General features: G+C 46.7%; 58 protein-coding genes and 3 riboswitches (1 of these 61 only partly in view). Of the genes, 37 read left to right on the top strand and 21 right to left on the bottom strand.

All coding sequences use genetic code 11. The features are described 5' to 3' along the window. The 6 genes from RRU94_RS25140 to RRU94_RS25115 form a co-directional block, all read left to right on the top strand. Window positions 1-308 carry the 3' portion of a zinc ribbon domain-containing protein YjdM gene (locus tag RRU94_RS25140; RefSeq protein WP_315693566.1) on the top strand. The gene continues 34 nt to the left of window position 1, outside the view, so 308 of the gene's 342 nt are visible here — the last part of the coding sequence; its start codon lies beyond the left edge, outside the window; its stop codon occupies window positions 306-308. A gap of 132 nt (window positions 309-440) precedes the next feature. Next, a complete protein-coding gene (locus RRU94_RS25135) occupies window positions 441-866 on the top strand; it encodes a DMT family transporter (RefSeq protein ID WP_315693565.1) in 426 nt (141 codons plus the stop codon). Window positions 867-884: 18 nt separating this feature from the next. Then, window positions 885-1,595, top strand: a complete 711-nt coding sequence (locus tag RRU94_RS25130; RefSeq protein ID WP_315693563.1) for a Crp/Fnr family transcriptional regulator — start codon at window positions 885-887, stop codon at window positions 1,593-1,595. A gap of 16 nt (window positions 1,596-1,611) precedes the next feature. After that, window positions 1,612-2,082 (top strand): DMT family transporter, encoded by a 471-nt coding sequence (locus RRU94_RS25125; RefSeq protein ID WP_315693562.1) that lies wholly within the window; start codon window positions 1,612-1,614, stop codon window positions 2,080-2,082. Next, the gene (locus RRU94_RS25120; protein WP_315693561.1) at window positions 2,079-2,783 is read left to right on the top strand and encodes a YjjG family noncanonical pyrimidine nucleotidase; all 705 of its coding nucleotides are present in this window, start codon (window positions 2,079-2,081) and stop codon (window positions 2,781-2,783) included. The genes RRU94_RS25125 and RRU94_RS25120 overlap by 4 nt, the downstream gene beginning before the upstream one ends. A 240-nt stretch (window positions 2,784-3,023) precedes the next feature. Further along, window positions 3,024-3,485, top strand: coding sequence for an aldo-keto reductase family protein (locus tag RRU94_RS25115; protein ID WP_315693560.1), 462 nt, complete (start codon window positions 3,024-3,026; stop codon window positions 3,483-3,485). Window positions 3,486-3,581: 96 nt separating this feature from the next. On the opposite strand, the gene gsiB is transcribed toward RRU94_RS25115, so the two are convergent. Further along, a complete protein-coding gene (gene gsiB, locus RRU94_RS25110) occupies window positions 3,582-4,025 on the bottom strand; it encodes a glucose starvation-inducible protein GsiB (RefSeq protein WP_315693559.1) in 444 nt (147 codons plus the stop codon). 187 nt (window positions 4,026-4,212) lie between these two features. Continuing rightward, complete coding sequence (locus RRU94_RS25105; RefSeq protein WP_315693557.1) at window positions 4,213-5,952, bottom strand: ABC transporter ATP-binding protein; 1,740 nt, start codon at window positions 5,950-5,952, stop codon at window positions 4,213-4,215. A 164-nt stretch (window positions 5,953-6,116) separates the two neighbouring features. Here RRU94_RS25105 and RRU94_RS25100 point away from each other — a divergent pair, with 164 nt between their 5' ends. The 4 genes from RRU94_RS25100 (at window position 6,117) to RRU94_RS25085 (ending at window position 11,049) form a co-directional block, all read left to right on the top strand. After that, a complete protein-coding gene (locus tag RRU94_RS25100; protein ID WP_315693556.1) occupies window positions 6,117-7,376 on the top strand; it encodes a CYP152 family fatty-acid peroxygenase CypC in 1,260 nt (419 codons plus the stop codon). 5 nt (window positions 7,377-7,381) lie between these two features. Continuing rightward, window positions 7,382-7,945 carry an O-acetyl-ADP-ribose deacetylase gene (locus RRU94_RS25095; RefSeq protein ID WP_315693555.1) on the top strand — a complete coding sequence of 188 codons (564 nt, stop codon included), beginning with the start codon at window positions 7,382-7,384 and terminating at the stop codon, window positions 7,943-7,945. A gap of 116 nt (window positions 7,946-8,061) precedes the next feature. Then, a complete protein-coding gene (locus RRU94_RS25090) occupies window positions 8,062-8,976 on the top strand; it encodes a LysR family transcriptional regulator (RefSeq protein ID WP_309090807.1) in 915 nt (304 codons plus the stop codon). A 270-nt stretch (window positions 8,977-9,246) separates the two neighbouring features. Beyond that, entirely contained in the window at window positions 9,247-11,049 is a 1,803-nt protein-coding gene (locus RRU94_RS25085; RefSeq protein ID WP_315693551.1) for an ATP-binding protein, read from the top strand. A gap of 68 nt (window positions 11,050-11,117) precedes the next feature. Here the strand turns inward: RRU94_RS25085 and RRU94_RS25080 are convergent, their stop codons facing one another. Further along, window positions 11,118-11,702: an LOG family protein gene (locus tag RRU94_RS25080; RefSeq protein WP_315693550.1), complete on the bottom strand. Its 585-nt coding sequence runs from the start codon at window positions 11,700-11,702 to the stop codon at window positions 11,118-11,120. Between the two features lie 165 nt (window positions 11,703-11,867). Here RRU94_RS25080 and RRU94_RS25075 point away from each other — a divergent pair, with 165 nt between their 5' ends. From RRU94_RS25075 to RRU94_RS25040, 8 genes are all read left to right on the top strand, one after another. Beyond that, window positions 11,868-12,356 carry an SRPBCC family protein gene (locus RRU94_RS25075; protein WP_315693549.1) on the top strand — a complete coding sequence of 163 codons (489 nt, stop codon included), beginning with the start codon at window positions 11,868-11,870 and terminating at the stop codon, window positions 12,354-12,356. Window positions 12,357-12,539: 183 nt separating this feature from the next. After that, the gene (locus tag RRU94_RS25070) at window positions 12,540-13,379 is read left to right on the top strand and encodes a KPN_02809 family neutral zinc metallopeptidase (protein WP_315693548.1); all 840 of its coding nucleotides are present in this window, start codon (window positions 12,540-12,542) and stop codon (window positions 13,377-13,379) included. 223 nt (window positions 13,380-13,602) lie between these two features. Next, a complete protein-coding gene (locus tag RRU94_RS25065) occupies window positions 13,603-13,920 on the top strand; it encodes a thioredoxin family protein (RefSeq protein WP_315696142.1) in 318 nt (105 codons plus the stop codon). A gap of 168 nt (window positions 13,921-14,088) precedes the next feature. Further along, on the top strand, window positions 14,089-14,523 hold the full coding sequence (locus tag RRU94_RS25060) for a MarR family winged helix-turn-helix transcriptional regulator (RefSeq protein WP_315693547.1): 435 nt from the start codon (window positions 14,089-14,091) through the stop codon (window positions 14,521-14,523). A 136-nt stretch (window positions 14,524-14,659) separates the two neighbouring features. Further along, entirely contained in the window at window positions 14,660-15,691 is a 1,032-nt protein-coding gene (locus RRU94_RS25055) for an NADH:flavin oxidoreductase/NADH oxidase (protein WP_315693546.1), read from the top strand. A 128-nt stretch (window positions 15,692-15,819) separates the two neighbouring features. Further along, complete coding sequence (locus RRU94_RS25050) at window positions 15,820-16,605, top strand: enoyl-CoA hydratase-related protein (protein ID WP_315693545.1); 786 nt, start codon at window positions 15,820-15,822, stop codon at window positions 16,603-16,605. 73 nt (window positions 16,606-16,678) lie between these two features. Then, on the top strand, window positions 16,679-17,395 hold the full coding sequence (locus RRU94_RS25045; protein WP_251272490.1) for a YebC/PmpR family DNA-binding transcriptional regulator: 717 nt from the start codon (window positions 16,679-16,681) through the stop codon (window positions 17,393-17,395). Window positions 17,396-17,530: 135 nt separating this feature from the next. After that, complete coding sequence (locus RRU94_RS25040; RefSeq protein ID WP_315693544.1) at window positions 17,531-18,160, top strand: LysE family translocator; 630 nt, start codon at window positions 17,531-17,533, stop codon at window positions 18,158-18,160. Between the two features lie 33 nt (window positions 18,161-18,193). Here RRU94_RS25040 and RRU94_RS25035 read toward each other — a convergent pair whose 3' ends face one another. Further along, entirely contained in the window at window positions 18,194-18,490 is a 297-nt protein-coding gene (locus RRU94_RS25035) for a hypothetical protein (RefSeq protein WP_315693543.1), read from the bottom strand. A gap of 160 nt (window positions 18,491-18,650) precedes the next feature. Between RRU94_RS25035 and RRU94_RS25030 the strand changes: the two genes are divergently transcribed. Continuing rightward, on the top strand, window positions 18,651-19,085 hold the full coding sequence (locus RRU94_RS25030; RefSeq protein ID WP_315693541.1) for a DnaD domain protein: 435 nt from the start codon (window positions 18,651-18,653) through the stop codon (window positions 19,083-19,085). 34 nt (window positions 19,086-19,119) lie between these two features. Here RRU94_RS25030 and atzF read toward each other — a convergent pair whose 3' ends face one another. From atzF to RRU94_RS25005, 5 genes are all read right to left on the bottom strand, one after another. Next, window positions 19,120-20,865, bottom strand: coding sequence for an allophanate hydrolase (gene atzF, locus RRU94_RS25025; RefSeq protein ID WP_315693540.1), 1,746 nt, complete (start codon window positions 20,863-20,865; stop codon window positions 19,120-19,122). After that, entirely contained in the window at window positions 20,825-24,481 is a 3,657-nt protein-coding gene (gene uca / locus RRU94_RS25020) for an urea carboxylase (protein WP_315693538.1), read from the bottom strand. The genes atzF and uca overlap by 41 nt, the downstream gene beginning before the upstream one ends. Before the next feature lie 13 nt (window positions 24,482-24,494). Further along, a complete protein-coding gene (locus tag RRU94_RS25015; RefSeq protein ID WP_315693536.1) occupies window positions 24,495-25,148 on the bottom strand; it encodes an urea amidolyase associated protein UAAP2 in 654 nt (217 codons plus the stop codon). Continuing rightward, a complete protein-coding gene (locus RRU94_RS25010) occupies window positions 25,148-25,876 on the bottom strand; it encodes an urea amidolyase associated protein UAAP1 (RefSeq protein WP_315693535.1) in 729 nt (242 codons plus the stop codon). The genes RRU94_RS25015 and RRU94_RS25010 overlap by 1 nt, the downstream gene beginning before the upstream one ends. A gap of 84 nt (window positions 25,877-25,960) precedes the next feature. Continuing rightward, window positions 25,961-26,067: riboswitch (guanidine-I (ykkC/yxkD leader) on the bottom strand. 89 nt (window positions 26,068-26,156) lie between these two features. Continuing rightward, window positions 26,157-27,518, bottom strand: a complete 1,362-nt coding sequence (locus RRU94_RS25005) for an APC family permease (RefSeq protein WP_315693534.1) — start codon at window positions 27,516-27,518, stop codon at window positions 26,157-26,159. A gap of 66 nt (window positions 27,519-27,584) precedes the next feature. After that, window positions 27,585-27,680, bottom strand: a riboswitch (guanidine-I (ykkC/yxkD leader). A gap of 184 nt (window positions 27,681-27,864) precedes the next feature. Here RRU94_RS25005 and RRU94_RS25000 point away from each other — a divergent pair. The 3 genes from RRU94_RS25000 (at window position 27,865) to RRU94_RS24990 (ending at window position 30,835) form a co-directional block, all read left to right on the top strand. Next, window positions 27,865-29,040, top strand: a complete 1,176-nt coding sequence (locus RRU94_RS25000; RefSeq protein WP_315693533.1) for an MFS transporter — start codon at window positions 27,865-27,867, stop codon at window positions 29,038-29,040. After that, on the top strand, window positions 29,033-29,221 hold the full coding sequence (locus RRU94_RS25765; protein ID WP_410493003.1) for a hypothetical protein: 189 nt from the start codon (window positions 29,033-29,035) through the stop codon (window positions 29,219-29,221). Before RRU94_RS25000 ends, RRU94_RS25765 begins: the two co-directional genes overlap by 8 nt. A 549-nt stretch (window positions 29,222-29,770) precedes the next feature. Further along, window positions 29,771-30,835, top strand: a complete 1,065-nt coding sequence (locus RRU94_RS24990) for an ATP-binding protein (RefSeq protein WP_315693532.1) — start codon at window positions 29,771-29,773, stop codon at window positions 30,833-30,835. 67 nt (window positions 30,836-30,902) lie between these two features. Here RRU94_RS24990 and RRU94_RS24985 read toward each other — a convergent pair whose 3' ends face one another. After that, a complete protein-coding gene (locus tag RRU94_RS24985) occupies window positions 30,903-31,553 on the bottom strand; it encodes a DsbA family oxidoreductase (RefSeq protein ID WP_315693531.1) in 651 nt (216 codons plus the stop codon). 133 nt (window positions 31,554-31,686) lie between these two features. After that, the gene (locus tag RRU94_RS24980) at window positions 31,687-31,953 is read right to left on the bottom strand and encodes a YiaA/YiaB family inner membrane protein (RefSeq protein WP_242235144.1); all 267 of its coding nucleotides are present in this window, start codon (window positions 31,951-31,953) and stop codon (window positions 31,687-31,689) included. 160 nt (window positions 31,954-32,113) lie between these two features. Between RRU94_RS24980 and RRU94_RS24975 the strand changes: the two genes are divergently transcribed. From RRU94_RS24975 to RRU94_RS24950, 6 genes are all read left to right on the top strand, one after another. Continuing rightward, complete coding sequence (locus RRU94_RS24975) at window positions 32,114-32,854, top strand: sulfite exporter TauE/SafE family protein (RefSeq protein ID WP_315693528.1); 741 nt, start codon at window positions 32,114-32,116, stop codon at window positions 32,852-32,854. A 58-nt stretch (window positions 32,855-32,912) separates the two neighbouring features. Further along, window positions 32,913-33,000: riboswitch (cyclic di-GMP riboswitch) on the top strand. A 43-nt stretch (window positions 33,001-33,043) separates the two neighbouring features. Further along, a complete protein-coding gene (locus RRU94_RS24970; RefSeq protein WP_315693527.1) occupies window positions 33,044-33,919 on the top strand; it encodes an amidase in 876 nt (291 codons plus the stop codon). Window positions 33,920-34,106: 187 nt separating this feature from the next. Next, window positions 34,107-35,288, top strand: a complete 1,182-nt coding sequence (locus RRU94_RS24965; RefSeq protein ID WP_315693525.1) for a galactokinase — start codon at window positions 34,107-34,109, stop codon at window positions 35,286-35,288. After that, window positions 35,285-36,286: a UDP-glucose 4-epimerase GalE gene (gene galE, locus RRU94_RS24960; protein ID WP_315693524.1), complete on the top strand. Its 1,002-nt coding sequence runs from the start codon at window positions 35,285-35,287 to the stop codon at window positions 36,284-36,286. The genes RRU94_RS24965 and galE overlap by 4 nt, the downstream gene beginning before the upstream one ends. Next, window positions 36,283-37,761, top strand: a complete 1,479-nt coding sequence (gene galT, locus RRU94_RS24955) for a UDP-glucose--hexose-1-phosphate uridylyltransferase (RefSeq protein WP_315693523.1) — start codon at window positions 36,283-36,285, stop codon at window positions 37,759-37,761. The genes galE and galT overlap by 4 nt, the downstream gene beginning before the upstream one ends. Before the next feature lie 18 nt (window positions 37,762-37,779). Further along, window positions 37,780-38,772 (top strand): LacI family DNA-binding transcriptional regulator, encoded by a 993-nt coding sequence (locus tag RRU94_RS24950; RefSeq protein WP_315693522.1) that lies wholly within the window; start codon window positions 37,780-37,782, stop codon window positions 38,770-38,772. A 33-nt stretch (window positions 38,773-38,805) separates the two neighbouring features. Here RRU94_RS24950 and RRU94_RS24945 read toward each other — a convergent pair whose 3' ends face one another. Both RRU94_RS24945 and RRU94_RS24940 read right to left on the bottom strand, forming a co-directional pair. Continuing rightward, a complete protein-coding gene (locus RRU94_RS24945; protein WP_315693521.1) occupies window positions 38,806-39,327 on the bottom strand; it encodes a type 1 glutamine amidotransferase domain-containing protein in 522 nt (173 codons plus the stop codon). A 516-nt stretch (window positions 39,328-39,843) separates the two neighbouring features. Then, window positions 39,844-40,170, bottom strand: a complete 327-nt coding sequence (locus RRU94_RS24940; protein ID WP_315693519.1) for a winged helix-turn-helix transcriptional regulator — start codon at window positions 40,168-40,170, stop codon at window positions 39,844-39,846. A gap of 249 nt (window positions 40,171-40,419) precedes the next feature. Between RRU94_RS24940 and RRU94_RS24935 the strand changes: the two genes are divergently transcribed. Both RRU94_RS24935 and RRU94_RS24930 read left to right on the top strand, forming a co-directional pair. Beyond that, the gene (locus tag RRU94_RS24935) at window positions 40,420-41,625 is read left to right on the top strand and encodes an MFS transporter (RefSeq protein WP_315693518.1); all 1,206 of its coding nucleotides are present in this window, start codon (window positions 40,420-40,422) and stop codon (window positions 41,623-41,625) included. Window positions 41,626-41,728: 103 nt separating this feature from the next. Beyond that, window positions 41,729-42,523, top strand: a complete 795-nt coding sequence (locus RRU94_RS24930; protein ID WP_315696140.1) for an aldo/keto reductase — start codon at window positions 41,729-41,731, stop codon at window positions 42,521-42,523. A 75-nt stretch (window positions 42,524-42,598) separates the two neighbouring features. Here RRU94_RS24930 and RRU94_RS24925 read toward each other — a convergent pair. Continuing rightward, window positions 42,599-43,749 (bottom strand): IS3 family transposase gene (locus RRU94_RS24925; RefSeq protein WP_315693517.1). Its coding sequence is split into 2 segments (ribosomal slippage): window positions 42,599-43,461 and window positions 43,461-43,749, totalling 1,152 coding nucleotides; the frame shifts between segments, so codons are not numbered across the junction. 118 nt (window positions 43,750-43,867) lie between these two features. Continuing rightward, window positions 43,868-44,170, bottom strand: coding sequence for a DUF3817 domain-containing protein (locus tag RRU94_RS24920; RefSeq protein WP_315693516.1), 303 nt, complete (start codon window positions 44,168-44,170; stop codon window positions 43,868-43,870). A 210-nt stretch (window positions 44,171-44,380) separates the two neighbouring features. On the opposite strand from RRU94_RS24920, the gene RRU94_RS24915 reads away from it, so the two are divergent. Then, a complete protein-coding gene (locus RRU94_RS24915; protein WP_315693515.1) occupies window positions 44,381-45,430 on the top strand; it encodes an NAD(P)/FAD-dependent oxidoreductase in 1,050 nt (349 codons plus the stop codon). Between the two features lie 41 nt (window positions 45,431-45,471). Here the strand turns inward: RRU94_RS24915 and RRU94_RS24910 are convergent, their stop codons facing one another. From RRU94_RS24910 to RRU94_RS24900, 3 genes are all read right to left on the bottom strand, one after another. Further along, a complete protein-coding gene (locus tag RRU94_RS24910) occupies window positions 45,472-46,383 on the bottom strand; it encodes a superoxide dismutase (RefSeq protein WP_410493002.1) in 912 nt (303 codons plus the stop codon). 74 nt (window positions 46,384-46,457) lie between these two features. Next, window positions 46,458-48,572, bottom strand: a complete 2,115-nt coding sequence (locus RRU94_RS24905; protein ID WP_315693514.1) for a heavy metal translocating P-type ATPase — start codon at window positions 48,570-48,572, stop codon at window positions 46,458-46,460. 5 nt (window positions 48,573-48,577) lie between these two features. Next, the gene (locus tag RRU94_RS24900; RefSeq protein ID WP_315693513.1) at window positions 48,578-48,949 is read right to left on the bottom strand and encodes an ArsR/SmtB family transcription factor; all 372 of its coding nucleotides are present in this window, start codon (window positions 48,947-48,949) and stop codon (window positions 48,578-48,580) included. Window positions 48,950-49,091: 142 nt separating this feature from the next. On the opposite strand from RRU94_RS24900, the gene RRU94_RS24895 reads away from it, so the two are divergent. Then, entirely contained in the window at window positions 49,092-49,415 is a 324-nt protein-coding gene (locus RRU94_RS24895; protein WP_410493065.1) for a YnfA family protein, read from the top strand. 70 nt (window positions 49,416-49,485) lie between these two features. On the opposite strand, the gene RRU94_RS24890 is transcribed toward RRU94_RS24895, so the two are convergent. Next, a complete protein-coding gene (locus tag RRU94_RS24890) occupies window positions 49,486-49,812 on the bottom strand; it encodes a four-helix bundle copper-binding protein (protein ID WP_315693512.1) in 327 nt (108 codons plus the stop codon). A gap of 208 nt (window positions 49,813-50,020) precedes the next feature. On the opposite strand from RRU94_RS24890, the gene RRU94_RS24885 reads away from it, so the two are divergent. From RRU94_RS24885 to RRU94_RS24875, 3 genes are all read left to right on the top strand, one after another. After that, on the top strand, window positions 50,021-50,341 hold the full coding sequence (locus tag RRU94_RS24885; RefSeq protein ID WP_315693511.1) for a metal-sensitive transcriptional regulator: 321 nt from the start codon (window positions 50,021-50,023) through the stop codon (window positions 50,339-50,341). An 18-nt stretch (window positions 50,342-50,359) separates the two neighbouring features. After that, complete coding sequence (gene copZ / locus RRU94_RS24880; RefSeq protein WP_242235179.1) at window positions 50,360-50,566, top strand: copper chaperone CopZ; 207 nt, start codon at window positions 50,360-50,362, stop codon at window positions 50,564-50,566. Between the two features lie 77 nt (window positions 50,567-50,643). Further along, window positions 50,644-53,058, top strand: coding sequence for a heavy metal translocating P-type ATPase (locus RRU94_RS24875; protein ID WP_315693510.1), 2,415 nt, complete (start codon window positions 50,644-50,646; stop codon window positions 53,056-53,058). A 203-nt stretch (window positions 53,059-53,261) separates the two neighbouring features. Here the strand turns inward: RRU94_RS24875 and RRU94_RS24870 are convergent, their stop codons facing one another. Together RRU94_RS24870 and RRU94_RS24865 are read right to left on the bottom strand one after the other, a co-directional pair. Further along, window positions 53,262-54,056 carry a cytochrome c oxidase assembly protein gene (locus RRU94_RS24870; protein ID WP_315693509.1) on the bottom strand — a complete coding sequence of 265 codons (795 nt, stop codon included), beginning with the start codon at window positions 54,054-54,056 and terminating at the stop codon, window positions 53,262-53,264. Then, window positions 54,046-54,525 carry a DUF2243 domain-containing protein gene (locus RRU94_RS24865; RefSeq protein ID WP_315693507.1) on the bottom strand — a complete coding sequence of 160 codons (480 nt, stop codon included), beginning with the start codon at window positions 54,523-54,525 and terminating at the stop codon, window positions 54,046-54,048. The genes RRU94_RS24870 and RRU94_RS24865 overlap by 11 nt, the downstream gene beginning before the upstream one ends. A gap of 178 nt (window positions 54,526-54,703) precedes the next feature. Here RRU94_RS24865 and RRU94_RS24860 point away from each other — a divergent pair, with 178 nt between their 5' ends. Together RRU94_RS24860 and RRU94_RS24855 are read left to right on the top strand one after the other, a co-directional pair. Next, on the top strand, window positions 54,704-55,474 hold the full coding sequence (locus RRU94_RS24860; protein ID WP_315693506.1) for an alpha/beta hydrolase: 771 nt from the start codon (window positions 54,704-54,706) through the stop codon (window positions 55,472-55,474). An 18-nt stretch (window positions 55,475-55,492) separates the two neighbouring features. After that, window positions 55,493-55,867, top strand: coding sequence for a hypothetical protein (locus RRU94_RS24855; protein ID WP_315693504.1), 375 nt, complete (start codon window positions 55,493-55,495; stop codon window positions 55,865-55,867). The last annotated feature ends 318 nt before the right edge of the window (window positions 55,868-56,185 follow it).

Raw genomic sequence — 56,185 nt, 5'->3', positions numbered from 1 at the left:
CGGCGTATACATATGAAGACGGAAATGTGTTTGTCTGTCCGGAATGCGCCCATGAATGGACACCTGGCGCAGCGGCCGAGAGCAGCGAGGATCGTAAAGCAGTGAAAGATGCGAATGGAAACATCCTGCAAGATGGAGATTCTGTTTCAGTAATTAAAGATTTAAAAGTAAAAGGCACTTCATCAGTCATTAAAATTGGCACAAAAGTAAAAAGCATTCGATTGGTGGATGGAGATCATGACATCGACTGCAAAATTGATGGGTTTGGCGCGATGAAGCTGAAGTCGGAATTTGTGAAAAAGATTTAAGAAGAAGAATTCATTTTGAAGCGCTTTTCAAAATGAATTCTTTTCTTTTTTAATGATTGAGGACATATGTCCTTTTCAGCGTCTGCCTCTTTGTTTTTTAATAAGAAAAAACAAAGAATGAGGAGAAGCAGGATGAAAGGGATTTTTTTCGCTTTTTTAGGCGGAGCATTTATTACATTGCAGGGTGTAGCCAATACACGAATTAGTGACACCATCGGCACATGGCAGGCCGCTTCATTAACGCAGCTGACCGGTTTTCTGGCAGCAATGCTCGTTTTTCTGATTGTCCGGGATGGAACCTGGGGGCAGTTTAAGCAGGTAAAGCCGCTTTATTTGGCAGGCGGCGCTCTGGCTGCCATCATTATTTTCGGCAATGTGACGGCCATTCAGCATGTAGGCGTAACGCTAACGATTGCGGTACTGCTTATCGCGCAGCTTCTGTTTACCTTTATCATTGATTTGAATGGATGGTTTGGCGTTGTAAAACAGAAAGTCAGGCTGCCACAGGTGATCGGCATTATGATGATGGTCGCTGGCGTGGTGATTTTAAAGCTTTAACCGAATGGGGGAAAAAAGGTGAAAGAGCAGACCGACAGCAAGCAGCTGAAAGATTATTTGTGTATGCATCACATTGAGTCTGTTTTTCCGGATGAGCTGCAGCCGTATTTAACTTTATACCATTTTGAGCCAGGAGAATGGGTGTGTTCTCAAGGTGAAGCACTTGAGAATGTCTATGTGCTGGTCAAAGGGAAGCTGAAGGTTTATACCACTTCTGCTGAAGGAAAAACGCTCATTCTTTCGTTTCAAAAGCCGCTTGCCGTTATTGGCGATATCGAGTATGTACAGGAAATAGACATCATTAACACGGTGGAAGCTGTTTCGCCGGCAGTGATGATTGGTGTGCATCATCATTTGTTGAAGCGATGGGCGGCCGATCACCCGCCGCTTTTACAATTTTTGCTTCATATCATTACAGAAAAGTTTTACGTGAAGTCCACATCGTTAAACTTTCATTTTATGTATCCAGTAGATGTACGGCTGGCAAGCTATTTATTATCGGTTTCCTTCGATGAGTCTCATGCACTTTTTGAAGGAAAACTGAGCACAGCCAGTTTAAGAGATGCGGCTAACTTAATTGGCACAAGTTATCGCCATATGAACCGGGTGATTCAATCATTTTGCGCTCAAGGGCTTGTGGAGAGAAAAAAAGGATGTATTATAGTCAAGGACCGGCAGGGGCTTCAGGCACTGGCAGGACAAAGCATTTACGAGCCGCCAGGCAGATAGGAAGGGAGAAGAAAGGATGGCAATGGGTTTATTGTTTGCACTTGTGGCCGGTACACTGGTCAGCGTGCAAAATGTCTTTAACAGTAAGGTAAATGAATGGGCAGGCCGATGGGCAACGACTACGCTTGTTCTCGGGATGGGCTTTGCGGCATCTTTTTTGATGGGTCTGCTGTTTGAAGGCGGAAAGCTTCTAGAGCCTAAGCCAATGGAGCCATGGTTTTGGTTCAGCGGCTTAATCGGTGTAGGCGTGGTAACGTGTCTTGTACAGGGGATTAAGCTCTTGGGACCGACATATGCAGTAGCGGTTGTGCTTACTGCGCAGCTGGGCTTTGCGCTTTTATGGGACTCATTTGGCTGGCTTGGCCTTGACCGGGTGCCATTTACGCTTCAGCAGTTTATCGGGGTATTGGTCATTGTTGGAGGAATTGTGGTATTTAAGCTGGGCGGAGAACGACGTGCAGAAAAGAAAACGGAGCGATTTGAATGAAACACTACCGAACATTGTTATTTGATATTGATGACACGCTTTTGGATTTTCGCGCAGCAGAGCAGGCGGCACTGGCTCTGCTTTTTGCTGAGCAAAACATGCAGCTCACGGATGAAATAAAAGAAAGATATAAACAAATCAACCAACAGCTGTGGAGTGAGTTTGAAGAAGGCCGCATCACGCGTGAAGAAGTTGTAAACAGCCGTTTTTCCCTTCTGTTTCAAGAATACGGGTACTCAGTGGATGGAACTGTGCTGGAAGCAAAATACCGCGGCTATCTGGAGGAAGGCCATCAGCTTATAGAGGACGCACTGGAAATAGTGACGGGTTTGCAGCCGAACTATGACTTGTACATTGTGACAAATGGAGTGTCAAAAACACAATATAAACGCCTGCTGGATTCAAAGCTTCATCCGTTTTTTAAAGGTATTTTTGTTTCTGAAGATACAGGTTTTCAAAAGCCGATGAAGGAATTTTTTGATTATGTGTTTGCACGCATTCCTCATTTCAATGCGGAAGAAGCACTGATCATTGGAGATTCATTAAATGCGGATATCAAAGGGGGACAGCAGGCAGGGATTGATACGTGCTGGTTTAACCCGGGCATGAAGCCGAACAAAGCAGGGATTGAGCCGACTTATCAGATTCAAGCGCTCGCAGAGTTGTCGCAGATCCTTGTGAGGGAAAAGGAACCGGTATAAGGGAGCCAATACATTCGCAGGATAAAGAGAAGAATGAAAAGCACCGTGTTTTCCCGGGAAATGATTAGGTCTTTTATGAGGAGGAATACACGGGCAGCAAGTGATTTATTTCTCTAAGTTGTTCTCATATACGAAAGAAGGCTGAATATCGTATAATAGTAAAATAACTTGATTGTTCAATTTTTAACATGTTTCCTCCGCCTATAGAGAAAAATTTAAGATCAGGGGTAAAGAGAAAAAATGAGAGAAATGGAACTTTATAAGAGAGAAGACGGGCTTCCAGCAGTCGTTCAACACCTTCTTGAACGATCCGGCAGCAGTGTTTCTGTTGAAATTCATGATTCAGAAGGCCGCCATACGATCGCCGGCGGCAAATACAGCCTGGCTCAGCATAAAATTACGCTTTATTGGGATGGTATTCAAGAACAGTGCCGGACACTCTACGGCTCATTGAAGCCGTTTGAACAGCATTTAGCCGCTGTGTTTGCCCATGAACTTGGCCATGCGGAAGACCGGGAGCTGGAAGAGCTGGCCGACCAGCTTGACTGCACGGATGATCCGCTGGAGAAAAAACGGATCGCTCTGCGGATTGAAACAAACGCATGGAGTTACGCAAGCCGCCTTTTACAGGAAGACAACAGTGAATTTTTACATTTCTTGATGCATATGTCGCTAGAACCGTATCACGATGGTGCGGCTTAAAGTATTTATACACGAAAAGCCCGCGGGCAACATCTTCGAAGAAGATATTGTCCACGGGCTTTTTTACCTTTATTAAGGGAGCCTCAGGCATCCGTTTTAACGGCGGCTTTTTTGTCCGCCTTTGCGGCCTGCTTCTTCACGGCTCATTTTGCCATCGTTGTCATCATTACGGCCTCTGGCTTCTCCGCCTTTTTGTCCGATTTCCTGGTAGAATTCTTTGTCATGGCTGTCAGCGGTAGCTTCTCCGCCTTTTTTACCGATTTCCTGGTAGAATTCTTTGTCATGGCTGTCAGCAGTAGCTTCTCCGCCTTTTTGTCCGATTTCCTGGTAGAATTCTTTGTCATGGCTGTCAGCAGTAGCTTCTCCGCCTTTTTGTCCGATTTCCTGGTAGAATTCTTTGTCATGGCTGTCAGCGGTAGCTTCTCCGCCTTTTTGTCCAATCTCCTGGTAGAATTCTTTATCATGATTTTTTGCTGTTGCTTCTCCGCCTTTACGTCCTGCTTCTTCTCGACTCATTTTATCGTTTTTATTATTAGCCATCGAAAATTCCTCCTCAGTAAATTTGGATTTTGCTTACGGTTGTATGTTACCCGGCTCTCAATCAATCAAACTGAATTTGCAAAAAAAGATCGAAAGAACTAAAAAGACGCTTTCAAGCGCAGAAAAAAGCCTCTTCATATATTCTTTTATTCTCAGCTCTTTATGAAAACCTTGCAGTACATTCATGTTATGCCAGCTGCTGTTCAGCGAATTCATGGTACAACTTATGAGATTCGAGCAGCTCCGCATGCGTTCCCATTCCGGTAACCTGCCCTTTTTCAATGAAAATAATCTGATCGGCGTCGACAATCGTAGAAAGCCTGTGAGCGATCACAAAGGTCGTTCGGCCTTTCATTAATTGCACCAGCGCTTCTTGGACAATCCCTTCTGATTGACTGTCGAGGCTGGCTGTTGCTTCATCCATCATTAAAATTTTCGGGTCCCGCAAAAAAGCGCGGGCAATCGCAATACGCTGTCTCTGGCCGCCGGACAGCTTCACACCGCGTTCACCTACTTCTGTATTCAAACCGTTCGGAAAGCTTCTAATAAACTGGTCGGCATAAGCCATTCTCGCTACTTCCCACAATTGTTCATCTGAAATTGTTTTGCCATCTGCCAGCCCATAAACCAAGTTTTCCCGAATTGTGCCAGCCATCATGGCACTTTCCTGGGGTACATAGCCGATTTGACTGCGCCACGAAGCCATCGATAAGTCCGCAATAGGTGTTGAGCCAATTCGAATTTCACCGGAAGACGGCTCATAAAATCGCTCAAGCAGACCGAACATCGTCGTTTTGCCGCCGCCGCTCGGTCCGGCGAAGGCAATCATATCACCTGGCTGTGCAGTAAAAGATATCCCTTTTAAAACGGGCTCTTCTTTGCTGTAAGCGAACGATACATTGTCTACGTGGATAGGTTCGTTCTTAATATCCATGGCTATTCCATCCTGTCCAGGCTCTGGCGGCAAATCCAGAATCGCGATAATCCGTTCAGTGGCTCCTTTTGCTTTTTGAAGCTGGGTGAAAAACATCGCGAATGAGGTAATAGGCATAATAATTTGAAACAAATAAAGCAAAAAGGCGACAAGGGAACCGGTCGACATAGTTCCGTTTGACACACGCATGCCGCCGTAGCCAATAATCATCACAACGACGATCATGACGACAAGGTACATAATCGGCGCGATCAGGGCGAAAATCCGTGCTTCCTTTAATCCAAACTGAAAAAGTCTTTCAATTCCCGCTAATCCTTTTCTTTCTTCGCTTTGTTCAGCTGTTGAAGCTTTCATTAAGCGAATTTCACCGAGCGTCTGCTGCACGTGTCCGGTAAAAGCGGCTGTTTCATCCTGCAGCTCGCGCGAGATTTGCGCCATCTTTCGCCCAAGCGGAAACATAATGGCGATCGTCAGCGGCACAGAGACGAGCATCAGCATCGTCATTTTCCAATCCATCAAAAGCAAAATGATCACAGCACCGAGAATCGAAATGATGCCGGAAATAAATTGAGGAAATCGGTTAGAAATCAAGTCCTGGACGACACTTGTATCATTTACGACCCGGCTGACGGTTTCTCCGCTTGACTGCCGATCAAAATAGGAAACAGGCAGACGGATCAGCTTCATCCACATCCGGTCACGCAGGCTTGAGACGATCTTATAGCCGACCACACTGAGCCAGTAAATCGAGAGGCCATTAATGACGGCCTGGGCGATGAAGGCAAGGGCGATGGCAGACATGAGGGGTACACTCAAGGAAGAAAGCGAAAAGCCATCGACCAGATTTTTGGTCAGTAAAGGAACGACCAGCCCGGCAGCTGTCGTCAGCACGCTTGCTGCCAGTCCGGCAACAAGCAGCCGCCGTGGAAACTCGGACGACAAAAGAAGGGCAACAAAAGGCTTTAAGCTGTTCGGTCGGTTTTCCACCAGCATAAACTCCTATCTATACTCGTTTTTCCTTCAGTATACTCTCTTAAGGAAAAAACAGCATGGCCAAAGCTTTACAGGGAATAGAAACCTTTTTGCGAAAAAAAAGCTATATTTCCGATAAAAGGGGGAAAACAAAGAGGAGCATAAAACATAAAGGAGAGATGTGGATGTCCGGACAAAACGAAATGCCGCATGAAGAAGGGCTGGATCAAAGCTTAAGCCTGCTTAGAGAAGGATACATGTACATACCAAGCCGGCGCAGGTCTTTTCAATCCGATTTGTTTGAAACACGTTTAATGGGGAAGCCGGCGATTTGTATGGGCGGTAAGGAAGCGGCCGCTTTGTTTTATGATCCGGAAAAGTTTCAGCGGGAAGGAGCGGCGCCGAAGAGAGTCGTTAAAACGCTGTTTGGAGAAGGCGGCGTTCAAACACTTGACGGGGAAGCACATCGGCAGCGCAAAGCGGCTTTTATGTCTTTAATGGCTCCAAAACACATTGCCCGGCTGAATGGCATCGCCGAAGAACAGTGGAAAGAGGCAGCAAGGAAGTGGACACAGCAAAACGAGATCGTTTTATACCAAGAAGCCAAAGAACTGCTGTGCCGGATTGCCTGCCAATGGGCCGGTGTGCCGCTTAAGGAAGAAGAAGTACAGCAGCGGACAGAGGAATTGAGTGCTTTGTTTGAATCCGCTGTCTCAGCCGGACCGGAATACTGGAAAGCACGCCGATCCAGACGAAAAGCTGAAAAGTGGGTGGGCGGCCTGATTGAAGAGGTACGGGCTGGAAAGCTTCATCCGCCGGAAGAATCAACGCTGTATGTGTTTTCTCATCATCGGGAGCTGGGTGGTGAAGTATTGGATACAAAAACAGCCGCTGTAGAAGTGGTGAACATTTTAAGGCCGATTACAGCGGTGTCCATTTACCTTGCTTTTACGGCCCTTGCGCTGCATCAGTTTCCAGAGCAAAAACCAAAATTAACGTCTGCCAATGATTCCTATACAAAATATTTTGTGCAGGAAGTCCGCCGCTTTTATCCGTTTTTTCCTTTCACGGGCGCTAAAGTGAAAAAAGATTTTGAATGGCGGGGCATGCACTTTAAGGAAGGAACGTTAGCGCTTCTCGATTTATACGGCACCAACCATGACCCGCATTTGTGGGAAAATCCGGATTTGTTTCAGCCGGAACGGTTTGAAGAGTGGGACAAAAGCCCGTTCGATTTTATTCCGCAGGGCGGCGGCGACTATCATAATGGGCATCGCTGCGCAGGAGAGTGGATTACGATCGAGCTGATGAAAGTAAGCGTTGATTTTCTCGTTAACCGCTTGTCTTACGAAGTACCTGAGCAGGATATCAGCTTCAGTATGACCAGCATGCCAAGCATGCCGAAAAGCGGCTTTATTATGCGTAACATCCAATTAAAGGAGTGAAGACAATGAAAACACAAATCAATGATAATGTTCTTGAACTCATGGTCGGAGACATTACTGAGCAGACAACAGAAGCGATCGTCAATGCCGCTAATGGGTCACTGCTTGGAGGCGGCGGGGTAGACGGAGCCATTCACCAGGCAGCAGGGCATGCGCTAATGGATGAGTGCAAAAAAATCCGTACTGAACAGCTGAACGGGGAAGAGCTGGCAACAGGTGAAGCCGTCCTGACAAAAGGGTATGAGCTGCCGGCTCAATATGTGATTCACACAGTAGGCCCTGTGTGGGGCGGCGGGTCAGAAGGAGAAGAAGAAAAGCTTGCTTCCTGTTACCAGAATACCTTAATGCTGGCAGCAGATAACGGGATTAAAAGCATCACGTTCCCATCCATCTCGACCGGTGTATACGGTTTTCCGATCGAGCAGGCAGCGGTTGTCGCTCTCCGCACGGTCATCGATTTTCTGGAGAAGCAGGCATTTGGCTATGTAGCTTTTACATTGTTTTCAGATCACGACTACCGGATTTATGAAGCGGCTATGAACCGCGTTATGCAGGAAGAAGGCCGCTGAGCTTGCTCAGCGGTTTTTTTGTGTGTGCTATCCCTTGTTTCACAAAGCGGTCTTTGTTTGGCATAATAGGGGTTTAGAAAAATAGATATCAATATGTAAAGTAAAGAGGTAGAAGAATGACTCTGCAGCAGTTAAAGTATGTGATTGAAATTGTGCACTGCGGTTCGATTAATGAAGCGGCACGCCGGCTTTTTTTGTCACAGCCGAGCTTGTCGAAAGCCGTGAAAGAGCTGGAGGCTGAACTTGGTATTACTATTTTTATCCGGACACCAAAAGGCATTACATTGTCTACAGATGGAGCGGAATTTTTAGGCTATGCACGTCAGGTAGTCGAGCAGGCAGAACTGCTTGAACGGCGCTATTTAGGATCTCCGCCGGCACGCCAGCTTTTCTCTGTTTCCACACAGCATTATGCATTTGCCGTCAATGCATTTGTAGACATGATTAAAAAGCATGGGGCAGATGAGTACCAGTTTACACTGCGTGAAACGAGAACCTATGAAATTATCGAGGACGTGAAAAACCTGCGCAGCGAGATTGGGATTCTTTATATCAGCTCTTTTAATGAAAAAGTGATGGGACAGCTGCTGAAGGAAGAAGGGCTTTTGTTTCATCCGCTGTTCCAAGCGAAACCGCACATTTTTGTCAGCGCTCAAAATCCACTGGCCGGCCAAGCATCCGTTACGCTTGAAGACCTGGAAGAATACCCGCGCTTGTCGTTCGAGCAGGGGGAATTCAATTCCTTTTATTATGCAGAAGAGCTGTTCAGCACGCTTCCGCGCTCTAAAAGCATTCAGGTGAGCGACCGGGCTACGCTGTTTAATTTATTGATTGGATTGAATGGCTACACGATTTCTACCGGTATTTTAAGCGAGGATTTAAACGGCTCGAATATTGTGCCAGTACCGCTTGAGGCAGATGAAACGATTACGGTCGGCTGGATCGCACATGAAAAAACACGGCTTGGCCGGATGGCGCACGTGTATCTCCAGGAGCTTCAAAATATCATCGAGGCACATTTGGCTCCGTGATATAACTTTTATCTATAGCGGAAAATCTATTTTAACCGTTACGCTATACCTTCGTTCTGTGATGATACATACAACTTAACGAACGAAGGGAATCAATACAAACGACAGCACAAATAAAAACACTTTTTAAATCGTTGGGGGATGAAAAAACAAGGGAGAGCTTTCCTTGTTTTTTCTTTGACTTTTCTAAGGGGCTGGCGAAAAAATGTTCGAAACATGAGCCGGTTTCCTGTAGGATAGAAGAAACAAGTACATTTTACAGGTGATGACATGGCTTTTTTATTAATGGTCTTTTTTTCGCTTATTCCGCTTACAACGTTTGTCATTTTGTTTCGCCTTAAGTATCAGCGTGTCACCTATCCGCTTGCTGTTTTTTATTTAGCGGTTTCAATGTGGCAGATGAGCATTGCTGTTCTCTACGGTGAGGAATGGCTGGATCAGAAAACGATTGAAAGCTTGTTCCGCTTTTTTAGAATGGGAACGGTTGTTTTCGCTCCGCTTTTATTTTATATGGTGTATCAGCTGCTTTTTTTTGAAGAACTGCAGTTTGATGTCCGGAAAAAGAAAATACTTCAAAAGCTGATCAATCGCTTTTCCTATATCGGGATGCTCATTTGGACTATTGTCGTTTATATGATCAGCTGGACACCGCTTGGGATTGCCGGTTTTGATCGCCATTCTATCCCGCCGTTTAATGAAGAGTTTTACTATCCGATGGCGGGTCCGCTCGGCTGGACGTTCTCGATTCATATTTTATTGATCATTGTGATGGATTTGCTCGCTATTTATTTAACATTTAAAATCGTCGACAAGCATCGCCGCACGTTCTTAAGAGTCTTTTTCGTTTCTCTTTTATTAGCGTACTCATTCGGGGTAATCAATTTATCATCGGACAGCCCTTTGTTTCAAGCGATTTTGGCTCTTATTATTTTAGTAATGGGCATTTTCACAGCATACGTGAAATTGATTTACAACAAGATGGAGGAAGTAAACGGACAGCTGTTGATTCAGCAGCTTTTTCTCCGAAGAGTCATTGATGCAAATCCGAATTTTATTTATGCAAAAGACCAGTACGGGCGCTTTACGATGGCGAACGCCGCCATTGCTGCTTTATATGGCGTTTCTTCTGAACAAATGCTTGGAAAACGGGAAAGCGATTTTTATGCAGATCCAAAGCAGGCAGAAGAGATGGCAAAGGAGGATATGTACCTGCTGGAGAAAGATGAAGCAAAGATACAGGAAAAACAGTACTTGCAAACGCCAGATGACCGGATGTACACAGTACAAATAACGAAAAAACCGCTCTTTTTTTCAGCAGGGCATAAGGAACTGCTTTGTGTAGCGACAGATATTACCGAAATGGAGCAAAAGGAAGAATATATACGAAAAACAGAAAAGTTGAATATTGTCGGCCAGCTGGCCGCCGGTGTCGCCCATGAGATTCGCAATCCGCTCACTTCTTTAAAGGGATTTATTCAGCTGATTGATCAGGAATATTCCATTGATCCGAAATATACGAAGATTATGCTTGATGAGCTTGAGCGTATTGAGTTCGTTTCGAGCGAGATGCTCGTTCTCGCTAAGCCTGAAGTCATCGTGAAACAAAGCATCACCTTGAGCCATTTAATGAGAGACGTCGTTGACCTTTTAAATATGCAGGCTATCACCCAAAGCATCAATATTCAAATGGAGCCGTTTAAAGAAGAGGTCGAGCTTGAAGGAAATACAAATCAGCTTAAGCAGGTATTTATTAATGTGTTGAAAAATGCGGTGGAAGCCTCGCCGAAAAATAGTATCATTGCCATTGACCACGAGCAAATCCATAACAGGCTGGCCGTTTCTATAACAGACCGGGGAATGGGCATGCCAAAAGAGCGGCTGGAAAAGCTCGGGGAACCTTTTTATACGAGTAAGGAAAAAGGCACGGGACTTGGATTGATGGTCAGCATGAGAATTATAAAGGAGCACGGCGGCGATATGACATTCCAAAGCCGTGAAGGAGAAGGAACAAAGGTAACCGTTTGGCTGCCGATTAAAGCGGGTGAGAAGAAAGAGAAAAGCGCAGGTGCCTGACATTCGCCCGGAAAAAAGAATGAAACCGACCAAAAAGCATGCTTCCGTAGAAAAGGAAGCATGCTTTTTTAATACATGGTTTTTTCTTTTTTATATGTTTTCACAGCCGGAGGCTCGTACGCATGAAACGAGCGGATCAGCTGTGCTGCCGAATCATGGACTAAGAGCATGGAACGGTACTGCTCCTGTAAAAATTGTTCAGTGGTCATGTGGTCAAAGAAGGAAACAAGCGGATCAAAATAATGCGCAGGATTCAATAGGCCGATCGGTTTTTGATGAAGGCCGATTTGTGCCCACGTAAACACCTCAAAAAATTCTTCCATCGTGCCGGCGCCGCCTGGCAGTACAATAAAGGCATCAGCAAGCTCGGCCATTTTCGCTTTTCTTTCATGCATCGACTCCACAACATGCAGTTCGGTAAGCCGGGTATGGGCAATTTCCCGCTCCTTCAGCAATGTTGGAATCACGCCGATTACTTCGCCGCCTTCCTGCAAAACCGTGTCGGCTACTGTCCCCATGAGCCCCGCGCTCGATCCGCCATAAACAAGGCTGATACCCCGCTTGGCCAGTTCTTTTCCGAGTGAAACAGCGCTGTCTGTATAGCTTATTGATGCGCCGCTTGCCGAACCGCAAAAAACTGCTATTCTCTTCATCCACTTAGCCCCGTTTCTTTTCTTTTTCTTCAAGTATACTTTGTTTGTTGGAAAAACAGAACAGCAGAGCCCCGATCTTTACAGTAGATTTACATCGGGCATGTACAATCCTCTTTATGTGACGTATAGTCAATAGAAGGACGTATTATGAAAGGGGATTGGGAGATGAACGTAGTTATTACAAAACAAGTACATGCACCACAGGACCTTGTGTTCAGCATGTGGACAGCCGGAAATCATTTGCTGCACTGGTGGGGATCGCCGGGTGTGAAGCTTGATGTTGTATCGATTGACGTGAAGCCGGGCGGGCTGTTTCACTACAAGCAGACACTGCCGGATGGACAAGTGGTGTACGGAAAATTTACATATCATAAAGTGGAATCACCGAACAAGCTTGCTTTTACCAGTTCATTTGCGGACGAACAAGGGGAGACGATCCGTGCGCCATTTAATGAAAGCTGGCCGCTTGAAGTTTTAAATACGCTCAGTTTTTCAGAAGAAAACGGCGAGACGACGATTGAGATAGAAGGACTGCCGTTTAACGCGACAGAAGAAGAAAGAGCGGTGTTTCAATCCGCCGAAGAAGCCATTAAAAAAGGATTTTCCGGAACATTTGCACAGCTTGAAGCCTATATAGAAAACATCCGATCATAAGAAAACTTTTATAAGGGACGATTCGTTTTTTAAATAAAAAAGACGATCGGTCCCTTTTTTATAGGGCATTTCCACATTTTTCTGTCAGCCCGCAGGTAAAAATGTCTTTTTTCACAGTCTAATGCTTCTCTCTGCTGGGTATAACACTAGTACGATCAAGGTTTGTCTGGAGGAGGGAATATAATGAAATGGCAGGGAAGAAGAGGCAGCTCAAATGTAGAAGACCGGCGGGGCATGGGCGGAAAAGCGGTGCTTGGCGGCGGACTTGGCGGAGTTGGCTTAATTATAGTACTTATTTTTACGCTGCTTGGCGGTGACCCGTCTCAATTACTTGGCGGTATGTCGGGAACCAATACGGTTCCTTACGAAGAAACCCAACAAGATCAGGAGCTTGCCGAGTTTGTGTCTGTTGTGCTGGCTGATACAGAAGATGTATGGACCAAAGTATTTCAGGAAGAAGGCATGGTATACGAAAAACCGGTTTTAGTCTTGTATTCCGGCAGTGTAGATTCCGCCTGCGGAACCGCCACTTCAGCGGTCGGTCCTTTTTATTGTCCGGGTGACCAGAAGCTCTACATCGATTTAAGCTTTTATCAAGAACTGCAAAGCAAGTTTCAAGCACCTGGAGACTTTGCAATGGCGTATGTGATCGCCCACGAAGTCGGGCACCATGTTCAAACACTGCTGGGCACCTCTCAAAAGGTACATGCTTTGCGGGAGCAGCTGAGCGAAGAAGAGTACAACAAATATTCGGTTAAGCTGGAATTGCAGGCCGACTACTATGCGGGCGTCTGGGCTCATCATGCACAGGGAATGGATTTGCTTGAAGAAGGTGACGTAGAAGAAGCATTGACTGCGGCAAGCGCCGTCGGAGATGATACGATTCAAAAGCGCTCGCAAGGATATGCTGTACCGGACAGCTTCACGCACGGTACATCAGAGCAGCGGAAAAAATGGTTTTACCGCGGTTTTGAATCCGGTAATTTAAAAAACGGAGACACCTTTAACGCAAAGGATTTATAAAGGGCTTAAGCGGGTTTATGAGTAACAGGGCCGGATAATTCTGCTGCATAGCCGGAAAAAGTTTTTACCGGCTATGCAGCAGAATCATCCGGCTCATTATAAAAAATCCGGACGAGGCATGATAAAAGAAGAGGTTTCAACGGCCGTTGAAACCTCTTCTTTTTTCTTTTGCGTAAAAAGTCGTATAATGGATTGTACATGAAAAAAGCTGGAGGGAATCATGATGGAAAAATTGCAATCACTGGATCAATTTGAGCAGTTGAAAAAAGAAGAGCGCGTTGTTTTTATGTTTTCAGCGGACTGGTGCCCGGACTGCCGGGTCATTGAGCCGATCTTGCCGGGTATTGAAGCGGATTATCCGGAATATCAGTTTATTTATGTAGACCGGGATGAGTTTATTGACTTGTGCGGTGAGCTGAGTGTATTTGGTATTCCGAGCTTCGTCGCTTACCATAGCGGAGAAGAAGCGGGCCGATTTGTCAGCAAAGACCGGAAAACACAGGAAGAAATCGAAGCGTTCCTTAACAGCTTATCCGCTTGATTGTCTTATGCCGCTGCTCGATTTGAGCAGTGGTTTTTTCATGGGCGCAGCCAGGCGGTAAAAACGAAGCGGCCTCCCTGCTGTTGAAGGAAGAAGCGGACATAGTATAATGAAGTATACTGCTTCATGCATAGGATGATTATTTTGCAGAAATAGGTGAACGTGAAGATGGAAAACGATCAAAAGGCACCGCTGTTTAACGGGTGGCTCGCCTTGACCAGGATGCAGGCGGCTGTTGCACAGAATCTGGAGGGGGCACTGCAGCAGGAGCACGGCCTTTCGCTAAATGAATGCTACGTGCTGCTGTTTTTATCAGAAGCCCCTGAGAAAAAACTAAAATTGTATCAGCTGCAGGAAATGGTCGGCTTAAGTCAAAGTGCACTGTCCCGCCTGGTAAACCGGCTTGAAGAAAAAAACTGCCAGGTTCTCAGGCGTCATAGCTGCGAGGATGACCGCCGTGCCATTTATGCTTCGCTTACAAAAGAAGGAGAAGAAAAGCTGGAAAAGGTATTAAATACTTTTTGCAAAACGCTTGAGTCCGCTTTTTCAAGCTCGGCTGTTCAAGAAAGTCTTCAGTCTGCATTTCGTCAGCTGAAAAGATAAGTGTGTTTAGGAAGCTTTCCATTTGGGGAAAGCTTTTTTGTATGCAATGCACATTGTTTGACAGAAAAGTTTCGGTAAGAGATAATTTACATGCACGCGCATACATATAAAATGTGGAGAAAAGGAGACGAACAGCATGGAGCATTTGTTTACACCTTACAAAATAAAAGGACTTGAATTAAAAAACCGTGTCGTGATGCCGCCAATGTGCCAATACTCGGTAGAAGCAAAAGACGGAATCGCAAATGACTGGCATTTTGTTCACTATGTCAGCCGGGCAGTTGGCGGAACAGGCTTTATTATTATTGAAATGACCGACGTAGAGCCGGATGGCCGTATTACAGACTTTGACTTAGGTTTATGGTCAGACGAGCAAATCCCAGCTTTAAAACGAATTATTGATGCTGTTCACCAGCACGGAGCAAAAGTGGCGATTCAAATCGCTCATGCCGGACGCAAAGCAGAAGATGCGGAGCAGCCGGTGGCACCATCTGCCATTGCTTTTGACGAGAAGTCTAAAACACCAAGAGCATTATCGACGGAAGAAGTAAATGAGATGGTCGAAAAATTCCGGTCTGCTGTCCGCCGGGCAGTGGAAGCAGGAGTGGACGCCATTGAGCTTCACGGAGCGCATGGCTACTTGATTCACCAATTCCAGTCGCCGCTGACAAATAAACGGACTGATGAATATGGACAAGAGTTAACAAGGTTCGGAAAAGAAGTGATTGCTGCGGCTAAGAGCGAAATGCCTGAAGACATGCCGCTTATTATGCGTATTTCTGCAAGAGAATATGTTGAAGGCGGCTATGGCATTGAGGAAAGCATTGCCTTTTCAAAAGAGTATAAAGCAGCAGGTGTTGACATGTTCCACATTAGCGCAGGCGGCGAAGGCCCAATTGCCGCAGCTGGACGGCCGGGTACGCATGCCGCTTATCAAGTACCGCTGGCGCGGGCTATTAAAGAAGCGGTCGACGTACCCGTTATTGCAGTCGGGCGCCTGGATGAGCCAGTTTTGGCCAATGCGGTGATCGGCAACGAAGAAGCTGACCTTGTGGCGGTCGGACGTGGCATGCTGAGAAATCCAAACTGGACGCTTGAAGCAGGTGTTCAATTAAGAAAAGAAGCAGGCATTCCTAAACAGTACCAAATGGGCTTCCCAAGAAAATAAAATAGAAGCAGGAGCGTTTGAACAAGTTTGTTCAGACGCTTTTTTATGAGTAAATAATGAATGAAGACTCATTTGGGTTTTTGTACAATAAAATGAAAACAGGATGTTAACAAGGAGAGTGAATAGAAATGAAGTCTTTTTCTTTGATTCAAACAAAAGTGGAAAATAAGATCGCTTACATGACGCTGAAAAATCCGCCTGTGAATGCGCTGAATGAAAGATTGCTGGAAGAGCTGGAGCAGTGTATCGATGAGCTGAATAACAATCCGTCTGTCAGAGCTGTTATTTTAACAGGGGCTGGCTCTTTCTTTGTGGCCGGGGCAGATATTAAAGAATTCACATCCTTGTTTGGACAGGTAGAAGAAGCAAAGAAAGCCGCACAGAAAGGCCAGGCATTATGTACAAAAATAGAGCAGTCCGAAAAACCGATCATTGCCGCGATTAATGGTGCCTGCCTGGGCGGGGGGCTGGAACTGGCGATGAGCTGTCATCTGCGGATTGCGGTACATGAAGCAAAACTCGGGCTTCCCGAAACAAAGCTTGGCTTGATTCCAGGCTACGGGGGGACGCAGCGCCTCACCCGGTTAACGAATACGGCAACGGCGCTTGAACTCATTTTAACCGGCCGGTTTATAGATGGACGGGAAGCAGAACGGATTGGTTTGGTGAACCGTTCTGTCGAGGCAGATCAGCTTTTGCAAGAAGCGGCCGGGATGGCGGAGCTCATTTCACAGAAAAGCCGCTTGTCTGTAAAAGCAGCGATGCAGGCTGTATTCGCGGGTGCAGAGCTGCCGCTTGAGAACGGATTGGCGCTTGAAGTGGAACAATTCGGTGCGCTGTTTGCTTCACAAGATGTGCAGGAGGGCGTAACTGCTTTTATCCAAAAGCGCCCGGCTCTATTTCGGGATCAATAAACCCTCTTTGTATGGAGCTCTAGGTTTATTGTATAATAAACCTAGATTGTAAAATGGAAAGCGAGTGTTCAGTGTGGGACGTAAATGGAATAACATTAAAGAAAAGAAAGCATCAAAAGATGCCAACACAAGCCGTATTTACGCCAAATTCGGCCGTGAAATCTATGTAGCAGCCAAGCAGGGCGAGCCGAATCCAGAAAGCAATCAGGCGCTTCGGATGGTGCTCGAGCGCGCGAAAACATACAGCGTGCCTAAAACGATTATAGACCGGGCGATCGAAAAAGCAAAAGGCGGAGCGGAAGAAAACTACGATGAGCTTCGCTACGAAGGATTTGGACCAAGCGGCTCTATGGTAATCGTAGATGCCTTAACAAACAACGTGAACCGGACCGCTTCTGATGTGCGGGCTGCGTTTGGGAAAAACGGCGGAAACATGGGTGTGAGCGGTTCGGTTGCTTACATGTTTGATGCAACAGCCGTATTTGGCTTGGAAGGAAAAACAGCAGACGAAGTGCTGGAGCTGTTAATGGAAGCCGATATCGATGTACGGGATGTGCTTGAAGAAGAAGATTCCGTGATTGTGTATGCGGAGCCGGATCAATTCCATGCCGTGCAGGAAGCGCTGAAAGCAGCGGGCGTAACAGAATTTACAGTTGCGGAGCTGACGATGCTTGCTCAAAACGACGTAACATTGTCAGAAGAAGACCTGGCACAATTCGAAAAAATGATTGATGCTATCGAAGATTTAGAGGATGTGCAGCAGGTATACCACAACGTTGATTTAGGATAAGAAGAAAAAAGCAGCGCTCTAAGGAAGCAGCTGCTTTTTCTTTTGTCCAAAACGCTTTAGCAAGATAAACTGGATTATTTTGGGGTGTGCCTGCTATCATAAAAGAAGAATAAGAAACAAAAGTGAGGGTGCATCATGTTTGATTTTTCGACATTGCTGACGTTTACGGCGGTTGTGATCGGCTTGTTTTTGGTTCCCGGTCCGGCTGTTTTACTAACGGCAGCACGAACGGTTCAAAACGGGCGGAAAGCCGGTGTTATTACCGGCCTGGGTCTTGCAACGGGTGATTTAATTCATACTATTTTTGCGGCGGTCGGCCTGTCGGCTATTTTAATGACATCTGCTTCCGCATTTAATATGGTGAAATGGGCTGGTGCCTTTTATTTATTTTATATGGGCATCCGGGCTGTTTTTGCTAAGGCCTCTCAAACGGAAATGGCAAAGGCATCGGCGGCTTCAGCCGGGCGCATTTATAGACAAGCGATTCTGGCAGAAGTATTGAATCCGAAAACGGCGCTGTTTTTTCTGGCTTTTTTGCCGCAGTTTGTGGATCCAGCGCGCGGTGCGTCTATTTTTCAATTTATGACACTCGGTCTCATTTTCGTGCTGCTCGGCGTAGTGTATACAACGCTGATTGCGCTGGCCATCGAACCGATCAGCGAGCGGATAAAGCGCATTTCCTGGCTGAACCGGGGCGGCGGTAATAAAGTGATCGGGGTGATTTATATCGGCCTTGGCGTTAAAATAGCATTTCAAGGGCGTTAAAAAACAGCCTCTGGCAGGAGAGGCTGTTTTTTATTAAGCGTGTTTCCATGCTGTAGATTGTCCGGATTTAGGGCAGGATGGAAAAGTATCGCCCTGTGCAAGCTCCACTTTGTCTTTGTCTTCATCTACATACGTACCGGCTTCTGTCACGCGGTCGCCGGTATTGTGTATATGATCTTCATGGCGCCAGGTGGTCGGTGCATTTGTATTCGGGCAGACAGGAAATTGTTCGCCTTCCTTTAATTCTTCCCTTTTGCCAGCGGCACAAATGTAGGTGCCGGTTTCTTGAACGGGTTCATCTGTGTGGTGAAGATCTTTTATTGTGCTCATCGGAAAAGTCCTTTCTTTTTTCGGCTTAAAAGAGCTTTTGTGTAGTAGAATAGCCGGGAATACGGAACTTCAAACATTTTCTAGAAAAAAGAAGGCTTTAGAAAGGGGCAGGCGGGGAAAGAAAAGGAATAAGCATTCTTTAAAAAGGAGGACACTCTCAATGACGAGCCATAACGCTGCCGCATATTTTAAAAGCATTAGTCCACGGCAGATGATCATGCATACCACTGGAAAAGATTCCGTCTCTAATATGGATCTTACTGTTATTGCCGATTTAAATAAGCGGTACCACCTGCGAGATGAGGTGATTAATGTCCTTATTCAATACATACTTTTGGCTTCCTTGTCTCTCAGCCACCCGTCGCTTTTTAAAATTGCGATGCATTGGAGCAGATTAAAGGTGGAAACCGCAGAAGAAGCAATGAATCTCGTTCAAAAAGAACATACAAAATATAAAACGCTTTGGATGACGGACATTCTTCACTCGAAGAAAAAACCCGTCCTCACGGTGGATATGATCCGCGGGGCGGCTGCCAGTAATTTAACAGATGAACAGCTTGGCGCTTATGTTCGGGAGCTGTTTACGCGCTCATAAAAAAGCTTCAGCGGCTCGATGCCGCTGAAGCTTTTTAGTTTTGGCGATATCGCCATCCGCCGAGGGAAGAGATATCTTTTCCGGCCGCTGCCGCGCTTGCTTCACACAAGAATCCCTGCACATGTGTGCCATCTTCGAGCTCAATAGTGCCAAAACCAAGCGGCGATGGAATAAGAGAAACAAACGACCCTAATTGAGAAAGAGGCATTTCCCACAATTCCAGTTCAATAGAGAAGCCATCCTCTGTTGTTCGAATGAGCCCTGGTTTTTTCGGCATGGTATCGAGCTCTACAAGCTTATATTCGGGAGCTGTTTTTGCTTCCCGGACAAAAATGGCTTCGTGCTCGAGCATTTGCTTTTCAAGCGGAAATCCTTTCATATGAAGGCCGCAGACAGCAACGAGCGTTGTGGATGGTTTTTCAGGGGCGCGGCGGCCGTGCAAAAACAAGCCGGCGAAGCCCGTAATCAAATGCTCATCTCTTGGTCCTGAAAATAGTGTGATGCCAAAAGGCAAGTTCTCTGCTGCATCTTCGGCCGGAATGTTCACAGCAGACAAATCGAGCAAATTGCAGTGATTTGTATAAAGCCCCATTTGACTGTTTGTTTGAACAGGTTTGTTGCGGACCTCTTCGCGTGTCCACGTACCGCCGGCTGTCGGCATAATCAAAACGGCATCTTGCAGCTGCTGATGAGCTTTTTGTTTAAACGCCTGAAGCGTATGCATTGCCTTGAAAAGGGAGGCGGCATCATATTCCGGCTTAGCTCCGGATCGTAATACGGTTTCTGTTACCGGGAATACGGCGCTTTGATGTTCGTTAATGAACGAGCCCAAATCAGCCCAGCGCTCTGCTACCCACGGGCCGTCGTATAAAACAGCCGCCGCCTCGGAAAGGTAGGTGACATCGATCGATTCAACAGGCAGACCGAGCGCATGCAGCTTTTCTAACGTATGCTGCCAGGCTTGTTTGTATTGATCTGCGAATGGTCCGTAAAAAACCGGCAATTCGCTTGGTACTAATATTTTTTGGGGAAGCGCTGATGCCTGGCGTGTAATCTGTTTCGACCATGGGTCCCGGGCATCAAAGCCACGGGCAGCTTGATCGACAAGATCTGCATCATCTAAGCTGTTGGCAAAAACCGTTACACAATCAAGGCTCGCACACGCCGGAACGACACCTTTGACCGGCCATGCACCCAGGCTCGGCTTGTAGCCGATCAATCGGTTGAGCCCGGCCGGTACGCGTCCGGATCCTGCTGTGTCTGTGCCGAGTGAAAAAGCTGCCTGGCCGCGGGCGACGGATACGGCGGAGCCCGCGCTTGAACCACCGCTGATTAAATCGGGGTTCAGCGCATTTTGCGTTTCGCCATACGGGCTTCTTGTTCCAACGAGGCCAGTCGCAAATTGGTCCAGGTTTGTTTTTCCGACTGGAATAGCACCGGCGTCAATCAAGCGCCCAACGACGGTTGCATGTTCATCGGGTGTGTAAGCAAATTCTGCACACCCCGCTGTTGTCGCCACACCAGCAAGGTCGATGTTGTCTTTAATGGCAAACGGAATGCCCCAAAGCGGTGCCTGGGATGGATCGATAGTCTTTAACCGCTCCACGTAAGGGCGGATGAAGCTCCAGGACGGCGGTGTAATCCAAATATTCATGTCCCGGTCAGTCTCAGACCGTTCGATAATTTGTTCAACGACCATCTCCGGCTTTAAGCTGCCAGATTGGTAGCCCTTCTTTAACTCACGAATGGATAACGTTTTCGGCAGGTTTATCGTCTGCATCAAAAGCACCTCGCTTTTCTTTTGTAATGGAAACAATCAACTGTCCCGCATGAACTTCATCTCCTGGCGCTACATAAACAGACTCGACAAAGCCATCACATGGAGCCGGCTGGGGAAACTCCATTTTCATGCTTTCTTCAATGATAAGCGTATCGCCTTTCTTCACTTCGTCTCCTGGAGAAACAAGAACCTTCCACACACTTCCAGGCATTGAGCAGCGGACCGCTTCCGCTCCTTCCGGAATGGTTTCTTCCGCTGGCTCTGCTGCTTCGTGTTCGGACACATATTCCGTAAGGCCAAGCTCGCGCCAGCTTTCCCGCTCGGCACGGAAAGCAGCCTGCTGTGTTTGGCGGAATTCCTGGGCGCTTTCTTCAATGGATTCAAGAAAAGCTAAATAGTCGCCGAGTTTAAAGGTGGTTTCCGTAATGTCGATTTCAAAACGTCCGCGCAGGAAGTCTTCACGCATTTCAAGCAGTTCGTCCGCACTAACCGGATAAAATTGAATTTGGTCGAAGAAACGGAGCAGCCACGGCTTGCCAGCCTGGAAGCTTTCGGTTTCACGAAGCCGGTTCCAAACCTGTACAGTACGGCCGACAAACTGATAGCCTCCTGGTCCTTCCATGCCGTATACACACATGTAGGCACCACCGATCCCGACTGCGTTTTCCGGCGTCCATGTACGAGCCGGGTTGTATTTAGTGGTCACAAGACGGTGGCGTGGGTCGACCGGCGTTGCGACAGGGGCACCGAGGTAAACATCTCCCAGGCCGAGAACAAGATAATTAGCGTCAAATACGATACGTTTTACATCTTCGATGTCGTTTAACCCGTTGACCCGGCGGATAAATTCGAGGTTGCTCGGGCACCACGGAGCGTCAGGGCGGACGTTTTTCTGATAGCGCTCGATGGCCAGCTGCGTCGCCGGATCATCCCAAGAAAGGGGAAGCCGGACGATGCGCGATGGCACTTCAATTTCTTCAAGAGGCGGAAGCTTTTCATCGATCGCTGCAAGAACTTCGCAAAGCTCCGTGATCGACATTTGAGAAGCATCGATATGAACCTGCAAGGAACGGATACCCGGCGTTAAATCAAGAACCGGAATGTCAGAGCGTGCTTGAACGGCTTCCATTAAAGCGTGAACTTGAAAACGAAGCAGAAGGTCAAGCTCCATATCACCGTATTCAACCAGTACGTGTTCGTCGCCTGCTGCCCGGATCGTCATTGGGAAGCTGCCCGTTGACTGCTCAACGAGAATCGGATAATCCGGCGTAAGACGGGCCGCTTTTTCTGGAAGCGATGGAAGCAGAGAAGACACTTCCTTTAACCCAATGGCATTCAAATGCTCCTCTTGTGCCTGGCGAAGAGCTTCGGCTTCCTGAAGCGTGAGCAGCTGAAAACGGATGCGGTCGCCGGCGTGCAGCTGGCCGATCTTCCAAAATTCTGCGGAAGCCGTCGTGACCGGGCAGACAAATCCGCCCAGGCTCGGCCCGTCCGGACCAAGTAAAATCGGCATGTCACCTGTTAAGTCAAGTGTTCCGATGGCATACGCATTATCATGAATATTAGACGGATGAAGGCCGGCTTCACCGCCGTCTTCACGTGTCCAAAGCGGGGCAGGCCCAATTAAGCGGACACCAGTGCGCGAGCTGTTAAAGTGAACTTCCCAGCTTGTTTCAGTGAGCTGCTCCAGGTATTCCGGCAATAAAAATTCAGTTGTACAATGAGGGCCTGGGATCACACCAATGGTCCATTCTTTTGTTAAAACCGGCTGTTTGTCTGCCGCAAGCGCCGCAGGAGAAGGAAGGGAAACAGGATGAACCTGCAAAACATCTCCCGTCCGCAGCGCCCGTCCGCCATGTCCGCCGAATCCGCCAAGGGTGAACGTTGCGGCACTGCCGAGGTGAAGCGGCATATCTAAACCGCCTGCGACGAGGAAGTAAGTGCGCATGCCTGTTTCGGCTTCACCGAACGTCAGCACCTGTCCGCGCTTTGCCTGCACAACCGTATACATAGGCACCGCTTCTTTATCCAGTACAGCCTTCATGTCCGCTCCTGTCAGGCAAAAAGGAGTATCGCTGCGAAAACGGTAAGACCCGCCGCGAAGAGTCAGTTCAAGACCAGCAGCCCGGTCTTCATTCCCTAAAAGTTTATTGCCGATTCGGAACGAAAAAGGATCCATCGGTCCGCACGGAGGAACGCCTACATCCCAGTGGCCGATGCGGCCCGGCCAGTCCTGCACGGTCGTTTGAATGCCGCCGTCAAGCACTTCAATCGCCTGTTCCGCCGGTGTAAAACCGTCGAGCATACGGGTATGAACAAGACCGCTTCGGCAGTCGTTTTCCTGCAGGAGCGCTTGAATGAATTGAAGGTTCGTTGTGACACCGTAAAGGCGCGTTTCACAAAGTGCTGCGTGCAGCTTGTCGATGGCTGCTTCGCGCGTATCAGCATGAACAATCACTTTCGCAAGCATAGGGTCGTAAAGAGACGTCACGTTCAGCCCGTCCCGCACCCATGTTTCAATGCGGGCTTGTTCAGAAAAGCGGACCTGGTCGAGCTGGCCGCCGCTTGGCCGGAAGTCGTTCAAGCAGTCTTCTGCATAAATGCGAGCTTGAATACTGTGGCCTTTTGGCGCTTTGTACAAGTGGCTGAGCCCGCGTAATTCGCCTGCTGCCTCGCGCACCATCCATTCTACTAAATCGATGCCAAGCACTTCCTCCGTCACGCCATGCTCGACTTGAAGCCGGGTATTTACTTCAAGAAAATAAAACTGTTCTGCTTCTGGATCATATAAAAACTCGACGGTTCCAGCACTCCGGTAGCCTACTTCTTCTGCAAGACGCTTGGCAGAGTCGAGCATTTGTTTACGGACCGCAGAAGAGAGGCAGGGAGCCGGGCTTTCCTCAACGACTTTTTGATTGCGCCGCTGAATCGAGCAATCCCGCTCGCCAAGCGCGGCTACCTCACCGAATTCATTGCCGAAAATTTGCACTTCTACATGGCGCGCTTTTTGAATGTATTTTTCTAAAAACACACCGCCATTGTTAAAGTTGGTCTCGGCCAGACGGCAGACTGAATCGAAGGCGTCACGAAGCGCAGTTTCATCCCCGCAGACACGCATGCCGATGCCGCCGCCGCCTGCTGTGCTTTTCAGCATAACCGGATAGCCGATTTGTGCTGCTTCTGACAAAGCTGTTTGAAGATCTGTAATGAGTGCTGTACCGGGAAGAAGCGGGACGCCCGCTTTTTCCGCCATTTCACGGGCAGAATGCTTTAAGCCGAACAGCTCCATTTGTTCTGGTGTTGGGCCGATAAATGCAATGCCATTTTCGCGGCAGGCACGGGCAAAATCAGCGTTTTCGCTTAGAAATCCGTATCCGGGGTGAATAGCCTGAGCGCCTGTTTGGATAGCGGTGTTTAAAATAAGCTCGGTATTTAAATAGCTGTCTTTTGCTGCGCCTTCCCCAATTAAAATCGCTTCATCTGCTAAATCAACATGCAGGCTGTCCTGGTCTGCTTTCGTGTAGACGGCAACAGAGGCGATGCCCATTTGGCGAAGGGTTCGTTCAATGCGGACGGCAATGGCTCCGCGGTTGGCAATTAATACTTTTGTAAACATGGTCATCGCTCCTTTAGTTTTGATTCCAGATTAGCAGTTGAATCGGTGTCGGATTGAAGGCGTTGCAAGGATTGTTTAACTGCGGGCAGTTGCTGATTAGGACAAGTGTCCGACTCACTGCCTGCATTTCCACGTAGTAGCCGGGAGCCGAAACACCGTCAGCAAAGGTTAATCCGCCGTCTGGTGTGACCGGTACATTCATGAAAAAGTTGACGTTAGGAGCTAAATCCCGCTTTGTAAAGCGTGGGTCGTTTTTGGAAAGCTGCAGCATAAACGTATCACGGCAGTTATGCATCGGCAGCGTATCGTGTGAGTAGCGCACTGTGTTGCTTTGTGCTGAGCAGGCGCCGCCGATCGTATCGTGACTGCCGCACGTATCAGCCACAATTTTGACCAGTTCTTTGCCTGATTCAGATAAAAGAACAGAGCCGGTTGTTAAATACATATTGCCCTGGCGCGTAATCGTGTTGACCGCACTGTAATGATCCGCCGGATTATCAGCATCATAAAACAATGTGTCCGCTGCTTGATTTCCCTCCAAGTCGACAATACGAAGCACCTGTCCCGGCTCTAGCGTATACGTCCAGCCATCTCCCGCTGGGATGGTTTTATTGTAAAAAGCATCCTCTGCTTTTCGATCACTCACAACATGATGTAATACCGCCATTATCGAACTCCTCCTTGAGTAAGCATTGTGTAGTCCCATGTATTTTCAAACGCGCGCCGGTTTTCCGGGCGGTGATTCAAGCAAAGGTCGTCTTCCTGCACCGGTGCTGCATCCGTAATTTCGATTTTCACCGGTACAGAAGGGTAGACGGGGCTTGGGTCAAGCGGATTTGGCGTATTGGATAAAACGAGCAGAACATCTAATTCCGTCCGCAGTGTCACAGAGTCGCCTTTTTTGGCATGGCCGGAAACAAAATGCATGCGGCCGTCTTCCGTGCAGTACACTTTGGAAAACAAATTCACAACAGGGACGAGATCGCGTGTTGTCAGGCCGTTTCGGAACAGTTCAACGGCAAAGTTTTCTTCACCGCTTCGATACCAGTCGTTTCGTTTTTCCTGATAGGTTGTTCGTCCGTAGCGCTCGTCGACGATACGGCGTGAGATGTAACCGGAAATCGTATCATGCCAGCCGAGTGAGTCATCTGTGAGGCTGGCCAGCACGCGCCCGTTATCACTCATCAGCACGTTTCCTGTCGTTAAGTGGGCAGTGTGCTGAGCTTTTAATGTATCCGGCATATTGTAGCGCTCTGCTGTATCCATGGTGGAATAAAGAAGAAGAGAGACGTTAGCGCCATCCTCCATCGCCGTAAATGTAATGGACTTGCCGCGGCTGATCCGGCCGGACCATTTGCCGCCGGCAGGAATATACTTTGTTAACATATCAGTCATGTAAAACAGCCTCCTTTTAAATGAACAAAGCGCAGGGCGCTCATATGGAATCATGAAAAAAGGATAAAAGCCCGGGAGATGGTCATCTCCCAGGCTTTTATCCTTCCGTGTATACAGCAGCAGCTGTACGCTCTCTCTCGGACCAGGCTTTAAAGAAGAACTCTTTAAACGGAACCCTAGACAGCTTTTTGTTTTCAACGCGATGTGAAAACCTTTATTGGTTTATGCAACAAGTATAACAGTCTGAAAAAAATGAAAACAATGTTTATGTTAGATTATCTCACATCGTTTTTTGCTGCACAATCGGTTTTGTTTGAACATCCCGCTGCTTGCTTTGAGCTGACAGCCAGGCTTTTCTAGCCTGCCAGTAAATGAAGCCGGCAATGACCCAGATAACTCCATATGTCAGCGTATGCTTATCTAACAGCGTCAGAAGCCAGCCGATAAACCCGGCACCGATCATTGGGAAAACAAGATACAAAAACGTTTCTTTCGGTGAACGCTTCTTTAACTTTATATAGTAATGGGCAATAACCGATACATTCACGAATGTAAAAGCAGTTAAAGCGCCAAAGCTGACAAACATAACTGCTGTATCTAAATTAATAAAAACAGCGGATAAAGAAACGGCAGCGACAAACAGGATGTTTGCGACCGGTGTTTGATATTTCGGATGAAGAGAGGTAAACAGTTTCTCCGGCAGAATCGATTCACGTCCTAAAGCATACATAAACCGACTGACACTAGTGACAGAGGAAACCCCTTGCGTAAACGTAGCGATGATCAATACCATAATAAATAACGAGCTTAAGAGGTTTCCGCCAACAAGCTGTACAAGGCTGTAAGCGGCATTGTCGGGATTGGTAAATGTAAAGTCAGGATAAGCAACCTGCGTTAAATACGAAATCGCAATGTACATCGCCGCAGCCATAAACACAATGAGGAAAATGGCTTTCGGGATCGTTTTATCCGCTTCGATCGTTTCTTCTGACATAGTGGTGACGGCGTCAAATCCGAGAAAGCAGAAGCAGATCAGTGCGGCACCGGAAAAAACAGCACCCAGTCCAGCATGTTCACCGAAAAACGGCGCGAGCGAAAACAGGGAGCTTGACCCGGTGTCGCCAGTCATAATATCTTTTACGATGAATAAGCAGAACAACAGGATAAATCCAATTTGTACAAGAACCGAAATACCACTGACGCGTGCGGCAGACTTGATGCCGACAATATTCACGACCGCAAGCACCACATTCATCACAATAATCCAGACGAAAACCGGAATGGCTGGAAACTCGGTATTCATAAAAATGCCAAAAGTTAAAACCGCAATGATGGGTGAGAAAATATAATCCATTAATAGAGCCCAGCCGACTAAAAATCCGGCTGTGGGATGGATTGCTTTTTTCGTATAGGTGTAAGCAGAACCTGAAATCGGATACGCTTTGACCATGCGGCTGTAGCTGTAAGCAGTAAAGAAAATAGCCAGAAAAGCAACGATATAAGCAGCGGCCATCATCCCGCCTGCCGCTTTAAATGCAACACCGTAAACGGTAAAGAAAATCATCGGTGTCATCCAGGCAAGCCCCATAAATACAACTTGATGCAGCTTCAGTGATTTCGCAAGTGTCGTTTTTTCAGTCATCTTTATTCACCCTCTTTTCCGAATGTAGCGGAAAAATAAAAAAGCCCGGGAGAATTTTATTCAAAATTCTCCCGGGCTTTTATCCCTCCGTGTATACAGTACATACTGTACGCTCCCTCTCGGACCAGACGTTTTTCAACCGGAACCCTAGGAAGCATCTTTGTTCTTGATTGCGATAATAAGAACCCCTATTTGTTTGATAATACGGAGTATAAGGAGAAAAAAGAGTGTGTGCAACGAACATGTTAGATTTTATAACAAAATATTTCGAAAACTCTTTTTTGCGTTCCCTTTTTTCTTCTTTTCTTTGTACAATGGTCTGGACACAGAAAGAGGGGGACAAGAAATGAAACAGTCAAAATGGGGGGCATTGGCATGGGGCTCTATCGCTGTGTTCTTTGCGCTCAGCCTTTGGTTCAGTGCTTCCGCTGTGATCAATGATCTGACAGACCGATGGGGATTAACGGAAGCGGATAAACCATGGGTGTCGGCTGCCGTGCCGGCCGGGTTTGCAGCCGGCGCTTTGATAAGTGCTGTTTTAGGGATTTCTGACCGATTTCCAGCAAGAAAATTATTTATGATATCAGCGCTGGCAGGAGCGCTTGCCAACAGCCTGCTTTTGTTTGCAGACCATCCTTTTATCGGTATTTTGCTGCGTTTTTTGACCGGAGCAGCCCTTGCAGGCGTTTATCCGGTAGCCGTTAAAGTATTAACGCTCTGGTTTCCGAAGCACCGGGGCCTTGCGATTGGCATTGTGATTGGTGCACTCACTCTTGGTTCGGCCCTGCCGCATTTGCTGGCAGCCCTGACGATGAACGTAGATTGGAGAGGGGTTATTCTCTTAAGCTCTATTTTATCGGTGTTGTCGGCAGTCATTATGATTCGTTTTGTACAGGACGCCCCCCAGCAGGGCACACCGTCTGTTTTCTCGGTCAATATGATTGGCAAAGTACTGCGTAACAAGCCGGTTATGCTGGCAAACTACGGGTATTTCGGCCACATGTGGGAGTTGTATGCCATGTGGACATGGCTGCCGCTTTTTATGGCAGAAGGCGGCTTGGCACACGCTTCTTTTCTTTCATTTGTAACAATTGGCCTGGCTGGTGCAGCTGGGTGTGTGCTCGGCGGTTTGCTTGCAGATAAGGTGGGCCGTGCCCGGCTGACCATTTGGGCCATGGGGACGAGTGCTGTCTGTGCGTTTACGATTGGCTTCACCTTTGAACATTCACTGCTGCTTATGATGGTAGTGGCTTCTATTTGGGGATGTTCTATTATTGCGGATTCTGCGCAGTTTTCAGCAGCCGTTTCTGAGTTTGCAGAGGGAGATTATTTGGGCACAGCACTGACATTTCAAATGAGTATTGGATTTTTGTTAACAATTATATCCATTAATCTGGTATCATGGATACAAGTGCATGCGGGCTGGGAATGGGCCTTTTTTGTTCTTGGGATTGGCCCTGTGCTGGGCATAGCAGCTATGCATCGGCTTCGAAACTACGAAGGAGCGGCTGAAAATGAATAAAGCAGCAAAAGCATATGGGGATTCGTTTTGGAAAGGGAAAAGTGAACCGGCATTTGTATCGGCGTGTTCGTTTGGCGCCGATTCCAGCCCGTCCTGGCATGGGAATCAAAACGGCGGCTTGTTTTCTATGAAATTGAACAGGAACATCTTCCTTGAAAAGGAGATTATAGTATTCTATTAAACAGCCGGGAGGAACCGGCAGCTATTATCCAAACAACAGAGATGCAAATCATGCCCATAATTCACGGAAGCAGAAGGAGAGGGAGACCCGTTCATACACATAACGGTACGAAACGCATAATAACTTTTTCACACTTGCTTTTCAGGAGCTGGACCGGGAATTTCGGGGCGATATGCTGCTCGTATGTAAGCGATTTGTTCTTTGGACATAAAAGAAAGCGCTTTAAAAATGGCGATTAGAGTACAGCAAGTTATATAATCATAGGGATAGGCTTATTTTTTGATTTATTCTGGACGTGGGTCTGATTGGTCATAAACAGGTATGCACAAAACGGAAGTCCTGGTTGAAGACTGATGAATCAGAAGCAAGAAAAGAGATGTTTTGAGGTGGCGTCTGCCGTTTATATTTTCTTCTTCGCCAGTGATAATGGCGGCAGCGCCCGCATAAAAATAAGAAGTGTTTTTTTGAGCTTGAAAAGGAAAAAGCCCTGCGGATATCGAATTGTTAAGAAAGAAACAGGGGGAATATGGGAAAGAGGAGTGGGGGCAATTGACAGGTATCATGCCCGATCAAATCAATCAAACCATTGGTGAGCAAGAAGAAATGTATCAGAATATTATCGAATATTCGCTTGAAACAATTGTGATTCATGTTGATTATAACATTCTTTATATTAATGAATCCGGGACCGATTTTTTTCGGGCTCCAAAACAAGCGATTATTGGCGGTAATATTCTATCCGTGTTTCAGCCATCATCACATGACATGATCAAAAAACGGATTCAAAAAGCCATGACGGAAGGTGTATTGTCTCCGCTTATTGAAGAAAAAATCATCCGTGCAGACGGCACTGTAGTAGAAACAGAGCTTTACTGCCGGCCGGTTACCTATGGAAACCGAAAAGTAATGCAGTCGGTTTTTCGGGATATATCCGTTCGCAAAGAAGCGGAAAAAATGCTTAAAAACCGGGAAAAGCTTGCTTCAGTCGGGCAGATTGCGGCCGGCATCGTTCATGAAGTAAAAAACCCGCTGACCGCTGTAAAAGGCTTTTTGCAGCTGTTGAAAGAATCTCATTCTCATCCGTATCTACAGACAATGGAAAATGAGCTTGATAAAGCGTTAATGACATTGCAAAACTTACTGCAGGTATCAAAGCCAGACTTACAGGACGAACCGCTTATACCGATTGATTTTTGCAAAGAGCTGCAATCATTAATGCTGTTATTTCAAGACAAGTTGTACAATGTGGAAGTGGAAATGGATCTGCGTAATCCGGGAAGCCGGATTCTTGGGAAGAAAAACCTGTATTTAAAAGCGTTTTTTAATTTAATCAAAAATGCTTTAGAAGCCATTCATGAAAAGGGAAAAATAAAAATCAGCCATTACTGCGACAACCAATGGGTGTATATTAAAGTCGCAGATACGGGCGTAGGAGTGCCAGAGGAAAAGCTTTCTATGCTGGGAACACCTTTTTTCTCAAGCAAATCAGATGGAACAGGGCTTGGCCTGACACAGGTATATACAACGATTCATGAACATGGCGGGCATATTTCGGTTGAAAGCCGCCTTGGTGAAGGAACGACTTTTTCTATTCGACTGCCTATATCCCACTGAAAAAATGAAACACCTTTGCACAGCATGCAAAGGAATAAAAAAGCCGTCCACGTACTGGACGGCTTTTTTATTGACACCCGTTTATGCCACACGATGGTCCGTTCATAAGCAGTGTCACTTTTTTCTTTTTCGGTTTTTGTTCTTGGTTAATGAGTTGTTCAAGTGCTTCTTTTACGGGAACACCAGATACTTTCGTACAACCGGCGATAAGAGCGGGTACGCTTGTCACATTAGCTTTATTATGGGCACGGTCCAGCTCATTTTTATGTGTTTCTTCATACAGGCGCTGTTTGAGCGCTTCCTCATATGCCTGCTGATCCAGGCCAATTTCGGCAGCCAGCCGGGACAGCACTTCTACTTGGCCGATGTTTTGCTGCTCCTGAAAAAAAGCGTCCATCAGCCGGTCCGTGTATTCACGTGCTTTACCGTGCGCCTTTGCAAAATAATATCCTTCAGACGCAAGGCGGGAACTGGGGTACGGCGTTACATCCGGCAGAGTAATAGAAACACCCATTTTTTCTGCGAGCGGATAAACAGTTTCTTTCCAATACAGAATGCGCTCTTCCTTCTGAAGGGTATCAGCTTGCGCAGACTGTTCGAAAGGGATCCATTGGATATCTATATCATCTTTTTCCTTAAGGGCTTCATAAAGTGACTGTTTTGTCAAAAAGCAAAGCGGGCAGACGTAATCAGAATATACGCTGATTTTTACCGTCAAAGCGACCTTCTCCTTTCTTCTCCCTTTGGGCTGATTATATAGCGTTGGAGCACGTTCGTCTAACAATCTGCATTTTGTGCATTGTTTCATGTGAAACAAAAAAGACGCCGTACAGGCATCTTTTAAACTTTCTTTATTCAGAAGGAGGCTTTATGCCGCTGCGTCTGCGTTCTTCTTCTTCCGCAATAATCTCATTGTCTTCTGCGTTATCGCGTGTTACTTTCTGCGTCAAAATAGCACCGACAGCCACAAGAATCATAACGGCAATATAATAGCCTTTTTCATTCAGCTCCATATCCGCATTAAAAAGACCGATCGAAAACAAAGCAACACCTGCAATAAAAGTAAAGTAAGCCAAAAACGTAAAAGCAGGGGTGTTTCTTCTTCGGTATCGCTGCATGCTGTCTCCTCCCTTAATTTTATTAGCACCAGATACTAATACTATACCATAATTTGAAGAAAAGAACTATAAATGGCAAATATCAACCAAAAAAGCCTCTATGTTAAAATAAAGAGAACAACAAAGAGATTAAAGACAAAAAAAGCTGGAGATGAAAAAATTGTTGATCATGTTTACGATGCTTTTGCTTGGCATGCTGTTTGGCTTTATCGGAGCAGGCGGAGCGGGATTTGTTATTGCTGTGCTGACTCTTTTCTTCAGTGTGCCGATTCATATGGCGCTTGGGACCTCTCTTGCGGCGATGGCCTTTACAAGTGTATCTGGCGCCTACAGCCATTATCGTGAAGGAAATATTCATTTGAAAGTCGGCCTGATTGTCGGCGCCTTTGCGGCAGCCGGCTCATTTGGCGGTGCTAAAATCGCGGCTGTTATCCCGGAAGAATCTCTTCACTGGCTAACAGCGGGCATGCTGTTTTTGTCCGCTTTTTTGCTTTTTGTAAAGCTGTTCTTTTTAAAAGACACGTCCAAACGGTTAGATGAAAAAAGTCATGTTATTTGGATGAAGAGTATTTTTCTCGGACTGCTTGCGGGTACTTTGTCTGGTACGTTCGGCATTGGATCTGCTCCATTTATTCAAATTGGCTTAATGGTCCTGCTTCACTTAACGATCCGGCAGTCGGTTGGAACGACAATGCTTGTGATTTTGCCGCTCGCCATTGGAGGGGGAATCGGCTATCTTTCAGAAGGCTTTATTGATTTCGCATTATTGCTGAAAGTGCTTGTCGGAACGGCTTTTGGCGCTTATATCGGAGCGAAATTCACTAATATTTTACCTCAGCCTATATTAAAATCTGCGGTTATTTTAACACCAACTATCGCTGCAGTCCTATTATTAATGTAATCTTCCAAAAGTACTAGTCAAAAGAGCGCGAAGGTTTTATAATATATTTATAAAATACATCTGAAAAAGGCAAACTACTCCGAAAGGATAGGACGCAAAGCCGTGAGCCTAACTGCTGAAAAGCATATGGTCGTCAGGTTGCCAGGCTCTCATTCTGTGAGTCTAGGCTTACAGAATGGAGGGCTTTTTGTGTTGAAAAAAATAGTCGTCTTGTTGTCCCTTTTTGTTCTTTTGGCCGCTGGAATCCAGCAAACAAAAACGGAGGCAGCCGCTGCAGGCGATCATGCGACGTGGCTGTGGAATCCGTGGATGATTGTCAATGATGAAGCAGGAACACTTGCTTTTTTAGAAAGCAAACAGTTGAATAAAGTATACGTACAAATTGACCGTGACATTCCTGCAGACGTGTACCGCAGTTTTATTCAAAAAGCAGCCTCAAAAGGCATGCGCATTTATGCACTGGATGGAGCGCCGTCTTGGGTAGCACCGAAAGGATATACGAGCCAAAATCAGCTGATGAACTGGCTTGGGCAATATCAAAGCGGATCAACCGCTGATCAAACATTTGCGGGCGTCCATCTAGATGTGGAACCATATCTTTACAGCGGCTGGACATCCAATCAGGCTGGAACGATTAAATCATACCAGGCACTACTACAGCGTGCGAAAACGAGCACTGCATCCTTGAAGCTTCCACTTGAAGTGGACATGCCGTTTTGGTTTGATGAAATTCGCTACAAAAACATATATGGAGCCGGCATGCTGGCAGAGTGGGTTATTGCAAATACAAACAGTGTAACCATTATGGCTTACCGCGATGATGCATCATTTATTATTGACGTTGTAAAAAATGAGATTGCGATGGCTGGAAAATATGGAAAAGCAATTGTTGTCGGCGTAGAAACAGGAGAAACAACCGAAGGCGACAGCATCTCCTTTTTTGAAGAAGGAGAAGCTTTTATGCAGCAGGAGCTGACAAAAGTACAGTCTTACTATACAAATACACCAGGATTCAATGGAACAGCTGTCCACCATGTAGGAAGCTGGATGACGATGAATCCGTAAAATAAAAAAGATCCGTCTTTTTAAAAGACGGATCTTTTTTTATATGTAAAAGTTCTTATTTGTTAAGTTATTTGGATTTTTGATTAAAAACGAAGGCTGAAATTTAGCAAACACTAATTTTTTTACTAAAAATTATTTTGACTTTTACTAAAAATTATTTAAAATAAAAGAAAAAGGAGGCGCTTTCATGAGGATCGAGGAAATGGGACAACGATTTGCAGACATTTTTAACAAGCCAGCTGAACGAGTCTTTTTTGCACCCGGGCGTATTAACTTGATTGGGGAACATACGGATTATAATGGCGGGCATGTGTTTCCGCTTGCGATTACATTCGGGACGTATGCACTCGCAGTCAAAAGAGAAGACCGCAGACTTCGCTTTTATTCTGCTAATTTTAGTGAACGGGGAATTGTGGAAGGATCGCTTGATGCGCTTGACTACAAGGAAGAGGATGGATGGACCAATTACCCGAAAGGCATGACAAAGCTGATGCAGAAAGCAGGCTGTGCGATCGACACCGGATATGATGTTCTTTTTTACGGCAATATTCCGAATGGAGCCGGTCTTTCTTCTTCAGCCTCCATTGAAATGGCAACGGGTGTGATGTTAGAAGGATTATTTAACTTGAGTATAGATCGGATCGAAATGGTCAAAATCGGCCAGAGGGTTGAAAATCATTACATTGGCGTCAATAGTGGGATTATGGATCAATTTGCGATTGGAATGGGGAAAACAGGAGCAGCGATCTGGCTTGATTGTGAAACACTTCATTATGAGTACGCGCCAATCGAGCTTCCGAATGCAAGCATTGTTATAATGAATACGAACAAGCGCCGTGAGCTTGCTTCGTCTAAATACAATGAACGGCGCAGTGAATGTGAGGAAGCGTTAAGCCGGCTTCAAAAACGAATCGATGTAAAGTCGCTTGGCGAGCTGACACCGGACCAATTTGAGCAGAACAAAGCAGTCATTGGTGATGCTGTTTTAGAAAAACGTGCCCGTCACGCGGTTTATGAAAATGCGCGGACGATTGAGGCGCTGAACAAACTCAAAGAAGGAAACGTCGAAGCGGTGGGCCGGCTTATGAACCAATCGCATGATTCGCTCGAACAAGATTATGAGGTAACAGGAAAAGAGCTTGATACGCTCGTGCACACAGCTTGGAAGCAGCCCGGCGTAATCGGTGCGCGCATGACAGGCGCCGGATTTGGCGGCTGTGCCATTGCGATTGTGAACAATGAAAACATCGAATCATTTGTCAGTGAAGTTGGAAAGCGGTATGAGGAGGAATGTGGCATTCGTGCCGAATTCTACATGGCTCATATCGGCGGCGGTGCGCGCGAACTAGTGAAGGAGGAAATAGGATGAGTATAGCTGTAATAGGTGGAGCAGGGTATGTAGGATCCCATGCGGTGCGGGCTCTCTTGGCGCAAAAGCGGGATGTTGTGGTAATTGATAGTCTTGAAACAGGTCATGCGGCTTCCGTGCCGGACGGTGTTTCCTTTCACATTGGAGACATTCGGGATCGTCAATTTTTAAATGATGTATTCGAGAAAGAACAGGTTGAGCAGGTCGTTCATTTTGCTGCGAATTCACTTGTAGGGGAGTCAATGGAAAATCCGCTCAAGTATTATGATAATAATGTATTTGGCACGCAGGTGCTGCTTGAAACGATGACAAAGCACGGAGTAAAGCATATTGTTTTTTCTTCTTCTGCTGCTACATATGGAGAACAAAAAGAAATGCCCATCACGGAAAAAGCGCCGAATGATCCAACAAGCGCATACGGGGAAACAAAGCTGGCGATGGAACGAATGATGAAGTGGTGTGATGCGGCACATGACATCAAGTTTGTTTCACTGCGGTACTTTAACGTGGCCGGCGCGAGCGAATCGGGCGTAATCGGGGAAGACCACAATCCGGAAACACATTTGATTCCGGTCGTCCTGCAGGTAGCCAATGGGCAGCGGGAACATATCACGATTTTTGGAGAGGATTACCCAACAGAAGACGGCACGTGCATTCGAGATTATATCCATGTGGAAGATTTAGTAGACGCGCACGTTTTAGCGCTTGATTACTTGAAAGCGGGCGGCGAGAGCAACATTTTTAATCTAGGCTCCAATCAAGGATTTTCCGTGAAAGAAATTGTGGAAGCAGCACGTGCGGTAACTGGGCATCCTATCCCTGTGGTCATCGGCGAAAAGCGTGCGGGAGATCCGGCTGTTTTAATCGCTTCTTCTGAAAAAGCGCGGACGATACTCGGCTGGTCGCCGTCCCGGACAGATATTTCAACAATTATACGTGATGCCTGGAATTGGCATGAGCATCATCCACATGGCTACAAAGGAGCGGCTCGTTTATGATTTTTGCTTATGTGGAGGAGCTTATCCGAAAAGCCTGGCAGGCCGGGCTGATTGAAAAGCGCGACCAGGTGTATGCAAGAAACCGGCTGCTCGCTCTGCTCAAGCAAAACGATTTTATTAAGCCGGAGGAAAACGTATCGGCATTGACCATTCCAGAGCTTGTAGAACGGCTGACAGAAGAAGCTGAAGCGAAGGGGATCGTGCCGCCGTTCCTAGAAGATAAAGAGATATTTGCAGCGGATCTTATGAATATTTTTGTATCCAAGCCATCGCAAATCGCCCATTCTTTTTGGGAACGCTATTCAGCTGACCCGCAGCAGGCAACAGACTTTTTCTACAGCTTGAGTGAGGCGTCCAATTACATCCAGACAAAACGGATTGCCAAAAATATTTCGTATAAAGCGGCAACGGACTACGGTGAACTGGATATTACGATTAATCTATCGAAGCCGGAAAAAGATCCGGCTGAAATTGCCCGGGCAAAACTGCGTCCGGAGCCGGAAACGCACTATCCAAAGTGTCTTTTATGCGTGGAAAACGAGGGATACGAAGGGCATGCAAGCCATCCAGCCCGCGCTAATCACCGGATTGTACCGGTAACGCTTGGCAGCGAGGAATGGTTCCTTCAATACTCTCCATATGTGTACTACAATGAGCACTGTATTTTGCTTTCAGGCGAGCATCGTGATATGAAGATTGATCGTGCCGGGTTTGACCGCCTGCTCGATTTTGTCCATCAATTTCCGCATTATTTTTCCGGGTCTAACGCTGACCTGCCGATTGTCGGCGGCTCGATTTTAACACACGACCATTACCAGGGCGGACATTATGAATTCGCCATGGCAAAAGCAAAAGAGGAACACGTCTTTTCAATGAAACAGTTTCCGTCCGTGCAAGGAGCCACACTATACTGGCCGATGTCTGTGATCCGGCTGAAAAGCGGAGACCGCAGCGAGCTGGCAGCGGCAGCTGAATACGTACTCTCCACATGGAAAGCATATGATGATGAAGCGTGCGGCATTCGGTCATGTACGGGGGACACTCCTCACAATACGATTACACCAATCGCGCGAAAACGCGGCGCCTTCTTCGAGCTCGACCTCGTGCTGCGCAATAACCGAACGACGGAAGAACATCCGATGGGCTTGTTTCATCCGCATGCCGACATTCACCATATTAAGCGTGAAAACATTGGACTCATTGAAGTGATGGGGCTTGCTGTGCTGCCGGCACGCTTAAAAGAGGATTTAGCCCAAGTCGCCGCGTTCGTGGCCGGCGGGTTAGAACAGGTTAAAAGTGAACATCGTGACTGGGCAGAAGAGCTCCGGTCAATGTATGACAGCCGGGTCGACGCTGAAGAATTTGTTCGTCAGGCGGTTGCGGCTAAATTTTTACGAGGCCTGGAAGACTGCGGGGTATTTAAGCAGACAAAAGAAGGGAAGGACGGGTTTAGCCGTTTCTTGAACCGACTTTAACCGATTGGAATGAAAAAAATGGCTACCATTAAAGATATTGCTGCACGGGCAGGTGTGTCGATTGCGACTGTTTCGCGTGTGCTTAACTATGATCCGCACCTGTCTGTCAGCGCAGAAACAAAACAAAAAATTTTTGAAGCCGCCGAACAGCTTGATTACAAAAAGCGGCGTGTTTCAAAAAAAACCCCTCAAACGACGGCAGCGCTCATTCACTGGTATACCGAGGAAGAAGAGCTGAATGACTTATACTATAGGTCGATTCGTCTCGGTATTGAAAACAGCTGCCTTGAATCCGGTCTTCAATTGCAAAAAGTGCTGTACAATGAGCTGGAGCAGCTGGACAGGGAGGAAATCGAAGGCATTATCGCAGTCGGTAAATACAGCAGTGCCCAGGTTGAGCGGCTGAGCGAGTGGTCAAGCCGAATCGTCTTTGTGGATTTTTCACCCGAAGCCGAATCGTTCGACAGCGTCATTACGGATTTCTCGCGTGTAACAGAAAAAGCGCTCACCCATCTTTGGGAGCAGGGCATCCGCCGTATCGGCTATCTTGGCGGCCGGGAGCGGTTTGAAGACAAATCGGGTATGATCACGGACATGCGTGAGCAGACTTACCGTGCTTTCCTGCAGGAAAAAGAGGCTTTTGCTGAAGAAGATATGCTGGTTGGAACATACAGCGCGGATGACGGGTACCGGCTGATGAAAAACTGTATTGAACAGCGCGGCGAAAACCTGCCGGAAGCCTTTTTTGCGGCAAGTGATACGCTCGCGATCGGGGCACTGCGGGCGCTGCATGAAGCACACATTCAAGTTCCGGAGCGCGTCGGCTTAATCGGCGTGAATGATATTAGCGTATCGAAATATATGTATCCGCCGCTTACGACTGTGAAGGTGCATACAGAATGGATGGGGAAAATCGCTGTAGAGCTTTTGCTTGAGCAGCTGAACACAAAGCGTATTTCTAAAAAAGTCGTGCTGCCGTCGGAATTGATTGTGCGGGGCACGACAAAGTAAAAAACTCCACCATCATATGATGGTGGAGTTCTTTCATTCGGCAAGCTTGTCCGCAAAAGCTTTGACATAAGGCGGAAGATCCGGCGGACGTCGGCTTGATACAATATGGCCGTCAACTGTAACCGGCTCGTCGTGCCATACGGCACCCGCATTGGTCATGTCATCTTTAATGCCAGGTGTACTTGTCACATGTTTCCCCTGCAGGATGTTAGCTGAAATCAATACCCAGCCAGCATGGCAGATTTGCCCGATCGGCTTTTGGGCTGCATCCATCGAACGGACAAATTCAAGTACTTCTGGATACCGGCGCAGCTTATCCGGTGCCCAGCCGCCCGGCACTAAAATGGCGTCGTACTCATCTGTACGAATATCTCCAAAAGCATAATCGGCTTCCGCCGGCACGCCGTATTTGCCCGTATATGTTTTTCCGGCTTCCTTGCCAACGAGGTGTACAGTCGCTCCTTCTTCCCGAAGCCGCAGAATCGGATACCAAAGCTCTAAATCTTCAAATTCTTCTTCTACAAGTGCGATGACTTTTTTGTTTTCCAGCCGCATCAAAACGCCTCCTCTTTTCTTTAGTGTAACAGAGGAATGGCGTGGGTAAAAATGAAAGCATCCATCTATCTTTGTGCATGGGGATTAAAAAATCAGAAAGTCCAATGATGGCAGAAAAAATAGCGGGCAGCTTTTGTTATAGTTTGAGAGCGGGGGGTGTTTTAAACCGATTCTTTTTCCAAAATAAAAAACAGCCCAATAGCATTGGCTGTTTCAGACTGTAGACAAATGATATGGATGATCGCGTACATGAATTGGATAGATCGGCGGCGTCCGGGCAGCTCCGCTTTTCATGGGGCAGGCGCTGAGCCCATAGGAGTCTGCGCTGCCCTCCCGCCGCCAAGTGGCTTGCGACAAGATGGTATAGAGCGAATAAGTTCGTATCTTTCTGTTTAAAAAGAGAAAATGTCTATTCGATCTTTGCTTACGGATCTTCAACACCACTTATTGGCTCTTATTTAAAAGAGAAAGACTTTGTCTACACACTGAAACAGCCAAATAACATTGGCTGTTTTTTTATTGGACAACTTCACTGCCGGTTAATTCCATATGACCTTCACCCCAGGCACACATTGCATCTAAAATAGGGCGGAGCGACCAGCCATAGTCTGTTAAGGAATAAACGACCTTTGGCGGAACCTGATCAAAAACTGTCCGGTTCACAACCCCGTCTGTTTCAAGCTCACGCAGCTGCTGCGTGAGCATTTTTTGCGTGATATTCGGCATTAACTTTTTTAGTTCGCTTGTACGTTTTTCCCCTTTGATCAAATGGCACATAATGACCACTTTCCACTTTCCGCCGATTACATCAAGTGTTGCTTCTACTGGAATATTGTAAGCCATGTGCTTTCCTCCTTTATATAGGCACTTTTAAGTACCTACATTACTTTAAAGTGCGTACTTTTCTTTTGGATTGAGTGCACCCATAATAACATACACAGGAACGAAACAAAAGATCTTAAAAGATGGTAGATACTTAAACGTTCCTACGGGATAAAAAGGTGTGTACCTTTTATTTTGATAGCTGCTATGCAAAATGGACGTACAGGGAAAACGGCTGGGCCCGCCGTTTCTAATAAAAGGAGGAAAAAAATGAGTCATACTGTGCAGGCGGCTGTTAAACAGGAAGCCGCTTCAACAAACAGTCGATTTGCTTTATGGGCATTAGCCGTTAGTGCTTTTGGAATTGGAACTACTGAATTCGTTCCGGTCGGACTTTTGGCATCTGTTGCGGAAGATTTAAACATCGGAATTACGCTCGCAGGATTACTTGTTTCTGGTTATGCGGCCGGCGTAGCGATTGGCGCCCCGGTGCTGACCGCTTTAACAAATCGATTAAACCGAAAAACGCTGCTTATATCTTTAATGGTGCTATTTATCACAGGCAATGTGGTGGCTGCCTTGTCCCCATCGTTTGAATTGCTGCTCGCAGCACGGTTTATTACGGCTTTTTCGCATGGTGTTTTTTTCTCGATTGGGTCAACGATTGCGGTTCAGCTCGTACCGCCACATAAAAAAGCGAGTGCCATTGCCCTTATGTTTACCGGTTTAACCGTTGCAACCGTAACAGGCGTACCGCTTGGCACATTTATTGGGCAGTCGTTCGGCTGGCGCGCCACATTTTGGGGAGTGGCTTTGCTTGGTGTGATGGCCGTTGCCGCAAGTGCACTGCTGATTCCGAAAAATTTAAAGCAGTCACAGCCGGCAAAATTTGCGGATATGCTGCGGCTTGTCACCAACAAACGAATTTTGCTTGGCCTGGCGATTACGGCTCTTGGATACGGAGGAACATTTGTAGCTTTTACGTATTTAACACCGATTTTACAAGATGTGACGGGTTTGAAGCCCGGTCTGGTCAGCATTGTTCTTCTCGTATACGGAGCAGCTGTAGCGGTTGGAAATGCTGCCGGCGGACGTTTGGCCAATTATCATCCTATTAAAGCTTTGTTCTGGATGTTCCTTGCGCAGGCCGCCATTCTTGTGGCCCTGTCCTTTATGATTCCATTTAAAGCGGCGGGCTTGATCGGTGTTGTTTTAATGGGGCTGCTTGCGTTTATGAATGTACCAGGTCTACAGCTGTTTATCGTCCAGCTTGCGGAAAAATATGTTCCATCCGCAGTAGATGTGGCTTCTGCCCTGAATATTGCCGCTTTTAATATTGGTATTGCGGCCGGTGCGACAATAGGCGGCTTTGTCGTGGATTCGATCGGATTGGTCCATACCCCGTGGATAGGCGGCGTAATGGTGATGCTCGCCGTTTTGTTAACCGCGGTTTCATTAAAACTTGAGAAATCATAACGTGAATGAAAATGATGAAAATCAACGAAGAAAAATAAAAAGACGGAGGAGAAAATAAGTGAATAAACAAAGTACCTTTCAATTAAACTATGGAGAAAAACCGATGCCCTGGCTGGGTCTGGGTGTTTTTCAAGTCGAAGATGGAGAAACCGTTGCGGCTTCTGTAGAGGAAGCCATTGTACAAGGATACCGCCACATTGACACGGCCGCTGTTTATGAAAATGAAGAGGGAGTTGGAGAGGGAATTCGGCGTGGAATGGAACGCGCCGGCATTACCCGTGATGAGCTGTTTATTACCTCTAAACTGTGGAATGCTGACCAGGGATATGAACGTGCGCTGGAGGCTTACCGGGAAAGTACAGCACGCTTAGGGCTTGATCAGCTTGATTTGTACTTGATTCATTGGCCGGTTGAAAATAAATTTACAGAGAGCTGGCGGGCGCTTGAAGACTTATATAAAGAAGAAAAAGTCGGCGCCATCGGGGTCAGCAATTTCCAGATTCATCATTTAGAAACATTGCTTCAAACCGCGGAGATTGTTCCGGCCATCAACCAGGTAGAACGCCATCCCCGTCTGGTGCAAACGGAGTTATTCAAGTACCTGACAGAGAAAAATATTCATCCTGTAGCATGGGCACCGCTGGCACAGGGAGGCATTTTCAATGAGCCCGTTTTAGTCGAAATGGCCGAAAGCCTGGGGAAAACGGTGGCGCAAGTTGTTCTTAAATGGCATTTGCAAACAGGATGGGCCGTGATTCCAAAGTCTGTTAAAAAGCATCGTATTTATGAAAATGCAGACTTGTATGACTTTGAATTGAATGAGGAGCAAGTAAAGGCGATTAACGAAATGGACCAGCATCGCCGGGTGGGGCCGGATCCTGATAACTTCGATTTTTAAATGAACATCATACTAAAAAAAACCAGCCTGAAATGGGGACTGACCCCCGTTTTTGAGACAGGGATCAAAACACCTTTAAGCAGCCAGCTGCCGGTACTTGACCGGCAGCTGGTTGTTTAGTTTCGCTTGAATACGGATATGGTTATAATAGTGAATATAGTTTTCGACAGTTTGCTCTACGATGGCGGTCGTAGTGCTTCGAAGCTCGTCGAGATAGAACGTTTCAGACTTTAGCGAGGAATGAAACGATTCGATGGAGGCATTATCAGCGGGTGTCCCTTTCCGGGACATACTCATGGTAATGCCTCTTTCTTTGACTGCCTGCTGATAAGCATAAGATGTGTAAACAGATCCCTGGTCGCTGTGCAGAATGCACCCTTTTGGGAGGGATGGCAGCTCGGCCAGCGTATGCAGCACAAAATCTGTATTTTGGCAGCTTCCTATAGAATAGGCAATGATTTCTCCGTTAAATAAATCCTGGATACTTGAAAGATACAGCTGTTTCTGGCCAAAAGGCAAGTACGTAATATCCGTGACGAGCTTTTGAAGAGGCTGATCCGCCTGGAAATCGCCTTTCAACAGGTTATCGGAAATATGACAAGGCTGTCCTGTCCGTCTGCGCTTCTTCACTTTCACCCGGCATTGCCAGCCATACTTCTGCATCACACGCTGTACCGCTTTATGGTTAATCGGCATCTCCCGCTTTAATAAGGCTGTGATTTTACGATAGCCATATCGAAACTTATGATCCCGGCACAACGTGCCGATTTTTCGTTCAACGGCCTGCTTGGATGTTTCTTCCCCGCTCTTGCTCCTCCAGCGATAATAAGTGGATCTAGCAATGCCAAGATGCTGGCATATTTCCCTAACGGGCATGCTGGTTTTGAGTTCTTTCACTAATTCTACGGCTGTTTCCGGGACCACTTCCTCTCCAATTCTTCGTACTTTTTTAGGACTTCAATCTGCTGTTTCAGATACCGGTTTTCTGCCTTTAGCTTCTCCGTTTCACTTTCATACTCAGGCCCTTTTCCGAAGGAATACTGCTTGCCCACTGGCTGTTCAAATCGTTGGAGTTCGCCTGCTTTGTACCATTTCACCCATGTTTTAAGCTGCGTCCTGTTTCGAATGTTTAATTCCTTCAAGACTTCTTTGACTGGTACCCCAGCTAATCTCATTTTTACAGCCTTCATTTTTACTTCCGCTGGATAACTGATTCTTGTACCCATAGAAAAAAACACCTCCAAGTTGGCTTTTTAGGTATTTACATACCCGTTTTTCAACTTAAAGGTGTTTTTATTTGTCTCACTCTACGGGGTCAGTCCCAATGTGCTCAGGCTGGTTTTTTTATCTGTATACTTTCTCTAAATCATGAAGCTTTCTGTCTAATATAAAATTGCCAAATGGAATAAACGCGACAATGACCGAAAGAATGGGCCAGATCAGCTTCCAGCGTGTTTTCAGTGTCACATAAGCAATAATGACGCAGTATGTAATAAACAGAGCGCCATGGATAGAGCCGACGATACGGACGGCTTCCGGAATACCAAGCCAATATTTCATCGGCATGGCAATAAACAGGAGAACGAGCAGCGAAATGCCTTCAAAATAGCCTGCGAGCCGCAGTTTGCCAACGGATGTTTTTAACATAAAAGCCTCCTAATATGAAGAAGATCGTTTCTTTAAAGATAACGGATACATCGTTAAATTTCATCTCTTTTTATAGATGTTCATCAGATTGTCGTCTTTCCGCTCGTGAATAAAAGAGAAGTGGAAGACACAGGGATTGTTGAAAAAGAAAAAATAGTGTATCCTTTTAATTAATAATGAGAATCATTATTAATTAAAAGGAGGGTCATCATGCCTCAACGTGATCTGTATGACGTAACAATTATTGGCGGAGGTCCGGCTGGGTTATACGCGGCTTTTTACAGCGGTTTAAGAGGAATGAAAACGAAAATTATTGAATATCAGCCGAAGCTGGGCGGAAAAATTCATGTGTATCCTGAAAAACTGATTTGGGACATTGGCGGCTTAACCCCTATTACCGGTGAACAGCTGATTGGGCAGTTAACGGAGCAGGCGATGACATTTGATCCGAAAGTGATCTTAAATGAAAAAGTAGAGAGCATATACAAAACGGATGACGGCTTTTTTGAGCTTACTGCTGCATCGGGAACTGTCCACTTTTCCAAAACGGTGATTGCCGCTGTTGGCAGCGGTATATTAAATCCGCAAAAGCTGCCGATCGAAGGAGCAGAGCGGTTTGAAGTCACCAATCTGCATTATGTGGTACAGTCATTGAAAAAGTTTAAAGGAAAAACAGTAGTGGTATCAGGAGGGGGCAATTCAGCTGTCGACTGGGCGAATGAGCTGGCTGCTGTTGCAGAAAAAGTCTATGTCGTATATCGGGGCAGTTCCTTAAAAGGCCACGAAGCACAAGTTCAGCAGCTGATCGACAGTTCAGCTATCTGCTTGATGAATGAATCGATTACGAAGTTAATAGCTGCACCTGATGGAAGCCGAATTGGCGAAGTGGAGCTGACCAACAGTGTTACGATGGCGAAAACCATTTTAGCGGCAGATGAAGTGGTCATTAACCATGGCTTTGATCGGGATGCTTCTCTTTTGCAAAACAGCACCTTAAATGTCGAGCTCGAAGATGATTTTTATGTAGCGAGCCAGCCATCAGGCGAATCGTCCGTACCGGGTTTTTTCGCAGCAGGTGATGTGCTCAAGCATGAAGGCAAGCTGCATTTAATTGCCGGCGCTTTTCAGGATGCCGCCAACGCGGTAAACAGAGCCAAGCAATTTATTGATCCAGCTTCAAGAAGCAGTGCTATGGTTTCTTCCCATAATGATGTATTTAAAGAAAGAAATAAACAAATCGTGCAGGCGATGATTCAATAAATAAAAAACCAGCTAAAAAAAGCTGGTTTTTTATTTTTCTCTTAAAAAGGCTCCCACGTTAGATTTTTCGCTTCGGCGAACCGATGCTCAACTTCTTTCCAATTGACCACTTTCCACCAGGCATCTACGTATTTCGCGCGTTCATTTTTGTATTGCAGGTAATAAGCATGCTCCCACACATCGAGTGGAAGCAGCGGCACTACATCCCACTGGCTCAGGTTTTGGTGCTTTTCAGCCGTTAAAATCTCGAGGCGGCGGGAGCGCGGGGACCAGACGAGAATGGCCCAGCCGACACCTTCCACGTTTTTCGCCGCTTCTGAGAAGTGCTTCTTAAATCCATCAAAACTCCCAAAAGAGTTTGTTATAGCTCTATTCAGCTCTCCTGCCGGGAGGCCGCCGCCACCCGGGGTCATCACTGCCCAAAAAATCGTGTGCAAATAGTGGCCGGCACCGTGAAAGGCGGCTTCCCGCTCCCAATGTTTAATCAAACTGAAATCGCCGCTCCGGCGTGCTTTTTGCATTTCTTTTTCGGCTTTGTTCAGCCCGTCTACATAGCTTTGGTGATGCTTATCGTGGTGCAGCTTCATAATTTCCTCAGAAATCACCGGCTCCAGGGCATTGTAAGCATACGGAAGTGGAGGCAGGCGGTGCCCTCCGATCGGCACAGGCTGCTTCGGCTTCGATTCATCTTTTTCCTGTTTGAAAGAGGACGGCTGCTGCAGTAAGTGGGGAAGCTGATTGTACAAAGCAGCAGCCTGGCTGCTTAGAGAGAGTGGGTCAACCGGATGTTCTTCTTCTGCATTCTTTTTTAAGGAAAGAAAAGCTGCTTCCCACTGATCCAGGGCTTTTTTATCAGCTGCTACCGCTTTTTCCCGGATAGATTTCCATTGCTGCTCTACATGCTTGCACCAATTTAGCAGAGTTGCCCGATACGCTTTTTCATGTGAAAACACTGCCTTACCTCCTTCATTTGCCTGTTAACAGGGTATGAATAGGAGGAGGGCAGTGTTCACGTAATAGCCGTTCTTTACTTGTATCTGGTCTTCATAAGACGCATAGAATTTAACACTACGATTAAAGTGGAGCCGACATCCGCAAATACAGCCATCCAAAGTGTAAGCCAGCCCGGGACGATCAGCAGCAGAGCAAGCAGTTTCAAACCGAATGCAAAAGCGATATTTTGCTTAATAATCTGGAGCGTTTTACGGCTGAGCGCAACCGTATAAGGGAGCTTCTCTAAGTCATCCGCCATTAAAGCTACATCCGCTGTTTCAAGTGCTGTGTCCGTTCCAGCGCCGCCCATCGCAATGCCAACTGATGCACTGGCAAGAGCAGGAGCATCGTTAATACCATCGCCAACCATCGCCACATGGCCGTACTGGGCACGAAGAGACTTGATGGCATCCAGCTTGTTCTCCGGCATTAATTCAGCCTGCACATCGGTTAAGCCAAGCTTTCTGCCGATGGAAGCCGCCGCTGCATCGTTATCACCTGTCAGCATCACCGTTTTTTGAATGCCCAGCTTAGCGAGTTTTTCTAAAACCGCCAGACTGCTTTGCCGAACCTGGTCAGCTGCGGCAATATAGCCTTTTATTTCTTCATCCGTTCCAACCAGCATCACCGTCTTTCCTTCCGCCTGCAGGGCTGAGATCGCTTCCCGGACTTTTTTCGTTACAGCAGGACCATCCTCAAAAAGAGCCGGGCTGCCAATGTAATAAACGGTTCCGTTTAAAGAAGCTTTCGCACCTTTACCCGTAAGAGATTGAAAATCATGGGCTTCAAGCAGTGATACTTTTTCAGCAGCCGCTTTGCGTAAAACAGCGGAAGCGAGCGGGTGCTGGGAAAACGTTTCAAGAGAAGCGGCGACAGATAAAAGCTCCTGCACGCTCATGTCAGAAACGGAAGCAATGTCGGTTACCTCGGGCTTTCCTTCAGTTAACGTGCCGGTTTTATCAAAGGCGACTACTTTTAAACGCCCTGTTTCTTCCAGGTGAATGCCGCCTTTGATTAAAACACCGTTTTTAGCTGCATTCCCAATCGCTGTGACAATGGCAACCGGTGTGGAAATCACCAGTGCACACGGACATCCCACGACAAGAACCGCAAGACCGCGGTAAATCCATTCCTGCCAGTCGCCCCCCGTAAACAAAGGAGGCAGTACAGCGACCAGGAAAGCAATGGCCATAATGGCCGGCGTGTAATACTTGGCAAAACGGTCGACAAATGCCTGAGAAGGAGCGCGTTCAGCCTGAGCTTCTTCAACTAAGTGGATAATTTTAGCGATTGTTGTATCTTCGGCAAGCTTTGTGACGCGTACTTCTAAAAACCCTTCTTCATTGAGGGAGCCGGCAAACACTTCATCGCCTTCTTCCTTGGACACCGGAATGGATTCACCGGTAATCGCCGCCTGGTTAATGGATGAACGGCCGCGAATGACCTCGCCATCCATGGCAACCTTTTGTCCAGGCTTCACGATCATAATGTCTCCGATTTGAATATCTTCAACAGCCACTTCAAACTCACTGCTGCCCCGTTTAATCAGCGCGGTATCCGGTGCAATATCCATAAGAGAGCGGATAGACTGTCGGGCTTTGTCCATTGAGTATCCTTCTAGCGCTTCACTTAGGGCAAAAAGAAATACAACAACAGCGCCTTCTCCCCACTCGCCAATAATTGCTGCCCCAATAATGGCAACGGTCATTAATGTTTTCATATCGAATTCAAAGCGGATTAAATTGTTTAAGCCGACTTTGAATAAATCGAAGCCGCCGATTAAAATGGAAAGCGCAAAAAGAGTAATGGTTACGATACTGCTTTCGCCGGCGGAAAAAGTGGAAATATAACCGAAGAGCAAAAAGAACAGCGAAACGATCGTGTTTTTATTTTCACGCTTTTGCCAGAATGGAACTCTTCTTTCCTTGACCTTTTCGCGCTCGGGGTATACTTTGATTCCGTCAAACGCACCGGCAGCTTCAAGCTGTTCAACGGATGCATCACCGATAATCGCCACTTTGGATGCGCCGAAATTCAGCTGGACATCTTCTACCGTTTTAATATCACGAATGTTTTTTTCAAACTTGGCCGCGCAGTTGGTGCAGGACAATCCCTGAAGCCGGTAAACATGTTTCCTTTCCTCACTCATTTTCCTCAGTCCTCTCTGGAATGCTCAAGGGCAATGCTGACAAGCTGATGGACGTGGTCGTCTTTAACAGAGTAATACACCATTTTTCCTTCTTTCCGATACTTGGCGAGTCCCATATTGCGAAGCAGGCGTAAGTGGTGGGAGGCGGTAGCAGTTGTAGAACCAATAATTTGCGCCACATCGCAGACACACAGCTCTTCTTCGAGCGTCAGCGCGTATACGATTTTTAAGCGGGTGGCATCAGACAAAGCTTTAAACAGCAGCTCTACACCGGTTACTTCATCTATTTTCGGCTGGACCCGGCTGACGACTTCTCCATTGAAACAACTTGTTTCACAGGCATCATTTAGGAACTTTACGGTTGTTTTTTGGGTCATTTCAGCACCTCATTCAAATAGTTGTTTGATTGTATATTTTTAGTGTATGCTGGAGGTGAAAAAAAGTCAATTTTACATTCAAATAAATGTTTGAATGTAAAATGAAAGATGCAATTAATCAAAAGAAAGTGTGAGAAAACTGCTGTATACATGGATGATGTTTTTATTAGCTGGAGCAGCTGAAATTGGCGGGGGCTACTTGATTTGGCTCTGGCTGAGAGAAGGAAAACCGTTCACATGGGGAATCATTGGCGGTGCAGCCCTTGTGCTGTACGGCATTATCGCCACTTTTCAAACCTTTCCATCATTCGGGCGCGTGTATGCGGCATATGGCGGCGTATTTATCGTGTTATCCGTTTTGTGGGGATGGGGTGTCGATAAAAAAACACCGGATGTATATGACTGGATTGGCGCTGCCATCTGCCTTGCGGGTGTTGCCATTATGCTGTGGGCACCGCGTTCATAAGGAAGAAAAACAACATCCGGAGAAGGTATATCCTCTCCAGATGTTGTACGGCCAGGATCGTTTCTATTAATCAGGCTGCCATATTCCTGCATGCTTCTGCACATGTAAAGCACGCCTGTGCACATGCCTGGCAATGGTCGTGGTCGTGCTTTTGGCATTCATTACCGCACGCTTCACAAATATCTGCGCAAAGCGCACAAATTTGAGCCATAAACGGGCTGTTGCGCTGCATCGACTGCACGGCCAATGCACAAAGATCTGCACATTCGCGGTCCAGTCGAATGCAGCCTGCCATCATTTTTACGTCGTCTTCCTGCAGGCATTGGTTAAAGCAGTGATTACAGGCTTCTAAACACTCCAGGCAGGCTTGAATACAGTCATATACATTTTGATTCATCACTTTCCTCCTCCTTTTGAATGGGCACAATATTACTTTAACCGTCCTTTTTTTCTTTAAACGTAAACACAAACTTTATTCATTTTGCTTTTTTTGCTGCTTTCTTTCCCGGGTATAAGGCTGTTGAAAAAACAACAAAAAATAATAATGCAAAACAGTTTACATACAGTAGGGGGGTATGGTAAATTTAAAATAAGGAGGCGGGGACATGGAAGAAATCGAAGCTCATGCCTGTGACAATATATCTGAACGGAAAAGCCACCATTCTGAGGCGGTAAAGAAAAATTTAATTACAAGGCTGAATCGCATCGAAGGCCAAATCCGCGGTATTAAAGGGCTCGTTGAAAAAGATGTGTATTGTGATGATATTATTACCCAGATTTCCGCTACGCAATCGGCGCTAAACAGCGCAGCAAAAGTTTTGCTTGAAGGCCATTTGAAAAGCTGTGTAGTCGAGCGGATTCAAGAAGGCGATGAAGAAATTGTAGAGGAGCTTCTTGTAACGATTGGGCGGTTAATGAAAAAATAACGGAACGGAGCGATTAACATGGAACAAACAACATTAAATGTACAGGGTATGTCATGCGGACATTGTGTAAAAGCGGTAGAAGGAAGCGTTGGCAAGCTGGAAGGTGTCGAGTCTGTTGCTGTTTCTTTAGAAAACAGCCAAGTAGACGTGAAGTACGACGGAGCAAAAGTAACAATTGATGAGATTAAAGAAGCAATCGACGACCAAGGATACGACGTCGTTTAAAAAGCGCGTGCTGACTTCCATCAGCACGTTCTCTTCGGCAAAAAATATACCCCGTGTGGGTATGAGGAGGAAAGGGAATGAGTGCCTCGCAAAAAGAAACAAATATGCAGATTACCGGCATGACCTGTGCCGCCTGCGCCACCCGGATTGAAAAAGGGCTCAATAAACTGGACGGCGTTGAGCAGGCAACGGTGAATCTAGCGCTTGAAAAATCAACCGTTCGATATGATCCATCCAAAATAACTGAAGCTGACCTGCAGAAGAAAGTGCAGGATCTCGGTTATGAGGTTGTCTCGGAAAGGGATGAATTTTCGATTACCGGCATGACCTGTGCTGCCTGCGCCACCCGAATTGAAAAAGGATTAAACAAGCTGGACGGCATTCAAAATGCAACTGTTAACCTCGCTCTTGAGCGTGCAACGGTTCAATACAATCCGTCTGCTTTATCACCGGCAGATATTATTAAAAAAGTGGATTCACTCGGTTACGGTGCTGTATTAAAAGAAGAAAGCGACAAAGAATCCATTGATTACCGGCAAAGAGAAATCAAAAAGCAGACAATAAAGTTTATTGTTTCCGCTCTTTTATCTCTGCCGCTTTTATGGGCGATGGCCGGGCATTTTGGTTTCACATCGAATCTTTACGTTCCAGCACTTTTCATGAATCCATGGTTTCAGCTCGTTCTCGCCACGCCGGTACAATTTATCATTGGCAGCCAGTTTTATATTGGGGCATACAAAGCTCTGAAAAACAAAAGTGCCAATATGGACGTTCTTGTAGCGCTTGGCACCTCGGCGGCGTACTTTTACAGCTTGTATTTGTCGTTTGAGTCCCTGGGACACAGTGGACACGCACTAGAGCTTTATTATGAAACAAGTGCGATTTTAATTACGCTGATTCTGCTTGGGAAATTATTTGAAGCAAAAGCGAAAGGGCGTTCATCCGAGGCGATCAAAAAATTGATGAGCCTGCAGGCAAAAACAGCGATTGTCGAACGCGGCGGAAACGAAATAGAAATACCGCTCGAACAAGTGGTGACAGGCGACTTGATTCATATCCGGCCTGGTGAAAAAGTACCAGTTGATGGCATTGTTACAGAGGGACAGTCTGCTGTCGATGAATCGATGCTGACGGGTGAGAGCCTGCCGGTCGATAAACGCAAAGGTGATGAAGTGATTGGCGCCACGGTCAATAAAAATGGCTTTTTAAAAATAAAAGCCACGAAAGTCGGACGGGACACTGCGCTTGCGCAAATTATCCGCACAGTCGAGCAGGCGCAGGGATCAAAAGCGCCGATTCAGCGGCTTGCGGATCAAATTTCCGGTATTTTTGTTCCTATTGTCATCGGCCTGGCTCTTTTAACGTTTCTTATTTGGTTCCTCCTTGTTGAACCAGGTAATTTTGCTGAAGCACTTGAGAAACTGATTGCCGTGCTTGTGATCGCGTGCCCGTGTGCCCTTGGTCTGGCTACTCCAACATCCATCATGGCGGGTTCAGGGCGGGCAGCAGAATACGGTATTCTCTTTAAAGGCGGCGAGCATTTAGAAACGGCGCACAAAATCGATACGATCGTGCTCGATAAAACGGGAACTGTTACAAACGGGACGCCTGTTTTAACGGATGTGATCCCATATGAAATAGAAGAAGCCGTTCTTCTTGCCCTGACAGGTGCGGCTGAGAAGCAGTCGGAGCACCCGCTTGCCCAGGCGATTGTAAAAGGCATTTTGGATAAAGGCATTGAATTGAAACCGGGTGAGCAGTTTGAAGCGATTCCGGGCTTTGGTATTCGAGCTGCAGTGGAAGGAAGAGATGTGCTGGTTGGAACACGCAAGCTGATGAATGAGAAAAACATCAACATACAGGGCGCCGGAGAAAGCATGGCAGCTCTTGAGCGGGAAGGGAAAACCGCGATGCTTGTGGCTGTGGATGGACGATACGCGGGTATTATTGCGGTAGCAGACACCGTAAAAGCAACGTCAAAAGAAGCGGTACGCCGCTTAAAAGAAATGGGTCTTCATGTTGTGATGATGACAGGAGACAACGAGCAGACCGCCCAGGCAATTGCCCGTCAGGTCGGTATTGACCACGTGATTGCGGAAGTACTGCCAGAAGGCAAAGCGAACGAAGTGAAGAGGCTGCAGCAGGAGGGACGGCATGTTGCCATGGTCGGTGACGGCATTAATGATGCACCGGCGCTTGCCACAGCCGATATCGGCATGGCGATCGGCACCGGAACCGATGTGGCCATGGAAGCGGCCGATATTACCTTGATCCGCGGCGACTTGAACAGTATTGCGGATGCGATCCTGATGAGCAAAAAAACGATTCGGAATGTGAAACAAAACCTGTTTTGGGCATTCGGCTATAATACGCTTGGGATTCCTATCGCAGCACTTGGCTTTCTGGCTCCATGGCTTGCCGGCGCAGCAATGGCTTTTAGTTCAGTTTCAGTAGTCGTAAACGCCTTGCGCCTTCAAAAAGTTAAACTGTAAAAAAGAAAATTCAATTCTGCGTCTATGGCCGGAAAAATCGGCTGCTGGCCGGATTCTAGTCCGCGATGGCCGGAAAAAAGAAAATCCGGCCATGCTGTAAGACTTTCCGGCCCGGATTTTTATTTTCCGGCTTAAAAAAGAATCTTAAAAGTGTAGACAAAGTTAGAAAGCCGCCTCTGTAAAAAGAGGCGGCTTTTTTATCGTTAAAGCTGAACGGTTTCTGAGCCGGCGGCTTTTCTCGGCCGGGCAGCGTGAAACCATTGCGCACAAAACAGAATGACCAGGATAAGGTCAAATGCATCTCCGCCGTAATACATCAGCATGCTGCCCATTTCTGCTTGAGCGGAAGAAACACCAGCCGGCGGATGCGCATAAAGAAATTTGGATAAAATGCCGTGCCCGGCCAGTGCGAGCAGGAGGACAGCAGCTCGGAAGTGAAAAGACCTGCGATGGGGCGCCGGGTCAATGCAAAGAATAGAAGCAGTAAATACGTAACCAGCCAAAAACACATGGAAATGAACAAATATATGAATCAGCACATTTTCCTGCATGTGTGTATACAAGCTGGTTGTATAAAGCAGCCAAAGTCCGCCGATGTTTAACACAAACGCCGTTATAGGATCTATGGCAAAACGAAGCAGCCGGCTTTGAAGCAGCCGGGACAAGCGCCGCGCCTGCTCTACAGGCAATGTCCGCAAAATCAGCGTGATGGGCGCGGCCAGCACCATAAAAAGAGGAGCCAGCATGCCAAGAAGCAGATGGCCGGCCATATGAGCGATAAAATTCATATGGGCTTTTTCCGCCAAAGGACCAATAACCGCTGCCAGGGAACAAAGTATGCCGCCTGTCCATAAAACAGTGCGGAAAAGCGGCCAGGACGAATAGCGGCGGCTCGAATGAAAAGCGGCCCAGACGTATAACAGGAGTGCGGCCGCAAAAGGTAAAGCGAGCCAAAGGGAGGCAGACAGAGCTGCCTGCATATGATGCTCATTGTGCATTCCGTTCACCTTTTTTCGTGCGGATAGCAAGAGCCGCTCCAATTACCATCATCAAAACCGCGGTCGTGTTCCAAACAAGGTCATACATCCATACATTCTCCACGTAACGAATTTGGTGAAGGCGCATAAGCTTGTGCTGAACGGTACCGTCGTAAAGCTGGAATATACCGGCACCCAGCAGCACGCCACCGATCCACTTTTTTAAGAGAAGCCTATTACGACGGCGCAGATCCGCAAACAGAAACAGCCCGCCTACAGTAGCGAACCAGCTGAACGCATGAAAAAAACCGTCAGAAACGAGCCCGGCGCTTGTTGTGGATTTGTCATAAAAGTGATGCCAGTGAAGCAGCTGGTGAAAAACAGCTTCATCAAAAAAAGCAACAAAGCCAATACCGAATAAAAAGCCCGACCAGAGATTACGCCTCGAAAAATGGGAAGAGCTGCGGACTTCTTCAGAGTGGACAGCCATAGAAAACTCCTTTCTGCCGTTCATATAATCAGCCTATCTGTTTTTGTTGTACCCATACGCTGGAAGATTCATTCTTTTATACGAGAAATTGTTTCTCCTAAAATGAACCATATATCTATCGGAAGAATAAAAGAGAATGATATAATAAAAATATTCTGAAATTAAAAAGGGTGAAAAAATGGCGCTTCTTCACTGTCAATTCTACTCCGACGTTTTACAATTAAGTACATCCATGACGGTTATTCTTCCCCAGCAAACCCATTCACAGATCGGCATGCAAAGCAAAAAAAACAGCAGTAAACATCAGACACTTTATTTGCTTCATGGACTGAGTGATGATGATACGATCTGGACACGCCGGACCTCTATCGAACGGTATGCAGCGCCGCTTGGACTTGCGGTTGTGATGCCGCAGGTGCACCACAGCTTTTATACCGACATGGCGTATGGAAGCCGGTACTGGACGTTTTTAACAGAGGAACTGCCGACCATAACACAATCTTTTTTTCCATTATCCGATGCCAGGGAGGATAATTTTGTGGCAGGGCTCTCAATGGGAGGCTACGGAGCGTTGAAATGGGCACTGTCACAGCCGGAGCGGTTTAGCGCAGCAGCCAGTTTGTCCGGAGCGGTCGATATTGTAAGCCGGGTGGAAGAGGGAAGCCGTGACCATTTGTTTGAGCTTGTTTTTGGAGACGGGCAGGTAGCCGGCACAAAGCATGATCTGTTCACACTGCTGGAAACAGCACAGCACGCCGCCGAGAAGCCGGCCCTGTATCAATGCTGCGGCACAGAAGACTTCTTGTATGAAGACAATCTCCGTTTTAAAGAAGCATGTGACAAAACATCTTTTGATGTAACGGTACAATTTGATTCGGGATCGCATGAGTGGGGCTATTGGGACCGGAAAATTCAAGATGTGCTCCGCTGGCTTCCACTGAAAAACTAACTTCATGGGGGGAAAGCTATGTCAACAGCACGCGTTATAACGGGAATTTGGAGAAAGCATGAAGAAACAAAAGAAAATCCGAAAGAATCCTCGCTTAAAACCCGCTATTACCGGAAAAGCCGCGAGTCGCTCATTAATGATATAAAGAAGGTTGTGCAAAACGGTAAATTCGCCGGGTGGGCGCTGTTGAATGAAGATGTGGCTAGGGGAGAAATCATGCTTGAAAAAGGAGCATACGGCATGGTTATCACCATTTATAAAATTACGCCGATGCAAGCTGCCATTGATGTCTACTGTTCAAAAGAAGGAATGCTCGGTGACTTTGGAAACAGCTATCGGTACATCCTTGAATTTTTCAACGCGCTACGGACAGAAGCAGAGCCGGAATCTTAAAAAAGCAGCTGAGTAAAGCCCAGCTACTTAGTATGTAGACAAAGTCTTTTGCTTTTAAAAAAGAGCCGGTAAGTGAAGCCTGCCGGACTTCGCGCCCCTTAGGGCAGTGCGGGGGCCTCCTCGGCTGCGCCTGCCGGGTCTCCCGACTCACTGTACTTCCCGCAGGAGTCTTCGTCCGGCAAGCTTCACTAAGTGGTGTTGAAAATCCATAAACAAAGAACGAATAGACATTTTCTCTTTTTTTAAACAGAAAGATACAACCTTATTCGCTCTATACAATCTTGTCGCAAGCCACTTAGCGGCGGGAGGGCAGTGCAG

It is taken from the genome of Domibacillus sp. DTU_2020_1001157_1_SI_ALB_TIR_016 (genome assembly GCF_032341995.1).
Classification (GTDB): domain Bacteria; phylum Bacillota; class Bacilli; order Bacillales; family Domibacillaceae; genus Domibacillus; species Domibacillus indicus_A.
Note: the sequence above shows the minus strand (reverse complement) of the source record. Positions and strands in the feature narration are given on the sequence as shown.

Coding starts and splice junctions, on each gene's coding strand:
- RRU94_RS25135 (WP_315693565.1), top strand. CDS start 441: ATGAAAGGGATTTTTTTCGCTTTTTTAGGCGGAGCATTTATTACATTG.
- RRU94_RS25125 (WP_315693562.1), top strand. CDS start 1,612: ATGGCAATGGGTTTATTGTTTGCACTTGTGGCCGGTACACTGGTCAGC.
- RRU94_RS25120 (WP_315693561.1), top strand. CDS start 2,079: ATGAAACACTACCGAACATTGTTATTTGATATTGATGACACGCTTTTG.
- RRU94_RS25115 (WP_315693560.1), top strand. CDS start 3,024: ATGAGAGAAATGGAACTTTATAAGAGAGAAGACGGGCTTCCAGCAGTC.
- gsiB (WP_315693559.1), bottom strand. CDS start 4,025: ATGGCTAATAATAAAAACGATAAAATGAGTCGAGAAGAAGCAGGACGT.
- RRU94_RS25105 (WP_315693557.1), bottom strand. CDS start 5,952: ATGCTGGTGGAAAACCGACCGAACAGCTTAAAGCCTTTTGTTGCCCTT.
- RRU94_RS25100 (WP_315693556.1), top strand. CDS start 6,117: ATGTCCGGACAAAACGAAATGCCGCATGAAGAAGGGCTGGATCAAAGC.
- RRU94_RS25095 (WP_315693555.1), top strand. CDS start 7,382: ATGAAAACACAAATCAATGATAATGTTCTTGAACTCATGGTCGGAGAC.
- RRU94_RS25090 (WP_309090807.1), top strand. CDS start 8,062: ATGACTCTGCAGCAGTTAAAGTATGTGATTGAAATTGTGCACTGCGGT.
- RRU94_RS25085 (WP_315693551.1), top strand. CDS start 9,247: ATGGCTTTTTTATTAATGGTCTTTTTTTCGCTTATTCCGCTTACAACG.
- RRU94_RS25080 (WP_315693550.1), bottom strand. CDS start 11,702: ATGAAGAGAATAGCAGTTTTTTGCGGTTCGGCAAGCGGCGCATCAATA.
- RRU94_RS25075 (WP_315693549.1), top strand. CDS start 11,868: ATGAACGTAGTTATTACAAAACAAGTACATGCACCACAGGACCTTGTG.
- RRU94_RS25070 (WP_315693548.1), top strand. CDS start 12,540: ATGAAATGGCAGGGAAGAAGAGGCAGCTCAAATGTAGAAGACCGGCGG.
- RRU94_RS25065 (WP_315696142.1), top strand. CDS start 13,603: ATGGAAAAATTGCAATCACTGGATCAATTTGAGCAGTTGAAAAAAGAA.
- RRU94_RS25060 (WP_315693547.1), top strand. CDS start 14,089: ATGGAAAACGATCAAAAGGCACCGCTGTTTAACGGGTGGCTCGCCTTG.
- RRU94_RS25055 (WP_315693546.1), top strand. CDS start 14,660: ATGGAGCATTTGTTTACACCTTACAAAATAAAAGGACTTGAATTAAAA.
- RRU94_RS25050 (WP_315693545.1), top strand. CDS start 15,820: ATGAAGTCTTTTTCTTTGATTCAAACAAAAGTGGAAAATAAGATCGCT.
- RRU94_RS25040 (WP_315693544.1), top strand. CDS start 17,531: ATGTTTGATTTTTCGACATTGCTGACGTTTACGGCGGTTGTGATCGGC.
- RRU94_RS25035 (WP_315693543.1), bottom strand. CDS start 18,490: ATGAGCACAATAAAAGATCTTCACCACACAGATGAACCCGTTCAAGAA.
- RRU94_RS25030 (WP_315693541.1), top strand. CDS start 18,651: ATGACGAGCCATAACGCTGCCGCATATTTTAAAAGCATTAGTCCACGG.
- atzF (WP_315693540.1), bottom strand. CDS start 20,865: ATGCAGACGATAAACCTGCCGAAAACGTTATCCATTCGTGAGTTAAAG.
- uca (WP_315693538.1), bottom strand. CDS start 24,481: ATGTTTACAAAAGTATTAATTGCCAACCGCGGAGCCATTGCCGTCCGC.
- RRU94_RS25015 (WP_315693536.1), bottom strand. CDS start 25,148: ATGGCGGTATTACATCATGTTGTGAGTGATCGAAAAGCAGAGGATGCT.
- RRU94_RS25010 (WP_315693535.1), bottom strand. CDS start 25,876: ATGACTGATATGTTAACAAAGTATATTCCTGCCGGCGGCAAATGGTCC.
- RRU94_RS25005 (WP_315693534.1), bottom strand. CDS start 27,518: ATGACTGAAAAAACGACACTTGCGAAATCACTGAAGCTGCATCAAGTT.
- RRU94_RS25000 (WP_315693533.1), top strand. CDS start 27,865: ATGAAACAGTCAAAATGGGGGGCATTGGCATGGGGCTCTATCGCTGTG.
- RRU94_RS25765 (WP_410493003.1), top strand. CDS start 29,033: ATGAATAAAGCAGCAAAAGCATATGGGGATTCGTTTTGGAAAGGGAAA.
- RRU94_RS24980 (WP_242235144.1), bottom strand. CDS start 31,953: ATGCAGCGATACCGAAGAAGAAACACCCCTGCTTTTACGTTTTTGGCT.
- RRU94_RS24965 (WP_315693525.1), top strand. CDS start 34,107: ATGAGGATCGAGGAAATGGGACAACGATTTGCAGACATTTTTAACAAG.
- galE (WP_315693524.1), top strand. CDS start 35,285: ATGAGTATAGCTGTAATAGGTGGAGCAGGGTATGTAGGATCCCATGCG.
- galT (WP_315693523.1), top strand. CDS start 36,283: ATGATTTTTGCTTATGTGGAGGAGCTTATCCGAAAAGCCTGGCAGGCC.
- RRU94_RS24950 (WP_315693522.1), top strand. CDS start 37,780: ATGGCTACCATTAAAGATATTGCTGCACGGGCAGGTGTGTCGATTGCG.
- RRU94_RS24945 (WP_315693521.1), bottom strand. CDS start 39,327: ATGCGGCTGGAAAACAAAAAAGTCATCGCACTTGTAGAAGAAGAATTT.
- RRU94_RS24940 (WP_315693519.1), bottom strand. CDS start 40,170: ATGGCTTACAATATTCCAGTAGAAGCAACACTTGATGTAATCGGCGGA.
- RRU94_RS24935 (WP_315693518.1), top strand. CDS start 40,420: ATGAGTCATACTGTGCAGGCGGCTGTTAAACAGGAAGCCGCTTCAACA.
- RRU94_RS24930 (WP_315696140.1), top strand. CDS start 41,729: ATGCCCTGGCTGGGTCTGGGTGTTTTTCAAGTCGAAGATGGAGAAACC.
- RRU94_RS24920 (WP_315693516.1), bottom strand. CDS start 44,170: ATGTTAAAAACATCCGTTGGCAAACTGCGGCTCGCAGGCTATTTTGAA.
- RRU94_RS24915 (WP_315693515.1), top strand. CDS start 44,381: ATGCCTCAACGTGATCTGTATGACGTAACAATTATTGGCGGAGGTCCG.
- RRU94_RS24905 (WP_315693514.1), bottom strand. CDS start 48,572: ATGAGTGAGGAAAGGAAACATGTTTACCGGCTTCAGGGATTGTCCTGC.
- RRU94_RS24900 (WP_315693513.1), bottom strand. CDS start 48,949: ATGACCCAAAAAACAACCGTAAAGTTCCTAAATGATGCCTGTGAAACA.
- RRU94_RS24890 (WP_315693512.1), bottom strand. CDS start 49,812: ATGAATCAAAATGTATATGACTGTATTCAAGCCTGCCTGGAGTGTTTA.
- RRU94_RS24885 (WP_315693511.1), top strand. CDS start 50,021: ATGGAAGAAATCGAAGCTCATGCCTGTGACAATATATCTGAACGGAAA.
- copZ (WP_242235179.1), top strand. CDS start 50,360: ATGGAACAAACAACATTAAATGTACAGGGTATGTCATGCGGACATTGT.
- RRU94_RS24875 (WP_315693510.1), top strand. CDS start 50,644: ATGAGTGCCTCGCAAAAAGAAACAAATATGCAGATTACCGGCATGACC.
- RRU94_RS24870 (WP_315693509.1), bottom strand. CDS start 54,056: ATGCACAATGAGCATCATATGCAGGCAGCTCTGTCTGCCTCCCTTTGG.
- RRU94_RS24865 (WP_315693507.1), bottom strand. CDS start 54,525: ATGGCTGTCCACTCTGAAGAAGTCCGCAGCTCTTCCCATTTTTCGAGG.
- RRU94_RS24860 (WP_315693506.1), top strand. CDS start 54,704: ATGGCGCTTCTTCACTGTCAATTCTACTCCGACGTTTTACAATTAAGT.
- RRU94_RS24855 (WP_315693504.1), top strand. CDS start 55,493: ATGTCAACAGCACGCGTTATAACGGGAATTTGGAGAAAGCATGAAGAA.